Below are 57,671 nucleotides of genomic sequence, written 5' to 3'. Positions count from 1 at the left end.
CTGATTTCCAAAGGCTTGGCCGTTGTTGTTATCGGCGGTTTGATTACTTCGACCGTACTGACCTTGATTGTTGTACCCGTGATTTATGAACTTATCGATAAAATGAATGTCGGCATCTCGCGGTTTATGAACAGAAAAGAAAACCGAGTCGCCAAAACCCCGACAGTAGAAGGCATTTAGGTACGAGTAGCTGATAGATATATATCGAAAAGGAGCAACATTCCATGAAACCATTTAGGGTCAATCCAGTTCATACAGGTGTAAAAGCTATGGGATTAATGTTAGTTGGAGCGGTCATGCTTGCAGGCTGCTCCGAAACGCCCAAAGCCCAACCGGCACAGGCTACGGAAGTACAGCTCAAGCAGGTTAAGGTAAGCAAAGTGGCGAAGCAGAAAATAAGTGAGCCTTTGGAGCAGGTGGCTGATATAGCCTCCTCCATACAGCTCGATGTGTCCGTCAAGGTAGGCGGCGATGTCAAGGAAATATTGAAGAAGCGCGGAGATAACGTCGAAAAAGGTGAAGTGATTTTCAGACTTGATCCTACCGATGTGCTGATATCCAAAGAAAAAGCGACTGTGACGATATCCTCAACAAAAGAGCAGCTGGTAAAAGCGCGGGAGGATTTGGCTAACAGCAAGCAGGATTTGCAGAACGGCATCGTGAAGCTGGAAGCGGCAATTAAGGAAACGGATAAGAATTATAATAAAATGCGCAACGATTTTGATTTGGGGCTTGCTACGAAATTCCAGCTGGAGCAGGTAGAAACGCAATTAAACAATCTCAAGCTTGATTTGCAGAGCAGCCTGCAGAAACAAAAAACGCTGGAAACGACCAATTCCTTATCACAGCTGGAACAGGGCTTACTTATATCGGATGTGTCCATTCGAGAGGCCGACCGGACCTTAGAGCATATGGAAGTAAGAGCGAGCGTTAGCGGAGTGCTGACGGATCTGCCAATTGAAGTCGGTATGACTCTTGCACCGGGCTTCCGTGCTGCACAGATTCAGCAGCTGGATCCTATCAAGATCAAAGCTGAGCTTACCGAAGAGGCGGCTGCGCTAGTCCGCGGGAAGCAAGAGCTATCCTTTTACATATCGGGTTCAGCTGAAAAATATAAGGCCAAAGTGAGCTATCTGGCTGATGTTGTCAGCACCCAATCCAAAGCTTACTCGTTGGAACTTGAATTGCCCAATCAGGATCGCAAGTTCAAGCCGGGAATGAAGGCTCAGGTTCTGCTGACAGAGGATCAGGATCAAATCGTAGTCACCGTGCCTACCTTAAGTATTGTTCGTGAAAGTGGAGAGAGCTTCGTATTTGTTATGGCGGGAGATACCGTGGAGAAGCGTAAGGTCACGCTGGGTCGTTTAAGTGATACGTATCAAGAGGTCATAAGCGGTGTCAAGGAAGGTGAGCCGCTTATAACCTCCGGGCAGAATCAACTGAAGGATAAAGAAAAAGTACAGCTAGCTCAATAAACCATGCTTGTCACAGGAGGAGAACGAAACGAATGAATAGAAGGTTAACCGTCATCGTAGCATCAGCCGTGTTATCGGCATCGATCACTGGCTTCATGAGCCCTGCTTTTGCAGAGGTAGCCGTAACCACGAGCTTGGGAACGAATAGTTCTGTACCCATCAGCCAACAAACAGCTTCAAGGCTCAGTCCTGCACAAACCGTTCAACCCATTGCTGCCGTATATCCCTTGACGGATGTATTGAATGTACAGATCAAAAGTGTTTTGACAGAGGAAATTCTTGGAGGTACCCGGATCGGTATTGTGATCAAAATGGAAAATACAAGCACCTCGATCACCAAGGTTCCCGATTATGAGGTCCGTGCACGCACCAGCAAAGGGATAACCTATACGCTGCAGTCAAGCACAGCAAATCCGAGAGTCATACAGCCCCAGACCACAACCGATATTAGCTACATGGTCGTATTGGATCGTGCTGAGAAAATAACCATTAGTGAAGTCAATTGGACGGATGTAGATTACTATGTATATCCCAAGAAAGAAACACTCATGACCTCAGTCCCGATTACAATCCAGCCTTGGCATGGTGTAGATACGTCCATGACTGATTCAGCTGCGATCCGCAAGTGGTCTGACGCTTTCCGGATTCCTGCATTGGATTCCCCAATCGAATACACACCCGTAGATATCCATAAGGAATCTACCAAGACGGGTAATGTATACGTCGTTCAATTACTGGCTTATAACCCGTCGAGTCAACGGGAAACCGTACCCGATTTTGCCATAGATGGGAAAAACGATAAAAAGGTGTTTACAGGCAGCCGATTAGAGAAAGATACGATTCAATTGGATGCCAAAGAAGAAAAGTATTTGCATTACGCAATTCCAACCGATCAGGATACAGAGCTGCTAAGCTTGAATCTGTTGACTGCTGAAAGCTTTACATCAGGAGCTTCCAGCGTGGTTAGTTATCAAGTGGGCAGACTGAATATATTGCTCCCGGGCGATACTGCTCCACAAAATTATGAAGCTTATGCATTAGGTACCTCCATGAAATTCGATATGCGAAGTGAACTTATCCATCCAGATTTACAGGTTTCATTGGTTGAGCTTCATATGAACGAAAACCAGGATGAAGGCAGCAAGCAAGTAACAGCTAAATTCCGTTTGTATAACCAAAGTGCCCGACCGCTCGCTATCCCTATGTTTCAAACGGAATTGATCGGCAGCGGAGGTTACCAATACAGTGGCAGACGGCAAGTGCTGGCGGCAACGTCTGTGCTGCCCAACACAGGAACGACCATCAATTACACGTATGTGGTACCAGCGACCGAGACTGGAACGGGGCTTGCCTTAAAGCTTCAGGATACAACGGCACAAGCACCGTACAAATCAACAATTGCCGCCTACAGCGTTAATTTACAGGCACCGGACAAAGAAGACAAATTTAGTCTATATCCATTTAATGTAGCGATCGAACGGTGGGACATTTCCTTCTTGTTCAATTCAGCGACTCATCAATATACGTATAAAGGCAAGTTTTTCTTCGATATTGAACGTATCAAAGAGACCCAGGTAGATGAAAGCTTCCCGCAGCTTCAATTTGAACTGCATGATTCATTGGGAAGGCTCGTGGGCACCTCTGTGAAATCGTTGATTGGGCAGGAACGCCTGGTTACTGGAGAGAACAATATTGCCTTTGCCGGAAATTCTGAACAGTTTGACACGCCGCTGACTTTAAAAGTATACGAAATCTTCAAAACAGAAAATGGAGATGCCAAACGTCTATTGACTGAATTAAGCAGACCTTAATCTGATCCTATTCAAAAGGAAAAATAAGATCGTGACTGTTCGATTAGCCTGGAACGTTCCAGAATGATGCCATTGGCATCAGATGGCTGCTTGGTATTCTGATTATGGATTTGAGTGACAAGGTCATGTAAAGCGGCTTTGACCAACTCACACCGCTCAGTTCCCCATGCCTGCTGTTTGGTATTTACAAAAGCAAATGCATCGGTAATGGAAAGTCCCTTTAATTTGATTAAAACCGAAGCCCATTGGATCAGGTCGAATTTATTGCCGCAGCAGGGAAGATTCCATTCTGCCCAACCATTCCATCCGCGGCTGGATATTTTCAATAATCCGCAGGAGCCATCGGAAGTGATTTGCGGGATTCGGTTTTTCAAAAGAAAACAATCAAATTGGTAAATCTCCATAGAACCGATTTTGTAGGGTACCAAGGAAAATTCAGTGGGTACGGTCAATGGGTCGGCGAGCTTTAGCATGATACTTGCACTCCTCTATATTTCTTGAATTTGGACAAAACAAAGGGAAGCCCGAGAGCAGAGAAACTCTACTCTCGGGCTTCCTTTGCATGATTAAATAAGGTCAGGGAGACACGAGTGTGCTTCTCTCTCAAATCGCTTACGAGGTTAGCTGTCGGATTCGGGCTTGAGAGTGCCCTACCCCCGGGCATCGAAGATGCCAAGAGGATTCACCCCTATAAGCTGTCTATTATAAGTAACATAGCTTAAACTGGGTCCCCCGTTTCCCTGAAGTGGTCGTTCAAAAAGTCGCCTTTTGATCACGAAGTCTCATATGAGGCGTATTCGGCATCGAATCTAGCAGTCAGGCTTGAAGTGCAGTGCTCATTTAGCTCCGCTCCTCCTTCTTCACCTTCCTGCAACCTTCTCGGTACTGAAAAGTCGACTTTTTGAACACATATCTTATGGGAATTAAGCGTTGATAATGGATGATATGGAGTTGTTAAGTTAATGAAATGTATCATACGCTGGCCGTTAAATAATGTAAAACCCCAATCCGCATCATAATTAAGCCTTTTTTGCTTAAAAGGTCGATGAAAGCGGAATCAAGCCTGATTTCCCTTTATTATCTATATGTATGCTAGCTCATGCTGGGTATTTGAATTTATCTTCGTAAAATGGAGATATCGAGAGATGGATGCAGATATCGAGAGCATGAAAAGGATTTGGATGTCATGCAAGTCAATTATAGCCTTGTATGCCATGCGGTATTTATTTACAGTGTTAAGCGGCTGGCGTATGATACAACTCATGATTCGAAACAAAGTTTTCCAAGTAACGGCTGAACATCCTCAGCCCTATGAACCGGTTCATAGGGGGTCGAGAGCGTCGTTTTTATGAGAGAGGATAATGAAAGCTTGTGATCGTGTTCAACGACCATGAGGTATATATGAAATGCAGATTTGTAGGGATCGTCTGTAATTGAAAATGAAACATGCACTTGATCGCTGAGTCCTTGAATTTAAAAGGAACGGGGGAACCAAAGAAGCGCGTAATACCTGATTCGTTAATTCGTAGTCAGATACACGAGCTTCATGGGGTGAATCCTTAAGGCATGCTAACGCATACCCATAGGTAGGGCTACTCTCTAGCCCGAATCCGACAGCTAACCTCGTAAGCGTATAGGGAGAGGCAACAATTGTCGTGCGTAAGACACGGTTTGTATAACTGTGTTTTCAGAAGCCACGAGAAGAGTTCCGCTCTTTTCGTAGGCTTCTTTTTGTTGTCTCCTTGTTGACATCATAGGAGGAAGATTGAAATGGAACAACAGGAAGTCATATTGGTTTCGGCACCCAATAAAACGGGAGAAGGCTTCATCCTTCAATTGCTGAAGCAAGGCTTGCGTTGTGCAGCTATTGCCAACAACCAGGGAGAAAAGCAAAGACTGGTCAATATTGGTGTAAAAAATATTGTAATGGTAGATACTACAGAACAAATCAACTGGACTCTTCCAGAGTTTACTATCGGGAAGGTGTTTATTTTTGAGCGAAGCCTGAATCTGTGCTGCCGTTATATCCAAATGTGTCGCAGATGGACCTCCAAGCCTATTTATGTCATCACCCATACGAGTAACCCACGTCTGGTTTATAAAGGACTCGGTGCTGCCTATGTGATTCATACGACGAGCGAGGATGTTTCCTTTTTAATTCAAACACATGTGAAATAAGTGCCAGCTTCCATTCGGAAGCTAGGAATATGCTTACGATGCAGGCTTCCTAAAGGAAGCTCAGATTATGCTTACGATGCAAGCTTCCTAAAGGAAGCTCAGATAATGCTTACGATGTAAGCTTCCATTCGGAAGCTATTAGGAGGGGTAACCATGTTGGATCTATATATGGTACTGATGCTAGCCATTGCTTACGCGCTGTTCAGTGGATTTTTGTTGTGGTGCGGACGTGTTACTGAAGACTCAGGAGGCGAGCGTTTATGATCGTTGTCATTATTTTTACAATATTTATTTTTATTTACCTGGCCTACGCCTTGGTTAATCCAGAAAAATTTTAATAAATGAGTGGTCTAATTGTCTTACACAATCAAGAAATCTGGCGACAACAGCGATCGGAAGAATGATCTGACCGTGCAGCGGACCCTTTTACCAATGCTTACGAAGTCAGTTTTGCTAAAGCAAAACTCAGCACATGCTTACGAAGTCAGTTTTGCTAAAGCAAAACTCAGCACATGCTTACGAAGAAAGTTTTCTTACGAAAACTCTGAGGAGGAAACAAACAAATGGGCATTTTGCAAATTGCCGTCGTGATTGTCATTTTGGTGCTGCTGGTAAAACCAGTAGGTACCTATCTCTATAACGTGTTCTCTAATGAAGCGAATCGGACTGACAAGTGGTTCGGATTCATCGAAAGACCGATTTTTGCGATGATTGGTTTAAAGGAACGAAGGGGTATGACCTGGAAAACCTACGCGCTCAGCTTTATCGTTACGAATATCGTACTCGTGGTCATAAGCTATTTGATTTTGAGACTGCAAAAGTATTTGCCGCTCAATCCGAACGGGATTGACAATATGGAAGAAACGTTGACCTTCAATACGGTCATCAGCTTTATGACCAACACGAACCTGCAGCATTACAGCGGGGAGTCCGGCTTGTCTTATTTTTCGCAGATGGCTGTCATTATGATGATGATGTTCACCTCGGCAGCGACCGGGTTTTCTGTAGCCATTGCCTTTGTCAGAGGAATTACGAGTAAAGGGGAAACGATAGGCAACTTTTTTGAGGATTTTGTCAAAGCGCATATTCGTGTATTTTTCCCGTTTGCTTTTGTAGTGACTCTTTTGCTTGTGGCTCTTCAGGTTCCGCTGACACTGCAGCCTGCAATAACCGCAACGACGCTGGAGGGTGCTGAGCAGCAAATTGCTATCGGACCGGTGGCAGCGCTGGAATCGATCAAGCATATCGGTACGAACGGCGGCGGATTTTTTGGAGTGAACTCGGCTCATCCGTTTGAAAATCCGAATCCGCTGACCAATGTGATTGAAATTTTATCGATGTGGGTTTTAGCTGCTGCGCTTCCTTACACGTACGGCTTGTTTGCCAAAAACCGCAAGCAGGGCTGGGTTATTTTTTCCTCGATGATGATCCTGTTCGTCGTGTTTCTGTCGCTTATTTATGCTGCGGAGTCGAGCGGTAATCCAGTGTTGAATAGGCTGGGCATCGATGCAGCACAGGGCAGCATGGAAGGGAAAGAGGTCCGTTTTGGCATCCCGCAATCGGCACTGTTCGCTACGGTAACGACAGCGGCGACAACCGGCAGTGTCAATACGATGCACGATACACTGACACCGCTTGGCGGCATCACGCCAATGGCTCTCATGATGCTGAACTGTGTGTTTGGCGGTAAGGGCGTTGGGTTGGTTAATATGCTGATGTATGCGATATTGGCGGTATTCCTGGCGGGGTTAATGGTCGGTCGGACACCGGAGTTTCTCGGTCGAAAAATAGAAGCACGCGAAATCAAGCTGATTGCTATTGCGATTCTGGCGCATCCGCTCATTATTTTGGCATCAACGGCAATTGCGCTGGCTACTGATTTAGGAAAAGCGGGAATAACGAATCCGGGCTTTCATGGCATTTCACAAGTTTTGTATGAATATACATCGTCCGCGGCTAACAATGGTTCGGGGTTCGAAGGATTGGGCGATAATACGCCATTCTGGAATATATCTACGGGAGTTGTGATGCTGTTCGGCCGCTATATTTCGATGGTAGCGATGCTGGCGGTAGCAGGATCGATGCTGCGCAAGCAGTGGGTTCCCGAAACCATCGGAACTTTTCGCACAGATAACCGTTTGTTCGCTGGTATTCTAATAGGAACTGTTTTAATTATAGGCGCTCTGACGTTCTTGCCTAGTATTGTATTGGGCCCGATAGCCGAGCATTTGACGATTCGTTAATGGAAGGAGTGGACATGAATCATGCAAACCAATAGAAAAAAAAGCTTATCTGGTGACATCCTTCGCAATGCCGTCAAAGACAGCTTTGTGAAGCTGAATCCGATGACGATGATGAAAAATCCGGTCATGTTTGTTGTTGAGGTTGGCACCTTGATCGTGCTGCTGATGACGATTTTTCCAGGATATTTTGGTACGGGTCAAAGTATGGGTTTTAACGTAACTGTATTTGCGATTCTGCTCTTCACTCTGCTGTTTGCGAATTTTGCAGAAGCACTTGCTGAAGGCCGCGGGAAAGCACAAGCTGATTCACTGAAACAATCAAAAAAAGAGATCAGCGCCAATAAAGTGGTGAACGGTGGATTGAAGCTGATTCCGTCCACCGAGCTGCGTAAAGGAGATATCGTCGTTGTTTCTCAAGGAGAAATGATACCGGGCGATGGAGAAGTGATTGAAGGATTGGCTTCTGTAGACGAATCCGCCATTACAGGGGAATCGGCTCCGGTAATTAAGGAAGCAGGAGGCGACTTCAATTCGGTAACAGGCGGTACCCGTGTTGTCAGCGACAAAATCAAGGTGAGAATTACGAATGATCCTGGAGAATCGTTTATCGACCGGATGATTGCTTTGGTTGAGGGCGCCAAGCGGCAAAAAACACCGAATGAAATTGCACTGAACACGCTGCTCACCAGCTTGACGTTGATTTTCCTTATTGTTGTCGTCACCTTGGCTCCGATCGCCAAATATCTGGACATTCAATTGGATATACCGGTATTGATTTCTTTGCTGGTATGCCTGATCCCCACGACAATTGGCGGTTTACTGTCAGCTATCGGGATTGCAGGGATGGACCGCGTGACTCAGTTTAATGTTCTCGCAATGTCAGGTAAAGCGGTCGAAGCCGCTGGGGATATTAATACGATGATTTTGGATAAAACAGGAACGATTACATTCGGTAACCGGATGGCCAGCGAATTTACTCCTGTAGATTCCGAGAATGTGGCGGTTTTGGGTGAATGGGCTGCGATTAGCTCCCTCAAGGATGAAACTCCGGAAGGACGTTCTGTGCTTGAATTAATGAAAAAGCAAGGAATAGCCTATGACAGCTCGATTGCCAAGGACGGGATATTTATCGAGTTTAAAGCGGAAACACGGATGAGCGGGATCGATTTGTCAGATGGACGTAAGGTACGCAAGGGAGCTGTGGATTCGGTAAGAAAATGGGTGGAATCTCAAGGGGGAGCCGTTCCTATTGATCTGGAGCTCAAAGGCAACGCGATTGCCTCAGAGGGCGGTACACCGCTCGCTGTAGCAGTCGATAACCATATTCTTGGGCTGATTTATTTGAAGGACACCGTGAAGCCGGGGATGAAGGAGCGGTTTGAGCAGCTCCGCCGGATGGGTATCAAAACGATCATGTGTACGGGTGACAATCCGCTTACTGCAGCTACCATTGCCCGCGAGGCTGGTGTGGATGAGTTTATAGCCGAGAGCAAGCCCGAGGATAAAATTGCCGTTATCCGTAAAGAGCAAGCGGAAGGAAAGCTCGTTGCAATGACTGGAGACGGCACAAATGATGCCCCGGCACTTGCCCAAGCAGATGTAGGGCTTGCGATGAACAGCGGTACGACAGCCGCCAAAGAAGCAGCCAACATGGTTGATCTGGATTCGGACCCATCCAAAATTATCGAGGTCGTGGCCATTGGCAAGCAGCTGCTGATGACGCGTGGTGCTTTGACAACCTTTAGTATCGCTAACGATGTGGCCAAATATTTCGCTATCATTCCGGCTATGTTTACGCTCGCGATTCCACAGATGGAGGCACTCAATGTTATGAGGCTCGGCTCCCCATTGTCAGCGATTTTGTCCGCTTTGGTCTTCAATGCTATTATTATTCCGCTCTTGATCCCGCTTGCTATGCGAGGGGTTGGCTATAAACCGATGAGCTCAAATAAGCTCCTGCAGCGCAATCTGTTTATTTATGGATTTGGCGGGATCGTAGTGCCGTTCTTAGGCATCAAGCTTATTGATCTGATGGTGCATTTATGGATTTAGAAGTACGGTGAATCTTGAGCGTAGCGGGACTTATTCACCGGACTTTTGGTGCTATTGTATCAACATCTATCAGAAAAGAGGGTATAAAAGAATGGATAAATCGGCACATGCTGCGTCAAACACAGCAAGCTTTTCTTTGGGAATCGTGATTCGGGTTAGTCTAGTATTTCTTGTATGTTGTGGAATCATTTATCCTCTGGTATGCACCGGGGTCGCACAGGTGCTGATGCCCGCAAATGCGAACGGCAGTATGATTTACAACAGTAAGGGACAGATCGTGGGCTCGGAATTGATCGGACAAAAGTTTGCTGATCCCAAATACTTTCAAGGCCGAGTATCTAGTATTGATTACAAGGCAGAGGCCTCAGGGTCCAATAACTATGCGGCATCCAATCCTGACATGCTGAAGCGAACACAGGAATCGATTGAGGACTGGAAGACCAACAATCCCGCTGTTCCCGTAAGTCAACTGCCGATTGATCTGATTACCAACTCGGGCTCGGGACTTGATCCGCATATCAGCCCGCAATCGGCTCTCGTTCAGATTCCAAGAATCAGCAAGCTGAACGGAATTCCCGAAGCCAAGCTGCAGCAGCTTGTAGAGCAAACGACCGAAGGAAGGGACTTGGGATTGTTCGGTGAACCCCGGGTCAATGTGTTAAAATTAAACTTGGCATTGAGCGCCTTGCTGAAGTAGCTCTTTATTGAAGGAAAAGTTCTGGTAAAGCTATGGCTTTATCAGGCTTTTCCTTTTCCTCATCCTATGAGTGGATACATATAAAGGATCGAATCAATGTGCATGGAGGCGTTCATGGAAAATTTTAAACGCAAAACACCAGAGGAGATTTTATTATCGATTTCCAAGCTGCATAGAGGTCGATTAAAGGTATATATTGGTGCGGTCAGCGGTTCGGGGAAAACGTATCATATGCTGCGTGAAGGTCAGCATTTGAAAAATCAGGGCATCGACGTGGTGATATGTGCCGTGTCCACCATGCAGCGTCCCGAAACGGTCGAGCAAATCGGAGATTTGGAGAGGGTTCCAAGCATACATTGGATGAAAGAAAATGTTGAGAAAAAAGACTTGAACCTGGATGCACTCATTAAACGTAATCCCGAAGTTGTATTGGTAGATGGTTTGGCTCATCGCAATCGCAAGGATGCCCAGTACGCCACACGTATGGAAGATATTCGATTCTTAATCAATCACGGGATTAGCGTGATCTCAACAGTCAACGTATACGAGCTGGAAGGGGTTACGGAATTAGCCAGGAAATTAACGGGAGTGGAAGCCCAGGAAACCGTACCTGCAGATACACTGGAAATTGCCGATGAAGTTGTACTGATCGATGCCACGCCGGAAACCTTGTTAAATCGGGCAGCAGAGGGCCACCTGCATTTTGGCAAAGGATCTGCTTTATTCAAGAGAGGTAATTTGGCTGTACTGCGGGAATTGTCTTTACGCTTAATGGCTGAGGGTGTTAATGAATCTCTGGATAAGCATAGAGATGAGTTAGGTTTGATCGGTCCATCCGGTGCAACAGAGCGTATTCTCGTATCAGCGCAGTATCATTGGAATGGATCGATCTACGTACGAAGAGGCCAGCAAATTGCCAAACGTCTGAATGGCGACTTGCGAGTGGTTACTTTTGTCAATCCTCAAAAAGAGCTGTCCAAGGTGGAAGCAACCTTCAAGCGATCCATCGTCAAATTGGTTAAAAAAGTAGGCGGAGAATTCGATGAGCTCCCGCTTTGTGCCCTCCGTTCCCTGCCCAAGGTCCTTGTTAAGTACGCTCTGGATCATAACGTAACCCGAATTGTTCTGGGTCATTCCAAGCAATCCCGCTGGGTGGAGTTCTGGCAAGGCTCTATTGTCCACGACATGCTGAAGCAAACGAGAAATATCGACATCTTCATGGTAGCAGACCGCGCGGAGCATGAGGGGGAGCGAATTCTGCCTGCCAGGCTATCGAAACCTAAGGAAGAGGAAGAGTGGTTCCGCCGTTTGAGCTCTCAGGAGGTTGAACGCAAAATTATGCAGATCAAACGCGGAACATTCAAAGTGTATATAGGCGCTGCACCGGGCGTGGGCAAAACGTACACCATGCTGCGTGATGGCAACGATCTCGATAAAAAAGGAATTCAGGTGCTGATTGGTCTGCTGGAAACACACGGTCGCAAGGAAACGGCAGCACAGATCGGCGTATTGGAGCTGATTCCACGTAAGGTTATGGATTATCGGGGAACTCGTCTGGAGGAAATGGATGCAGAGGAAGTGATCCGGCGTAATCCGGATGTGGTTCTTGTCGATGAATTGGCACATACGAATGTACCGGGAAGTAAAAATAAGAAAAGGTACGAGGATGTGCTTGATATTTTGGCGGCAGGGATCTCCGTCATTTCAACGGTCAACGTGCAGCATCTGGAAAGCCTGAATGATGCTATAGAGCAAATTACGGGAGTCCGTGTCAGGGAGACGGTTCCGGATCATATTCTGAGACTTGCTGACGAGGTACAGCTGATCGATGTGACGCCGCAATCGCTGCAGCAGCGGATGAGAGAAGGCAAAATCTATGCGATGGATAAGGTGGATCAAGCCATTAGCAATTTTTTTAAAACCGTGAACCTGATTGCCTTGAGGGAGCTGGCCCTGCGAGAGATTGCGGACGATGTGGATGAACGTCTGGAATCGTGGGAGAGAAGCAATTCTCTGCGTGGTCCTTGGCGGAGGCAGGAGGTTATTTATGTATGTATTGATGCTACCCCACAGGCAGAGCGCTTGATACGTCGAGGCTTTCGAATTGCCCATAGATTAAAGGCGGCCTGGTATGTCACCTATGTGCAAATCTCGTCCACAGACGAATTAATGGAGCGGGTTGAGGCGCTAAGGAAGCTGACAAGCCGCTTGGGTGGAACCTTTGAAACGCTGAAGGCTGAGCATCGCAAGCAAATACCCGAGGCTTTGGTAAGCAAGGCAAATGTGTACAAAACCACACAGATTATTATGGGACAGTCCAGGCTATCGATCTGGAAGGAGCTGTGGCAAGGCTCGATAGTGAAAAATTTGCTGCGCCGCGCAAGGCATATGGATGTGCTGGTAGTCGCGGATTGCGAGATCGATACCAGAATTCCTAACAAAGCATAGAGCTGCAGTCCATAGGTAAAGCTTCGTTTATCGGGATGTTCAAGAAATGTTGTTATACAGGGCTCGCCACTAATGGTATAATTTTAAAAAATCGATAATGAGGTGACCTTGTTTGGCTTACAATTTTGATCAATTAAACGATAGACGGAATACTCGCTCATATAAATGGGATCAAGGCGGCAAGCTGTTCGGGGAACCGGATATTCTCCCGCTATGGGTAGCTGATATGGACTTTTTGGCTCCTCCTGCCATTCAGGAGGTACTGAAGCAGCGTGCCGAGCTGGGTATTTATGGATATGCAATCCGCACGGACAGTTATTTGGAATCGATTGTAAACTGGTTTAAACGCCGTCATTATTGGGATATTGAGACCAACTGGATAACGGATTCACCAAGTATCGTGACCTCGCTAAGTCTGGCAGTGGATTTGTTCAGCGAGCCAGGCGGACAGGTTGTCATCCAATCCCCTGTGTATTACCCTTTCTATGATGTGATTCAAAGCAATGGACGTGTTGTTGCCAAAAACTCGCTGCTTCTGCAAAATGGGCGCTTCGAGATGGATTATGAGCATTTGGAGTCATTGTTCAAGGGTGGCGCCAAACTGCTGCTGCTGTGCAGCCCTCACAATCCGGGAGGACGTGTGTGGGAGCGTGAAGAGCTGCTCAAGCTGGGTGAGCTCTGCCTGCAGTATGGGGTAATCGTCATATCCGATGAAATTCATTGTGACCTGACATTCCCGGGACACCCGCACATACCGTTCGCTTCGTTGTCTCCCGAGCTAGCCGACATCACGATTACATGCCTGGCTGCTACCAAAACGTTCAATTTGCCAGGGCTGCACACTTCCTTTATTGTGACCTCTAATGCCAGCCTCAAACGGACAATCGATCAGCGTCTCAAAACGCTTAGCCTACATATGGCGCAGCATTTTGCACAGGATGCCGTTGAGGTGGCCTATAATGAAGGTGAGGCTTGGCTCGATGAAATGATGGTTTATGTCAAAGGTAACCTGGATTACACACTTGCTTATTTGGCTGAGCATTTACCGGAAGTAAAGCCGCTATATCCGGAGAGTACCTACCTATTGTGGATGGATTGCCGGGAGCTTGGACTGGACATCAAAGGGCTTAAGGACTTGATGTTCCGTCAGGCTAAAGTGGCATTTAGCGAAGGATCCGTATTTGGGACCGAAGGAGAAGGCTGGCTGCGTATCAATCTGGCTTGCCCAAGATCGATTGTGGAGCAGGCGCTTAGGCAGTTCTGCGATGCTGCAAACAGCAGTAAGCGCGGATAAGCAAGTTGAAGCAGAGTTCAACAAGCGGAAAGACACAAATAATCGTAGAGCAGCCTCAAGTGGGCTGCTCTTTTTAAAAGGTGGTCACAAATTATGGTCGAGTGCCCTCACTGCTCTCAACAAACGGAGTTTAAGCGACTTTGCTCTCATTGTGGTGGAATTGTCATCCACACAACAGAAGAAAAATTTAATCTGATGGCTGATGCGGTTCAGAAGGTGCTACATGTTGAGGCCGATAAAAGGAAAAACAACAGGTCGGTAAGGAAGCTCATATATATTGTGATTATCTTGGCCGTATTAACGTTGATTATGGGCTATATGGCTTTACGGATGTAACGTTATTCAAGATATATCATTGGCTAGCCCTTAACACTTCCGGCTGTCATGCCTTCAATAAGGAATCTCTGGATCAAAGCAAAGATCAGGATGATCGGCAATATCACGATGACGCCGCTTGCCATGAGTCCGCCCCAATTTGTGGAGCCCATGCTTTCCATCAGCTCAGCGATCCCGACCTGAACCGTCTTGGCTGAAATCGAGTTGGTCAAAATCAACGCGTACTGGTAATCGTTCCAGCCAAGAATGAACGCATACAGGCTGATGGCTACAAGTCCTGGCAGTGCGAGAGGAATAATCACGGTGAATAGTGTTCGCAGCTTTCCGGCCCCGTCCATGTAGGCAGCTTCCTCCAGCTCGATAGGGATCGTTTTGAAAAAGCCGCTCATGATCCAAACCCCGACCGGGATCGTCAATGTACCATAGATGAGCACCAGAATCGATTTCGTGTTTAATAGGGAAAAGGCGGAAGCCATCTTATACCATGGAATCATGATAAGCGGACCCTGGATCATTTGTGCCAGTACGATTAGAATAACGACGAGTCCGATACCGGGGACCTTATACCTCGCCAGTCCATAACCGCTGATGCAGGCAATAAATCCGGTAATGAAGGCAGTAATTGCACAGACAATAATGGAATTCATAAGCAGTCTGGTTAGCTGCAGGCCCTTATCGTTCAGCGCCCACAGGTAATGCTGCCACGTAGGCTCCTGTATCCACCATGTGGGGATGGTCGCGAACATTTCGGTATCTTTTTTGAACGTCGTATCGATCAGCCAGAAGAAGGGTAGCAGAGTAAAAGCCATCAATAGCAGCAGCCAGATGTATTTGGATATGTGGTGTACAGTGGATACTTTCAGTTTCAGCCCCTCCTAGTCCATATTTCGGCCGAACAGCCGAGAATAGAGCATAACAATGATGATGACGAGCAGCATGGACAAGGATGCAATGGCTGAGCCTTTACCCAAATCAAAATATACAAAAGAGTTCGTATACAGGTAGGTCGGCAGTATGCTGGTGGCATAGCCAGGTCCGCCGCCGGTCAGCGCCCAAATCATCTCGAATTTCGTCCAAGAGGACACAAGGCTGACCAGTCCGGTGACATACATGATCGGCTTGAGCAGTGGCAGTGTAATGCGGGTGAACCGCTGCCAGGCTGTTGCTCCATCGACATGGGCGGCCTCCAACATTTCTTTGGAAATTCCTGTAAGTCCTGAAATAAGCATCAGTGCGATGTATGGGAATCCCTTCCAGGCAGAGGTGAGCAGAAGAGCGGGCCAAACCAGCGTATCGTGGCCGAGCCAGATGACATCGTCCTGGATCAGATGCAGACTTTTTAAATAATAATTGAATAACCCATAATGACCATCATAAATCCATTTCCATACGATGCCGATAATGACCACAGGGGACACCCAAGGAACCATCATCAGCCCCCTCCATAAACCGCGCCCACGGATTTTGGAGAACAGAATCAAAGAAGCCGGGATGGCAATCAGAAATTGCAGTGCCGTAGAGCCGATTACCCATACAAGACTGTTAATGAAAATTCGCCAAAATGCTTTGTCATGGGTCAGTAATTCCTTGTAATTTCCGAAGCCTGCAAAAGTCATCGATTTGCCCGAAATCAGCGAGTAATCGTAGAAGCTCAGTCGGATCGTTTCAAACAACGGATAAAACTGAAAAGCGATCAGATACAAGACGACAGGCGCCAGCAATACATAACCGAAGCCATGTGAGCGAACAAAAGATTTCCATCGGCCCCTACGGAAAATTTCCTGTGGAGCCGCTTCTCTAAATTCCAGTATTTTCGACATTTCTCCTCACATCCATTCCGTCCAAGCTCTATTTAAATTTATCCTTGATTTTGTCAATGCCTTCCTTGATCCCTTTATAGGCTTCCTCTGTTGTGCTTTTACCGGTCAGCATCTTGACGATCTGCTCCTGAACGACGGTTTCCATCTCGCTTTGTCCGGGGATTTTATCCATCGGTACGCCGGACGCTGCCAGTAATTCGTTAAAATCCTTAAGCAGCACTTTGTGGCCCTCGATTGCTTTCGGGTAAGCCTTCTCTGCTTTTTTGACGATTTCGTCGAGGTTTGTGCTTTTTAAAGCGGTTACGTTAACGACAGCAGCCTGCGTACTGTTATATTCCTGTGAGGACCATTCCTCCATCAGCTTCCAGGCCACATCTTTATTTTTACTGCCCTTGAACATCGCGACACCTACATTGGATACCGGAGCTTTGGCTTTCGTGCCGGAAGGACCCTTCGGATAAGCGATTGCCCGTGAAACCTTGACAATATCAGGATTGATGCTGTATACATTTGCCGTAAAATACGTTCCCGCTGCGATCATCCCGACCTCTCCATTACTGAAGGCGCGGAACATTTCCGGATAGCCCCAGGTGATATGTGATTTAGGCTGGTAAGCTTCGAGATTTTTGAAATGCTCCAGCGTCTCCAGATACTTTTTCTTACTCGCCTCGGTCGTATCGTTAAGCACCAGATCGTTGCTGTAAGCGGCCGTGAACGGAACACGGAATGCAAAACGGGGCACACCGAGCGGGTAGCCAAAGCCGTATTTGCCATCCTTGGTCATCTGCTTGGCTGCTTTTTCCACATCTGCCCATGTTTTCAGCTCATCGAGCTTCATGCCAGCCTCGTTCAGCATCTTCTCATTGACAACCAAAGTGAAGGAGTTCGCCAGATTCGGAACTGCATACAGCTTGCCATCCTGCTGGGCATATTCCATCGTCCCCGGAAGAAAATCCTCCTTCTTCAGCTGTACGCCTTGTTTTTGAAAGTAAGGTGTGAGATCCTCCAAGCCGCCAAGCTGCACGAGGTTCGTTACATCCTGGGTTTGTGTAATATCGGGACTATCTCCAGAGCTGATCATAACCGCCAGCTTTTTCTCCATATCTGTCCAGGACAAATACATGTACTCGATGTTGACGTTCGGGTATTTCTCCTTCATTTTGGTCTTGAATTGCTCGGCCAGCTCTTTTTCCGCCTCTGAAGTACCCGGGAACACAAAGCGAATATCCGCTTTTACCATTTTCCAATCGATTTCACTAGCCTGCGGTTTTGCTGTTTTATCGGTTGCAGCAGCAGGAGCCTTGCTGTCCCCGCACCCCGTAAGTGCTAGTGTAAGCGCCAATGCGGCTGCACCTGTCCGGATCGATCCCCGGTTCCATTTGTTCAACTTCTGATTCATGGTTTAACCCTCCCTGGTGGTCATTCTCAATTTCTACACTGTCTATCTTATCTGCCTGACCGATCTGCAACAATGTGACAAAATAAAGGTTTGGTGGACTTTATAAAGGGAAAATCCACAATCTACGAATAATCCTTGAACACTAAAAGCACCTTCTGTTAGATTGAATGGAGAGAGACATCCGCCTGCTCAGCAGTAAGCTGCCATTGGGTGTACATTCTTACTATTTATAGTAAGTCGGCTTTGGGAGGCATCCGGTATGTTCATTTTCAAACGACTTCAGTTGAAGCTGTTTGTTTACTTTTTATTATTAGTGTTGATTCCTTTAATTACATTGGGGTACTTTTCCTATACAATGGCGACTCGTTTTCTGGAGGAGGAGTCCGTCCGCAATCAGTCACAAACGATGAAGCTGATCGGCAACAATATTAAACTGATGCTGGATGATGCGGGGGATATCACTTCCTACATTACGAATAACGAAAGCCTGCAGTATGTCCTCGGAGACAAAGCGTCCCAATCGCTGACAGCAAAGGAAGGAGCCAGCTTTGATTATCTGGAAAACATCAAAATCGCCAAAAAATATGTGACCTTTCTTGTGATTTATGGTGAGAACGGTTTTCTGTACCGGGATTTCAGTGAATATTTTCGACAGGTTATTCCTTATACCGAAGTGATGGATCAGCCCTTGTATGTCGCAACAGCGGCCAGAGATGGGCGTGCCTACTGGACCTTTTCCGGTACTTCGCTGTTTACCTTTGGGCATAGCTACAATGAAATTATGGTAGGCCGCAAAATTGTCGATTCCTATGATCATGATAAAAGCCTGGGGATGCTGTTCATGGGCGTCAATCGTGATTCCATCGGAGAGATCATTAAAGATATTGAAATCGTCAATTCCGCGAACATTTTTATTTTTGACAACAATTATAACCTGGTTACAAGCAAGCATGAGGATGCGGCTCTGAAAAAAAGGCTGACTGAAGACCTGAAGCTCAAGGAAAAGGTATTTCAAAAGGACCACTCCGAAAGCTACACGATCGGGGGCAAGGATTATTTTGTTTCCAGCACCATCATCGAGCCGTATGAGTGGAATATTGTGAGCTTTATACCGCTAGAGGTGATTCATAAGCAGCACGGCATCCTGTTAAAGGTGACCTTGTTGTTATCACTAACCTTACTGGTAGTCGTCGGCCTGATTTCGGTCGTATTGTCCAAGAGTATCACGTCTCCTATCAAAATACTGTTGAAATCGATGAATAATTTTAAAAGAGGAGACTTCAAGCAGCAGGTTGCCGTCACCTCACAGGATGAGATTGGTATGCTGAGCCACAAATATAACGAGATGGTGATGGAAACGAATGAATTGATTCAAAAGGTGTATGTGAGTCAGACGCATCAAAAGATCATCGAGCTGAAAACGCTGCAAACCCAGATTGAGCCTCATTTTTTATATAACACCCTTGATTTTATTTTTCTTAATCCCAAAATCAATGGCGATGAGCAGACCGCAAGAGTCGTGCATTCACTTAGCGAGCTGTTCCGGCTGTCGTTGAACAAGGGGAATGATTATTATGCGTTGGATCAGGAGATTAACCAGATCAAAGCCTACATCAGCATCCAGCATGCGCGATTTCCAAAACGGTTTACACCTAAATATGACATAGATCCTGAGGTAGGCTCATATTTGACGATGAAATTGCTGCTGCAGCCTATTGTGGAAAATGCGATTCTACATGCCTTCAACGAACGGAAAAACGAGCCGGGTGTACTCATCATTTCAGGTCGCATTGTGGACCACCAGATTGTGATGGTTATCGAGGATAACGGCTGCGGTCTGAGTCCTGACAAGAAGGAGCAGCTGTTAAACGATTCCGCCTCAGGCAAGCAGGGCTTTGGAATTCGGAATGTGAACGAGCGGCTGCGGATGATGTTTGGTCCGGAGCATGAGCTTATGATTGATAGCAAGCTGCTCGTCGGAACGAAAGTGACACTGCGTCTGCCGATGATCGAGAGCGAGGAGCAATGGAGGTTATTATATGAAAATCATGGTCATTGATGACGAAGAAATTGTGCCCCGTGCGCTTAGAGCGCTTATTAATTGGGAGGAGCATGGATTTGTCTGGCTTCCAGCAGCGGAGAATGGCATAGAAGGCTTGGCATTTATACATAAGAACGAACCTGATTTGATACTGGTGGACTGTCAGATGCCGGGAATGGATGGTTTGCAGCTGCTGGAGGAAGTGGGTAAAAGAAATCTGCCGATCAAAGCCGTCATATTGAGCGGGCACGATGAATTTGCTTATGCACAAAAGGCGATCAAGCTCGGTGCGTCCGATTATTTGTTGAAGCCGCCGGATATTGACCAGCTGTTAAAGGTTTTACTGCAAATTAAACGGGAGTGGGAAGAAGAAAAGAAGCTCAAAAACCAGCTCAAGGAAAACTTGCCGCTCATCGTTTACCGGTTTATGCTTTCGCTTCTGGAGGGAGCCAAAATTAACGCACAATCTTTTGTGGAAAAATCGTCCTTTTTACAGATCGGGCTGAAGGAGGGGGCATATGTATTGGCCGTGCTGGAGGTGGAGGAGGACCCCGATCATCCCAAGCCCTACAGCTATGAGGACCAGCAGCTGATGAATTTTGCTATTATCAATATTGCTGAAGAAACGTTAGCCTGCTGGAAGCACAAATTTATTTTTCATGAAGCCCATCAACGATTTGTTATTGTGATTAATGGCTCCACGAGCGATAAAGAACAGCTGCGAACAGATCTGCTTTTATTAGTCGGCAACCTGCGAAGGACGCTTCATTATTATGCTACCTTAGGCGTTTCCAGAATCGGTGCCAGCCTCAACATTGATGCCAAGGCCAGCTTTGAATCGGCCAAAACGGCATTGGAGTATAAATATTATACAGGCCCTAATGAAGTTATTTGGCTCGATGATCTGGAGTGGGAGCATGCTGATGCTGTGGAGAAGTCGATTGCTTTTTACCCGATAGATGAGGACTTGCGCCTGGCTTTTAAGGTTGGCAACCCTGCGCAGCTGAGGGACTGGACGACTTCCTTTGTCACCCATCTGAAGGAACGCGATTATCCGGTTCAAGTGACCAAATCGATGACCTTGCAAAATATGAGCTCGGCGGCTCACGTGCTGGTTGAAATGCATCCGAGATTGACGGCAGAAGAATTGCTGACCACCGATCAAATCTCACGGTTTATTGAAGTAGCCTCCCTGGAGCAGCTGGAGGATGAAATCTGGCTGTATTTGGAGCGATTGTTCATCATCACTGTGGACCTGCGAAAAGCGGGGAAAAATGCGGTTGTGGAGAAAACGAAACATTTTATAAGGGATAATTATCATTTAAGCATTACGCTGGAATCGATTGCGAAGGAAGTATACCTGTCACCCGTTTACTTAAGCTTTCTGTTTAAACAGGTCGAGGGAGTGAATATGTCGGATTATATTATGGAGGTACGGCTGGAGCAGGCCAAACAGCTGCTGAAAGGCTCCAATTTAAAAACCTATGAGATTGCCATGAAAACCGGATATACCGATGAGAAATATTTTAGCCGTCTGTTCAAAAAACGTCTGGGTCTTACGCCAAGTGATTTTAGAAAGCAATCGGCAGCTCCTTGAGCAAGTCCACCAAATCTTGAGATCGTCTCATGTTGCCGCTTTTCCTCTCATGTTAATATAGAGTTGAAATTATGGGAGATGCCAGTGGCATCTCTCTTTCAGGCTCTTGGAAAGGAGGATATATACTTAAAAAGGTGAGAAGGAGGGATAGAGGACGATCATTTGTAAGCGCTTAATAAATTGTTAAAAGGAGACTATATGATGTCTATTCGCGAGAAAATACAAGACCAGCACTTGGTACGCCTCCTCATACTCACACTTCTTGCTGGAGGCTTGCTGCTTGGCTTTGCCTCCGTCAGTGCTGCTGCCAGCTTTACCATTGAAGAGAAAACGATCTATACAAACAACGGACAAAACAACTTCTGGTGGACGCATCTGCGCTGCACACCTATACCGAATGGAGCTTCACCTGATATTCTTTGTACGGTATCCAAGGATCCGAATGAAAGTCCGAATTTAAGTGATGTGTTCTACGATATTGCCTACACCAAGAGCAGCGATCTGGGGGAAACGTGGAGTTCGTTCACGACCATTCCGCAGTACCAGTGGAAAGTGCTCCCGGACGGCTATTCCGGTATGCTGATTGATCCGGTTCCTGTTTACCATGCGCAGTCTGGTAAGGTTATTGTCTTCGGTATGGCCCAGTCGTACGATGTCGTCCATGGCTATGCCAAGAAGCACAATTATCCGGCTTATGCCATCTATGATCCGGCGACTTCAACCTGGAGCAGCGACTGGTATTTATTCAGTTGGCCTCGGGTATACGGGCATGCTGGCAGCGTTTATCCCTATATGACAGAGGATGGTTCCATATTGTGGCCGTTGAATTCGCTGGATGGGCTCGGGACGCTGCAGGTTGTCAAAGCTTCGTTTGACGGAAGCACGCTTCAATACGTGAGTCAAAGCGGCGCGGTGGCCAATGTCGGAAGCAATGGCAACCGATCCGGTATCGAGCCTTCACTTACCCGGTTCAACAACGAATACTTTATGACCATCCGCGATGATACCCAGAATCGGCTGGCGAAAAGCAGCGATGGTTTGACCTGGCAGTCTGCCGTTACACTGAAGTGGGATGACGGAACGACAGTGACGGGAAGCAATAATACCCAGATGCATTGGCTCACACAGTCGGGTGCACTGTATCTGGTGTATACGCGGCAGGACGCGTCCAATGCTGATATATTTCGTTATCGTGCGCCATTATGGATGGCCGAGGTCGATCCAATCACGCTTCGCCTTAAGAAAAGCACAGAACGCATTGCGATGGGGATCACAAGCAATCGAGCCCAGCTTGGCAATTTCGGAACCACTGCTATCACCCCCAAACTAAGCCTGGTTACGAGCAATGAATGGAACACAATCGTTCCGAATCGTGCGATAATTTCATTTATTCGCTGGGATCGTTCTTTACTGGGCAGCTGGCCGCTGGACGAGACCTCCGGGTCAATTGCTGGAGATGCCACAGGAAATGGGAACAACGGTACGATAGTTAATGCCGTATATAACACCAACGGCAAATTCGGTGGATCGCTTGCCTTTGCTGGCAATGGTGATTATGTGAATCTGGGCGACCCTTCGAGTGGCGCCTTCGATTTTGGAACCACACAAAATTTCAGTGTCTCCGCATGGGTGAAAACCAGCAGCAGCGGTGGGATCAAATATATCGTGAACAAGGGCGATACCAACGCTTCCTACTGGCTCAGGTTTGAGGCTAATAATACGATTAGGTTTCTGCTCGATTATGGCAGCACCTATGATGCTGCCCAGTCGACGGCAACCTATACGGATGGGAAATGGCATCATGTTGTCGGTACGGCGGATCGAATTGCCGGGCTTAAGCTGTATGTGGACGGGGTACTGGTTGGACAGGACAGCAGCCTGACTGGAGGTAATATTTCCAATGCGCTGCCGCTAACTATCGGAACGAATTCGACGAACACCATGAACGGCCAGATTGATGAAGTGAAGCTGTTCGGATATGCTTTGACGAGCAAGGAGATACAGGCCGAATATGGTTTGACAGCCCATTGGAAGCTGGATGAAGCTTCTGGAACGGCTGCCCTTGATGCGACAGGAAATGGAAATGACGGGAGCATCGTCAATGCAATCCGTTCCGCTAACGGTAAGTTCGGAGGTGCGCTAAGCTTTGCCGGCAGTGGCGACCATGTCACGGTGAATGATCCGGCCGATGGTAATCTCGACTTTGGAGCTACCCAGGATTTTTCTATTTCCGCTTGGGTCAAGACAAGTACAGTGGGCACGACAAAATATATCATCAACAAGGGCGATACGAATCATGGCTACTGGTTAAGGTTCGAGGCCAATAACACGCTGCGGTTTTTGCTTGACTATGGCAGCACCGCTGATGCCGTGCAGACTACAGCAGCATATACGGATGGACAATGGCATCACGTCGTGGGTGTAGCCAATCGCAGCACTGGGCTTAAGCTGTATGTCGATGGTGTGTTGGCTGGAACGAACAACAGTCTGACGGGTGGAGACATCTCAAGCTCGCTTCCATTAACACTCGGGCATGCTGCAGCCAGTACGATGAATGGTTTACTTGACGATGTGCGTATTTACAACTACGCGTTAAGTGCAGCCGATATTCAGGCTTTGTATATACCTTAGTCTCATATAATTAAAGAAGCCGCCTCCGGTTAGCCGTGGGGCTACTTTAATACGTGAAAAAAGAACCCGACTCCTTATGTGAAGGAGAAGGGTTCTGCCAATGCAGTGTGGCCACACACAGTACATCCAGTTGTAAGCTATTGCGGGTTCGTTGTCCAGATTCCAGCGGTCTTAATGAAGACGCGATCTGGCAATTTTAACGTAACCAATACCAGCTCGGCGACATCCTCCGGCTGCATCATGCGGTCCTCATCACCTATTTTCAATCCTGTATTGACAGCCAATTCTGTATTTACAGTGCTTGGAGTGAGAGCAGTTACACGAATATTGGATTTGCGAACCTCCTGCATCAAGGCTTCAGTCATTCCGAGAACGGCGAATTTGGAAGCACAGTAAGCGGAGCCCGTAGCAAAGCCTCTTTCTCCTGCAGTTGAGGCGATATTGATAATGCTGCCGCTGCTTTGGCTGAGTAGTGCCGGCAGTACGGCACGGGTCATGTAATAGGTGCCCATCAGATTCGTTTGTATAATGCGCTCCCAGTGTGCAGGCTCCATATCAACCAGGGTACCGAATTGTGCGGTTCCCGCATTATTGATGAGGATATCTATGGAACCAAGCCTTGAGCTCAAGGCGGCAACCGCTTCATCGACCTCTGTCTGAATTGCAATATCGGCGGCTGCAATGAACACATCCACTCCATAGGTTGTGGTCAATTCTTCCTGAAGGGTTTCTAGATCGGCACTGCTTCTGGCGATAATCCCCAGATGAACGCCTTCTTTGGCTAATGCGATCGCTATCGCTTTTCCGATACCTTTTCCCGCCCCGGTAATCAGTGCTTTTTTATTGCGCAATTCCATATGGATCGCTCCTTATTTAATTAGTCATCATATTGCCGACATTAACATGGTATACCAAGGCCAAAACAAGGTCAACCTTCTGCCATTCGTGGAGTGTCGGAATCGGCGACTGGTGTCCGGATCGGTTATAATAGTGAAGTAACCTATTCCTGAAAGGAGCATTTACGTTGAGCAAATTCGAGAATCAAGTGGTTGTGATTACGGGAGCGGGAGGCGGTATCGGAAGGGTGCTTGCTGTGAGCTACGCAGCTGAGAACGCCCAGGTTGTACTTATAGATAAGGATGAGCATAAGCTGGCGGAAACCAGTGAACTGTTGCGGCAATCGGGGTTCGAGCCTTTTGTGATACAACTGGAGCTTAGTGACGGTAAGGCGATTGCACCTGCTTTTCAGCAAATTGAAGCCAGGTTTGAACGCATTGATATTTTGATTAATAATGCAGGTCTTGGCATAACCAAATCACCCTATGAGCTGGACATGGATGAATGGGATTATGTGATGAATACGAATTTAAGAGGATGCTTTTTGTGTTCGAGAGAAGCGGCCAAGGTAATGAAGAAGCAGGGGAGAGGTTCGATCGTTCATATTTCCTCAACAAGGTCGACGATGTCGGAAGCGAATACTGAGGCTTATGCCGCATCCAAAGGTGGGATTGATGCATTAACGCATGCGCTTGCGGTTTCGTTGGGCCCTGACGGGATTCAGGTGAATGCGATTAATCCCGGATGGATCGAAACGGGTGACTACAGCAGTCTTCGCACGGAGGATCATGAACAGCATCCAGCGCAGCGTGTTGGAAAACCGCAGGATATTGCACGTGCCTGCCTGTACTTGACTGACCCTGAGAATGACTTTGTCACAGGCACGAACCTGACGGTAGACGGTGGTATGACCAAAAAGATGATTTACGTTCATTAACCGCTGATTTTCGCTCAGCACCCGTCATTTTTGTCGGAAATGCTGCGGGGAAATACCTTCGACTCGCTTGAATATTCGACTGAAATAAAACGGGTCGGCATAACCTACCGATTGTCCGATTTCCTGAACGCTTTGAGCCGTATGAAGGAGCAGATGTTTCGCTTGCTGGATTTTTAATTGATGCATGTAATGGACCATTGTGGTGCCTGTATATCGCTTGAAAATCTGGCATAAATATTCATACTTCCTGTCGGTCATCTGCTCGAGAGCCTCTTTGGTAATATCGGTTTCGTAGTTGTTATTGATATGACTTAACAGCTTTCGGAAGGTCGTATAGGAAGATGGGAACGCACTGTCGGTATGGCTTTGCTCGAGAAATTCGCTTGTTAATATGAATAAGATTTCTCCTAGCAGCAGCGTTGCCTGGAAGCGGAAATAGCCTTTGGGCTTTATTAGCAGCTGGACAAGCTCTTCGAAGCAGCTGAGCAGCTTGTACCTGTTGCGGGTTTGAAACCGTCTTGGCAGGACCAATGCTTCTTCAAAATGCTGCTGAGAGGTTGATGCCTGGCCTGGAGGCGCATGGACGATTTTAAGCTGGGGTGCTCGGTTATAGTCCAGCTCGGTAATATCGGGAGTGGAGGCAAACTGAACCCAAAAAAACTGCCCCTGCCTTTCATTTGATTGCCAGCCGCGATGCTGCTCCCATGGCATTAGCAGCAGGGAATCACCGGCATGAAGCGTTAGCTTCTCTTCACCTGCCTGCAAATAAACCGTTCCATCGGCAACCAGAATCAATTCGTAATAGGGATTGTGATGGAATTCCTGAAAGGATTCCTGATTGGCATCAAACAAATCGGCCCACTTCACATCAAGTGCCGACAGTCTGGAAAGTGAATAATACATGGCTTCCTCCAAGGTTTTACTGCTTGTAAATCGTAATTACCTGCATGGCTATCTTCCGGGGTCTGACCTTATACTCAACAGTATACCAAAGATCAGAAGGAGCTGCTGTGATGACTATAAGCATTTTGAATGAACAGGATTACTATCGAATCGTTTATGGAGGCTGGCTGGGTAAAAATATCGGGGGCACGCTGGGTGCACCGGTAGAGGGTGTGAAGGAGCTGCTGAATCTGGACTTTTATCCTGAGCTTCCGGATGGTCCCTTGGAGAATGACGATCTGGATCTGCAGCTCGTATGGCTGCATGCGCTGGAGCAGTATGGGCCATTCTTGACTAACAAGGAACTGGGGCAGGAATGGGTCGATCATATCTTTTTCCCCTTCGATGAATATGGCTATGCGCTGACGAATCTGAGACGAGGTCTGACAGCTCCGGTTGCTGGATGGTTCAACAATCCGTTTAACAACTGCATGGGCTCCCCAATCCGCTCGGAAATTTGGGCGATGGTAGCACCGGGTGCACCGGAAACGGCAGCCCGCTATGCCTATGAGGATGCAACGGTTGACCATGCAGGGGGAGAAGGCGTATATGGCGAAATGCTGTTTGCTGCGATTGAGAGCGCTATCTTCTTCGAGAAGGACCGTGATCGTTTGATAGAAATCGGGCTTCGTTACATACCGGCTGATTGCCGCACCGCGCTTGCTGTCAGGGATTTGCTGCGGTGGCATCAGGAAGGCAAAGACTGGATCGAGGCAAGAGCTCTGATTCTGGACCATCACGGACGGGAGAACTTTACGGACGCTCCACAAAATATCGCCTTTACGATTCTCGGCTGGCTTTATGGAAAAGACTTCGAGGATGCGATTCTGAAAGCGACAAACTGTGGCTACGACACGGATTGTACGGCGGCTACCTTGGGTGCCATATTGGGGATGATCCTCGGTCCAGAGGGCCTGCCTGCAAAATGGGTGCAGCCCGTCGGTGATCGTGTCGTGATCAGTCCCCCGATCAAAGGCTTTCCGGCTCCGCAAAATCTGGATCAGCTTACACGGCGCACGATAGCTGTAGGGAAACAGGTTCTGACTGCATGGCATACAGGAATTATCGTTCATCCAGAGCTTCCCACTACCTTGCAGGATAGAGTGGAGGAACGTGACCGTATAGAGGCCATGTGGAATCGACCTGTAACGGAAAACCGTTATCTGCTGCCGCAAGGTACGTCCAGCCAGCCGCATCTGGAGCTTGTTCTGAATTATGGAGACGAAGGCCCGGCGATTGGAATTGATCAGTCCAAGACCCTGACTATCACCATGACGAATCGCTCACTGGTTTTGTTGGAAGGCAGCTTGTCACTGGAAGTACCAGCGGGCTGGAGTGGACCTGCTGCACAGGAGACTCGTTTAAATCCTGGTGAATCAACGAGCTGGAAGGTAATTGTCAAATCTTCTTCACAGCCTGAATCATCCTATCGCTTGGCATTGAATTGGACGCGTTATCATGATGGACACGTTTGGTCTGAGGAACGTATTTCCTTTGCACTGGTAGGTGCTGCACATTGGACGATATGGGGACCTGCTAAGGCGGAGAATGGTATCGAAGTCGTGTGTGCGGGAAATAAAATCAATTGGCAAGCGGTCTCTGAAGGCAATACCATGGGCACGTACCATGCGAGAACAAATCTGTATAATCCTTCTACTCGCAAGCTGCGTCTGATCGCAGCCGCTAACGCTCCAATTTCTGTTAAGCTGAATGGTGAAACCGTGATCGATTGTCAGAAAATCGTCGAATTCATCCCGGCCTACCACCGTCCCGCGACAGAACAGCTGTATGAAGTTACGCTTGCAGCAGGAACACATGTGGTTGAGGTGGAAGTGACAGGACAGGGGGAAGATCTTGAAGTGTATGTCCTCCCGGTAGCTACGCTGGATAACACGTCGCCAGGCAAGTATTACTATTACACGGATATGATGTTTGTCAAATAAATAAGGGTTATGATAACACTTTGTCCTTTGCGATAGAGTGTTATTTTTTGTAATTTTGACTCTATGAACTTTATAAATATGCATTAAAATGGATAATAGCTATGATATAATGGTAGGGGATTATTAAATCGTAAAGTCATATTTTGACTTTTTTAGGGGAGGAAATTTGTGAGATTAGCTAAATTTTTAATCATTAGTTTTGCGGCATTCATATTTATGATTGCATCCCCATGGAATGCACAAGCCGTGGTTAGTGATGCGAATGCCGATTTATCGAGCATTCATGAAGGTGCGGGTTTATTGTCACCTGCTTTTTCTCCATCGATAACGGAATATTGGGTGAAAATGCGCAGCTCTGAAACAGGCTTCTACACAGCAGCAACAACTGCGAACTCCGATGCAACCATGGAGTATTCGATGAACGGGGGCAGTTGGGTTGGGGTAGCGTATTATGCGTCAACCGGATACCTCGGTACGAATCGGGGAGATAACACATTTCAATTAAGAGTCACGGCAACAAATACTACGACGACCAAGACGTACACGATTCACGTATATTTTCCAGACACAAATGATGCCGACCTGACAGATTTGCGCTCAAGTGAAACAACGTTAAATCCGAATTTTCAATCCAATATAACGAATTATACGGCTGACGTGTCTTATGCGACGAGCAGCATATCGATTACCGGGGTGTTGAATGACGCTGCAGCCTCCGTCAAAATCAACGAATCGAATGCAGCTAATGGAGCTACGTCGAGTTCCATACCTTTAAATGTAGGAAGCAATATCATTACTGTTCAGACAAAATCTTATAATACAAACGTGAATAAGACGTATACCGTTACGGTCACGCGGGCCGCCAACACCAATGCAGATTTAAGTGCTTTAACCGTCTCAGGGAGCACGTTAAGCCCGGTTTTTCAGTCAAATCAGACGGCTTATACGTTGCCTGACGTGAGTAATGCAACGGATACATTGATGGTGACACCCACATTGTCGGACCCAACGGGTGCTTTTGTTCATATGAAAGTGAATGGCGGCAGCTACACGCCGGTAACGAGTGGCTACGGATTGAGTATGCCGCTGGCAGTAGGAAGTAATACGATCACACTGGAAGTGTTAGCCCAGGATACGAGCATCTCAAAGCAGTATACGATCGAAGTGATTCGAAAAAATAATGATGCGACTTTAAGCGGTTTAACTGTGACGCCAGGAAATCTGAACGAACCCTTTGCGAGCAGCACGTTGGACTACACAATGGCGAATGTACCCTATTCCACGTCCAGCTTGGCTATAACGCCGACATTATCGGACCCAACTGGTGCAGCTGTATATGTCCGTATAAATGGAGGCAACGATACACAAGTTTCGAGTGGGAATCCTGTATCTGTTCCTCTGATAGTAGGCAGCAATACAGTGGAAGTCAAAGTGTTAGCCCAAGATACGGCAGTTGCAAAAATTTACACGCTATCCGTAGAGAGACTGAAGAATAGCGACGCAGGCTTATCCAGCTTATCGGTTTCCACAGGAAATCTTGCTTTTTCACCCCAGGTTACAGACTATTCATTAACGGTAAGTCAATCTATCTATGAACTCACCGTAAAGCCAGTCTTGTCGGCAGGTAATAGTGCTGCAACGATCCAGGTGCGAATCAACGGAGGCGGTTATGTAACTGTTCAAAGCGGTATGGATAGCCCTATTCTACCCTTGGCATCAGGCTTGCCAAATGTGATAGATATATATGTAACCGCGCAGGATGGGACAAGCCGGCAATATACGATTAAAGTGATTCTATCGGGAAGGCCAGCTCTTAATGATCTCCTGCTTGAAGACATGCAGGCGAAGCTGACCTTTTCCGAACCTTTGCTGCGGGCGAGTATCGATCACACGTACTATACGATCAAAAATGTAACTCGTAACTCGGATTTGTCGGTAACACAAGTCGTCTATACACCAGGGACGTCGGTGGTGAAATTGATTGTAAGCGGCCAACTGCTGCCCGGAGATGAAGTGAAATTTGATATTAAAGCTGGAGCTGTGGTCAGCTTGATCGGAGAAGGGAACGACGCTGCCGGCCGAACGTTTGTCTATGGCAGCCCCCTTCAGCAGTTGAAGCAAAGGCTGACTGATTTGGATGTCGAACATGATGGGATTCATATTAATGAGATTATTGCTTATATGACGGCAGCTTTTGGGCACAATGATTTGAACGGAGATGGACAATTCAACCGTGAAGACGTCGTTATTATTATGAGCCAGATTGGAACCAAGGTTATACCGTAGTATCGACCCCCATGAAAAAGAAGTTAAATTGCAACAAGGAGCACTCCACAGGGGTGCTCCTTGTTGTGCATCAGCAGACTGTATCGATTATTCTTCCAACTCCAACTCCAGCTCTCGTGAAGCAGCCATAGCTTGGGTACGTGAGGATACTTGAAGCTTCTCATATAGACGCGAGAGATATACCTTAACCGTCCCTTCGGAAAGCGTAAGCGCTGCTGCCATTTGTTTATTTGTGAGACCTTGGCGGATCAAGCGCAACAGATTGACTTCCGTCCGATTCAGCGGTTCAGCAGGAAGGGAGGTACGCTCGGCTGATGGTGTGCTGGACTCATGAAATAACTGTAGCAGCATCGCTGGATAAGCTTCTGAGACACCTGTCCATTTCGCTTCGCAAGCTTGTCCTTCTCGATGGTTGCGGTACATTGTCAGTAGTTTCCGCATCGCTGTGCCCTCATCAAGAAAGCTCCTTATGTAGCCATTCCTCTCTCCAATAGCAAGCGCTTCGTGAATGTATATCAGGGCCGTATTCCTCTGTCCGCGCTGAGCCTCCAATAGAGCTTGCAAGCATGAAATTTCAACGAGGCTGGAGAGCAGCTGCTCTCTTTCCGATTGGGGCTTCAACTGCTCCAACAGACGTAGAGCCTCAGGTTCCTTTCGTTGTTGGCCGAGCACTCTGGCTAACGTCAGGTAGGCATACTCTTGATTGAAGGTGGGTCTGACCTTATGTGACATTCCCAACCGAGCGATGAGTTTCTTGGCCTCTGAGATCCGGTTCTCCTGCAGATATATTCGGATTCTGAACAGTTGAAGAGTTTCGACCCAGACAACCTTATAGGAAAACTTCGTTGCCAGTTCCAACGCCTCCTCAACTCGATCATGAGCCGATTGGTAGTGCCCCTCAGCAAGATGAATACGCGCTTGTGTAAGTACGACAGGGATATGCAGTCCAGGTATCTGCTTGCTCAAAGCAGCTCTTGTGAGCGGTGGAAGCAGTCGATGGCAGTCGTCCAATCGGTTCCATTCGTAATATCCCTCACATAAAGATTGCTTTACGTATAAATTGATTAGTGAATCCTGCCAGCCATGTGCGTCGAGCACACCCGTGAACAAGGTGCCAATCGTTTCCGTATCCGGAGTAAGCATTCCTTTTAGCCCTAAGGCCGTTCTTCTAACCAATGGTTCGTTCGGATTGTAATTAAAATTATAATAGATCGGGTCCTTGGGTAAATTGTGTTCAAAAATTCTTTGCGTATAGGTAAACCATTTGCCAAAATCCCCGTTAGCAAACACAAGATTGGATCTTACGAACAAAATTCCACTCTGCAGCTGTTTACGGCGCTCCTTTTGCTCCATACTTTCGCATAATTGTTCGATACGGGTCAAATGGAGCTCTGCTTGCGGGAGCTGGCCGGTCACGACAAGTATAAAGGCATATAAAAGCGACAGCTCAGGAGAAAGCGTAAACGACTGGGGGACGCTGTGAAACCAGTTCAATAAGGTGGTCATTTCCCCACGCTGCAGCATAGCTGGAATGTGCTGCTCCAAACAGGTTTCCATCAAAGGATAGTCCCCAGCTGCTATAGCATGATCGATTGCATCATCCATCAAGCCAAGCTCCGAATAGGCAGCACTTGCCATTCGGTTGGATCTCAGCCATTGTTCAGGATCGGTTTTCTTCAGCAGTCCTTGCAAAAATTGAGAAAATAAATGGTGATATCGGAACCAGTCATTATGATCATCGAGCGGGATCAGAAACAGATTCAGGCTTTTGATAGTCTCCAGCATGAGAGCACTATTCGTAATTCCGGTGACCGCATTACAAATCGAAGCTTCCAGCTTGCCAAGAACCGATGTTTGAACAAGAAATTGGTAAATATCGATTGGAAGCTTGTTCATGACCTCGTGGAACAAATAATCCGATACATCCCGGTTATTACCTTGAAAGGCTTCTATAAAACGGTCGTAATTGACTTCAGCTCGCAGGGAAAGCGCTACTAATTGCAGCGCCGTAATCCAGCCCTCTGTCTGCTGCACCAACTGCTCAATGTGCCGATGCGTTAGCTCTGCCCCCGATAACTCCCGATAAAATTGTTGGGTTTCCATCGCTGTGAATTGCAGCTGCAGCGTATCAATCGCATTGCGTTGCTCCTTGGCCATCCATTTTATCGTCGAAAATGGCAGCTCGGAGCGGCTGGAGATGATCAAATGAGTCGTTTCGGGCAAATAATCGATCATATAAGATAGGCTGTCATGGATATCCGGGTCCTGAATGGTGTGATAGTCATCCATAATGACAGCAATATCCTGCGTAAGAGCAAACAGCTCGTTAAGCAGAGCATCCAGAAAGGAAGTCGTCGATAAAGTAGGCAGCGCATCAGCCAACTGCAACATTTGCTTACCGTTGTCTGGTGGTACAGACCTGGCTAGCGCATGGGTCATATACCGCCAAAAACGAATAATATCATTATCCCGTTCATCGAGAGATAACCAGGCACAGGGCAGCTGCCGGGTGTATGCCCATTGGGACAGCAGGGTGGTTTTGCCGAAACCGGCGGGGGCGCAGACTAAGGTAAGACGGCCCTTCAGGCCGTAGGTTATAGAATCGACTAAACGTTCTCTTGGAATCAGGCGTTCTCTGGGAATAGGCAGTGTGATTTTACTTTGTAACAGGATTGAATCCATGGTTTTCATCAGAATGCCTCCGTAACTTGCGACTACCTATCGCTTCCGTATCGTACAAGCTTACGATTAATTATACGAAAATCCTAGCGAAAAGTTAACTTTATTAAGCAGTTATAGTGTTGTTATCCTATATATCCTGTACAATAGACGGGGAGGAGGGATAGCCATTAATTATTTTGTTACATTTTTAATTAGCTTGAGTGTCCTGATTACGTCTGCTTACTTATTCAATTTATGTTACAAATACATATTTCAACATGCAACCTGGAAAGTAAAACAGGCTGGTCTAGTCGGCATTTTCATTTTTGCGGGCTGGCTAGCCATGTTTTTTGGTGTACAGGGCCAAGGGTCGACATTGTTCGATTTGCGTGCGCTGCCGATCGTGTTTGGCACGCTTTTTTTTCGCGATCCCCGGCTCGTACTGATCATCAGTGTCGGAATTGCAATCTCGAGGTATACCCTTGCGGGGTTCACGGCACAGGCGTTTACCGGTTCCATTAATATATTATTACTCGGTTGTCTGGCCGCATTTCTGGTTGCCTTGTATCGAAAAAAAGCATGGAGCTACAATAGGAAAGCTATCATCTCCATCCTCTCGATGAATACGCTTCAGGTGATCGGCATCGCTACTTTTGCTTCTATACCGAGGCTCAATTACTTGCAGCATATTGCCCCTTATACGTACCCGGCTGCACTTTTGTTGAATGCCTTCTTCGTATTCATTTTGAAGGATTTCTATGAGGAACAGCTGCGTGCGCAGAAGAATAAAACGATGAATTTGGTCCTGCGCAAGCAAAAAAGGGAGCTGGAGGAGAAAGCACAGCAGCTGCAGCTGGCCTCCCAATACAAATCCGAGTTTATTGCCAATATGTCGCACGAGCTGAAAACACCACTGAACAGCATCATTGCGTTATCCCAGCTGCTTCAGGAGGAGGACAGGTCCCGCTACTCAGAGGAAGAGATCAGCTATGGCAAGATTATACATACCTCGGGCGATGAGCTTCTGAAGATGATCAATGATATGCTGGATATATCCAAAATGGAAACTGGTAAAATGGAAATCGTATGGGAAATGGTGTCTGTACAGGAATTGGTCCAGCTTGTCCAGCATCAATTTGTTCCGATTACGAACCAGAAAAGCTTGCAATTCAAGGTGGATCTTCAGGAGGATGTCCCTGTGTTCATTGTGTCCGATGCTCAGAGGCTGGTTCAAATTTTACGTAATTTGCTCACGAATGCGATCAAATTTACAGCTCAGGGCAGCATCACCATGCAGATCTATATGGATAAAGACTCTCGGTCTGGACACAATAGGCTTGAAAAGTCGGAGGATTGGATCGTATTCCGTATACAGGATACTGGCATCGGGATTGAACAGGATAAGCAGCATCTAATATTCGAGGCTTTTCAACAGGAAAATGGTACGTTTACCCGCCGTTATGGTGGAGCAGGGCTTGGTTTATCGATCAGCTTGAAGCTGGCCGGACTTCTCGGTGGCAAATTAGATTTACAAAGCACCAAAGGAGAAGGCAGCAGCTTTTTCCTGCGTCTGCCTGTGCAGCCAACAGACCTCCCCATTGACAATCATCCGAAAATGTTGTAAAAGTAGATTAAGTTCAACATCATTCAAATTCGTTAACGAGAAAGAGTATACTAATCACTTGTTCCCCAGAGAGTTGGCGTTTTGCTGAAAGCCAATGTTCATGTGTTAGTAGAAAATCCTCTCCGAGAAGTAAAGCTGAAGTTACAGTAAGCTTTAACGGGATCCCGCCGTTACAAGGGCCGCGCATGTTGGTGCGTAGTTTGAGGTGCTGTGAAGGCTAGCAAGTTAGCTTAACACAGAATTAGGGTGGTATCGCGAGTTCAATCTCGTCCCTTACAGGGGCGGGATTTTTTTGTTTTTTCATAAATATTTTGATTAGCAAAAAGGAGTCGATCGTATGCGTACAGTTGATGTGAAAGAGCAGGCAGCCAAGAGGGAGAGGCGGGTGTATGAGCAGTGGGTACAGGAGCAAACATTCTCCAGATCCATCAATCAGCGGTTAGGCAAGCCGAGGTTTGTATTCTACGAAGGGCCGCCTACTGCCAATGGAGCACCCCATATCGGGCATATGCTGGGAAGAGTGATCAAGGATTTTATATGCCGCTACAAGACCATGTCTGGCTACCAGGTGTTGCGTAAAGCGGGTTGGGATACCCATGGTTTACCCGTAGAGCTGGGCGTGGAGAAGGAGCTTGGAATCTCGGGTAAACAGGAGATTGAAGCCTATGGCGTCGAAAAATTTATTGAAAAATGCAAAGCAAGTGTCTTTCGTTATGAAAAGCAATGGCGCGAGCTGACGGAATCCATCGGCTATTGGACTGATCTGGATTCGCCGTATATGACGTTATCCAACGATTATATCGAAAGTGTGTGGCATATCTTGTCCCACACCCACAAGGAAGGCTTACTGAATAAGGGTCATCGCGTCAGCCCGTATTGCCCAAGCTGTCAAACGACGTTAAGCTCACATGAATTGGCGCAGGGCTACGAGGATGTGAAGGATCTTAGCGCGACCGTTAAATTCAGGACCTCTGCAGGTGAGAGCTTCCTTGCCTGGACGACAACACCCTGGACCTTGCCGGCCAATACGGCGCTTGCTGTTCATCCAGATCTGGATTATGTCAAAGTCAAGCACAACGACGAAGTGCTTATTCTGGCCAAAAGTCTGCTCGCTCAGGTGATTCAAGGCACCTATGAGATCGTGTCCGAGCATAAAGGCCGTGAATTTGTGGGTACTGCCTATGAAGCTCCTTATCCAAGTGAAAGTGACGAGCCTGGGCGTACAGTGAGTCAAACAAATTCGAATGCAGCGGATTCTCCAACCCGATATGTTGTCATCGGTGCAGACTTTGTCAGCGACTCCAGCGGCACAGGAATCGTGCATATCGCTCCGGCTCACGGGGAGGATGATTACCGCGCGGCGCAGAAGCAGGGGATCGGCATGCTAAGCGTGGTCGGTTTGGATGGCTGCTATACCGAAGCAGTTCCGCAATTCGTCGGTCGGTTTGTTAAAGACTGCGACGTGGATATTGTCAAGGATCTGTCCAAGCGGGGTTTACTGTTTGCCAAGGAGAGATACGAGCATAGCTACCCTTTCTGCTGGCGCTGCCATACACCGCTTTTGTACTATGCGATGGAAAGCTGGTTTATCCGGACAACCGCGATCAAGGAGCAAATGATTGCCAATAACCGTTCCGTGAAATGGTATCCAGGTCATATTCGGGAAGGGCGTTTTGGCAAATTTCTCGATGAGCTGGTTGATTGGAACATAAGCCGTAACCGTTACTGGGGTACTCCGCTGAATGTTTGGATCTGTCAGGATTGCGGATGCGAGCATGCACCAGCAAGCGTAGCTGATTTACGTGCCCGGTCCGTGCAGCCTTTGCCGGATAATCTGGAGCTTCATAAGCCTTTTATCGATGACGTGAAGCTGAATTGCTCTGAGTGCACGGGTGAAATGGTTCGAACGTCTGAAGTGATCGATGTATGGTTTGACAGCGGTTCGATGCCTTTTGCCCAGCACCATTATCCGTTTGAGGATCAGGAGGCCTTTGCCGACCAGTTCCCCGCGGACATTCTCTGTGAGGGAATCGATCAAACCCGCGGATGGTTTTATAGCTTGCTGGCCGTATCCACGCTGTTCACAGGTAAAGCTCCCTATAAAGCAGTAATGGCAACAGGTCATATCCTGGATGAGAATGGTCAGAAAATGTCGAAAAGTAAAGGCAATGTCATCGACCCCTGGGAAATCATTGAGGAATTTGGTGCGGACGCATTCCGTTGGGCGCTCCTGGCAGACAGCGCACCTTGGTTAAGCAAACGTTTTTCACGAAATATTGTAGCTTCAGCCAAATCCAAAGTCATCGACACGCTGGTGAATGCCCATTCTTTTTATGTGATGTATGCGACTATCGATCATTATGAACATGCATTGGACCACAAGGCAGGTTCTGATCATTTGCTGGATCGCTGGATCATTTCCCGGCTTAACCATACGATATCTGTGGTGAGCGAGAGCTTGGAAGGCTTTGATTTTATGACCGCGGCTCAAGCTATTGAAGGTCTTGTCGACGAATTCAGCAACTGGTATATCCGCCGCTCGCGGGAGCGCTTTTGGGGTCATGGTCTGACAGAGGACAAATGTGCTGCTTACCGGACCATGAGACAGGTGCTTCTGGATATCAGTAAGATGATAGCTCCGTTCACGCCATTTCTCGCTGATGAAATTTATATGAACCTGTCGGATGGAGGCAGCGTTCACTTGGCTGATTATCCTGCTCTGGATTCGACAGCCATCGATGCAGCCTTGGAGGATAACATGGCTCGTACCCGGCAGATTGTGGAGCTGGCCCGCAACATTCGTAATGATACGGCGATCAAAAACCGTCAGCCGCTATCAGAACTGATCGTAATTACGGATCAAACAATCCAGGTTGCTGATTTTGAGGAAATCATTAAGGATGAAATGAATGTAAAATCCATTCGAGTCGAGCAGCATGATGATAATTTAACTGACTATGCACTGAAAATGAATCTGAAGGTCGCGGGGCCCAAGTATGGGAAGCTCGTATCAGGGCTGCAGTCCTGCTTGCGAAATATGGAGCAGTCGGAAATCAAGATGGCACTGCAAGAGGGATATGTGGATTACCGTCCAGCAGACGGAGAGCTCGTCCGTGTTCCTACGGAGGAAATGTTAATCGAACGTCAGGCCAAGATTGGCTACGCATCGGCTACTGGGTATCAAATGACCGTATCACTGAACACAACCATCACACCGGAGCTCGAAAAAGAGGGGATGATCCGTGAGCTGATCCGTGCCGTTCAGGATCTTCGCAAGAAATATGATCTTCCGATTGATCAACGAGTGGAGCTTATCATTGAAGCAGATGACGAAACCCGAAGCAGTATCATGGAATTTGAGTCATTAATTCAGGAAAATGTGCTGCTGCGTTCTCTGAAATTTGGCAGCATCAATGAAATGGAGCAGGTTCAGATTTCGGCAGCGACGGTAAAAATAGGGTTAAATGCTTCGGTGTAACTACCAGAATTAAAGCCCAAGCTGTCGCACCAGGATTCCATAACATTTGAATTCCACTTGACTAAAGCTTTAAAATGATCAGGAGCATCCTATGCTATACTGATCGTATTAACTTATGTCTTGAGGTGAGCTAGTTTGGCAGCCAGTCGAAGAAAAGAACCACTCCGATATCAATTTGCCGAGAATATCGAATCTCCGTTTACGATTATTGAAATCAATGGTATGGAAATGAATAGCAAAGATGTGGTAGCAAGACTTGTTGACTTGAGTCAGAACGGATGTCAGATTGAGTCTTTCTTAAATCTCAAAGCAGCAGATAACGATATTAATATTACCGTGAAATTTACCCTTCTGAACCATCATATAGAAATTACAGGCCATATCAATTGGCAGCGTTCAACAACCTATTGCCACTATTACGGTGTTGAATTTGTCAAATCCAGCGTCGGCGATTATGCCTTCATTATGCAGTACCTTAAGTCGTATTCCAGAAGCAGAAGTCAAAGCATAGCAACTTAGGATCGGTTCATAAAAGTAATCAGAAATAGCCGTTAAATCCCCTCTACGGGGCTTTAACGGTTTTTGTTGTTGGAAAAGTTTCCTCTATAACTTACTACAAAGTTACTAAAGGAACAATTTTTCAGTAATTACCTTGGAACGAACTTTAACATAAAATCAATAGGTAACTTAAGCTCAATCCATAGAGGTATAACTTAATGAAATATCGTAGACTTGCTATGACCTCGGCATCAATTTTTTCGATACAGCCAATGCCTATGAACGAGGCGAAGCAGAAAAGGTTGTAGGCCAAATATTAAATGCTTATCCTCGTGGTTCTTATGTACTGGCAACCAAAGTATTTTGGCCGATGGGGGATGGCCCGAACCACCGCGGTTTGTCACGTAAGCATTTGATGGAGCAGTGCCATGCGAGCTTGAAGCGTTTGGTTGTGGACTATGTTGATATTTATTATTGCCATCGGTATGACCCACAAACTCCAGTTGAAGAAACGCTGCGGGCGATCGATGATCTGATAACGCAAGGTAAAGTACTGTATGCGGGCATCAGTGAATGGACTGCAGCCCAAATGCAGGAAGCGTTAGCAATTGCAGATAAATATTTGTTGGACCGGATCATTGTCAACCAACCGGTCTATAACATGTTTAACCGTTACATTGAGAAAGAAATCATTCGACTCGGTACAACTGAAGAAAATCTCCGACGAATTGGGTATTAAACTTTCGCAGTTAGCCTTGGCGTGGATTTTAAGACAGGAAAATGTCACCAGTACTTTGGTCGGTGCTAGCCGCCCGGAACAGGTATTTGAAAACTGTGCCGCTTCTGGCATTACTTCAGTGTGATTAGGGGCAGACAAATTGTGAATTTGATCTGCCCTTTTTTATTTTAAAGTGGAGAAATGACTTATAATCAGGTAGAATTGCGGAAAGCAGCCTTTTGGAATAAAGAAGGGAGTTTTTTATGATATGAGATATGTAAACAGAATTTCGTTCAAGTCGATCAGATTTAAGCTAATATTGGGTTTCTTCCTTTTAATTGTTCCTCTGATTGTGCTGCTGATTTATAATAACTACTACGCCATTCAAGTAGTTCGTAATCAGGTCGCACATTCAAACAAAAGTCTGACAACCTTATATATGGACCAGATCGATCGAAATTTGGGAGAAGTCGATAAATATTTGTATAACCTGGCAGCTCTTGAAAGCGATTTACTTAGCTTGGATCTCTCAGAAAAGGAATTCTATGATCCCTACTATTTTGCGAAAATTCGATTGGCCAACAAGCTGGAGACGGATATTAATAATTATAAATCAATGGATACGCTGTTTGTTTACTCTTCTGTTAATGATGAGGTAATTTCCACAAAAATACTTAAAGAAACCTATATAGAGCGAAGAGAAATAAAAGCGGCTATCGTTCAATTAATTAAGGATAAGCAAACATTGAATAAGTATGATGATGATCGATGGTATGTTCAAAAGATAAATAACGATTATTATTTATTTCACCTTATAAAGACCGGAAATGTTTATATAGGTGGATGGGTGCAGTCGACGAAATTAATGGCTCCACTTAATTTAATGGAATTAGGCCAGGCTGGGAAATCGATTCTCGTCACAGATCAATTCGAAGCTATGAGCAATGCCGAGTTTATTGCAGATAACAGCATTAATCTCAAGCTTAAACCAAACGCCTACAACCTGGTAGGCAAGAAAAACGAATATTTGCAGGTGAACGAAAAATCGAAAGTGGGTAATTTTTCACTACTTGTTTTGGTTCCGGATAATATCATTTTGGAACGCCTTCCTATTTTCCAGCGGATCTCCTCATTAATTTTAATGGGTGCACTCATTGTGCTGCCCGTTTTTTACACCTACTTAAGGAAAGTTATCTTGCTGCCTATTAATCGTATTGTTGTAGTTATGAAAAGAATCAGAGACGGCTATCTGGAAGATCGAATCCCTGTTTATCCTACTTCCTATGAATTTGAACTAATGAATGATACGTTTAACAGCATGGTTTCGCAAATCAATGATTTGAAAATCACCGTGTATGAGGAGCAGTTGATTAATCAAAAGGCAGAGCTTAAGCATTTGCAGCTTCAGATTAATCCACACTTTTTTTTAAACTCATTGAATATTATTTACAGCCTCGCGCAATTGAAAAACTATGATTTGATTCAGGAAATGTCACTTTGCTTGGTTCAATACATGCGTTTTATGTTTCAAAGTAACTTGAAATTTGTTTCGCTGAGTGATGAGTTGGCTCATACAAGTAACTATTTGCGGATTCAGGTGATGAGGTTTCCAGACAATTTCACCTATCAAATCCATACCACAGAGTCACTTAAGAAAGCTTTGGTTCCGCCATTAATTATACAAACGTTCGTCGAAAATACGATTAAATACGCAGTTACGATGGACGAACCCATTCATCTTGACATTCATATAGATCATTTGAAACCAGATTTGGGGGTTATGAAAATCATAATATTAGATTCAGGGAAAGGTTTTCCACAAGACCTATTTGATGGTTGGCAGACCCAAAAAAGCAGGATCGATGAGGATCGGGAACATATTGGTATTTGGAATATCAGACACAGATTACGATTATTATATCAGGAGCAAGCGAAATTAATTATTTCTAACCATCATGTGGATAGGGGCGCAAGGATTGAGATTCATCTGCCGGTAAATTTTGAAGAATAGGTCCGAAGGGGAATTGGGATGTACCAAATATTAATTGTTGATGACGAAATTCATGCCGTTAGTGCTATTAAATCAGGAGTTGACTGGGCAAAGCTTTCTGTGTCCAAGGTTCATGCAGCTTATAATATTAGACAGGCCAAAGAGGTATTTACCAAACATGTGATTGATATAATGCTGTGTGATATTGAAATGCCTCAAGGAAATGGAATCGAGCTATTAACATGGGTAAGGGAACACTACACATCAACCGAATCAATTTTTTTGACCTGCCACTCCGACTTCACCTATGCCAAGAAAGCGCTTCAATTAGGAAGCCTTGATTATATGTTAAAGCCTGTTAGATACAACGAGCTGGAATCGGTACTTCAAAAAGCAATTGAAAAAGTTGAAGAAAAAAGGGAGCGGCATGCTTTTAACGAGACGTATAAACATTATTTTAGGCTATGGTCCATGCATCAGCCGATCTTAATGGAACGATTTTGGCAGGACCTGCTGCATCAAGTGATCCCTTCCAATCGTGCTCAAATAAGAGAAGCCTTATTGACGCAGAACATTCCTTATCAGGAGGACAGAGAACAATTTCTTCCTGTTTTGATCAGTGTTCAGCGTTGGTACAAGGAACTGACTTCAAGAGATGAGAAAATTATGGAGTATGCCTTGCGTAACGCTGCGGAGGATATGATAGTGAAACGTGATAAGCATGCTCAGCTTGTCCAGATGCGAAATGGCACTTTGCTTGTCCTGCTGCCTGTAAACGTTCAAGACGTCTATGACAAAGAGCTGCTAAGGCAGGATTGCGATCTGTATATCGCTTCCTGCAACCGGTACTTTTACTGCGATCTTTCGTGCTATGTTGGGAAATCTGGATTCATTTATGAAATGGTAAACAAGGTCGAAGCCTTGAACAAGCTGGAGACGAACAACGTCACTCAGAACAATAAAGTGTTTTTCTTGGATGAGTATAGCAAAAAAATCGGGTCGATTGATTTGATACCCATGATCGGTTGGCTGGAAATGTTGAAGCAAGGAGCCGAGGAAGCCATTTATATCGAAACGGTACAATATTTAAACTCATGGAAGTCAATCGAAGGTTTGGATGCTGGAAGTCTGCAAAGATTTTGCCAAAGTTTTTTGCAAATTCTTTATCATTTTATACAGCTTAAAGGATTGCAGGCGCATCAGATTCTTGCCGAACACACATCACCGGAGCGGATGTCTCTGGCTATCCGGTCGGTAACAGATCTTCAAAATTGGGTTAAAGAATCGTTGCAGCAGGCAATCAAATATTGTCGTACCGTAGAAGATTCACAAACGGATATTGATAAGATCAAGCGCTTCATTACTCAGAATCTGGATCAAAGTGTCTCAAGGATGGATATTGCCCAGCATGTACATTTACACCCCGATTATCTATCAAGAATGTTTAAGAAGGAAATGGGGGTATCCCTTGTTGAGTATATATCCGAGGAAAGAATGCAGTTAGCTAAAGAACTGCTTATTAAAACGAATATGTCGGTTAGCGGAATAGCAGTTAGTGTGGGGTATTCGAACTTCTCCTATTTTGCTAAAATGTTTAAAAAATCAACACAATTGAATCCGCTGGAGTTCCGCGAAGCTAAAGCATCACTTCTCTCATCGAAATGAGACGCTAGAAATAAAACAAATTGATGGCTGCCGAGAAACTATCGGCAGTCTTCTTTTGTTGCTACCAAACATGATAAGCCAGGTTACAACAATAACACTCGAAAAAGTCAGATTTGTATTAGGAAGAGGTCAGATTCATAGTGGGGATAACTATGGAAATGAACTATAATTTAGCTATACTACAGCATTGAACTGGAGGGGAGAACAACATGTATTCACGGGCAGTCGAAACAGGGTTTCAAAAATTCAAAAAATATAAAGTGCTATACCTTATGGTATTACCTGGAATTGTTTATCTGCTGATCAATAATTACTTGCCCATGTTTGGCATGATTATTGCATTTAAAGATATCAATTTCTCCAAAGGGATTATCGACAGCGATTGGATCGGCTTAAAAAATTTCGAATATCTCTTTAAAACGACAGATGCTTATATCATCACGAGAAACACCATTTTGTATAATATTGTATTTATTACGCTGAATTTAATTATTGCTGTATCGCTAGCTATTCTATTAAATGAACTAAAGAATCGATTGTTTTCCCGCTTTTATCAAAGTGTGATTTTACTTCCATATCTCATTTCCTCGGTTATTATTGGTTATCTGGTGTTTTCACTGCTCAGTATGGAACATGGCTTCGTCAACAAAAGTGTTCTGCCGTTGCTCGGTTTGGATGAAATGCTGTGGTATAACGAGCCGAAGTATTGGCCGTACATTTTGACGATTGTTCAGGTATGGAAGAGTGCAGGGTATTTGTGTGTGATTTACCTGGCTGCTGTTCTGGGCATCGATCATGAATATTATGAAGCCGCTACCATAGACGGGGCCAATCGATTGCAGCAGATTCTGCACATTACGATTCCATTAATTACACCCGTTATTATCATTATGACACTCCTGCAAATTGGCAAGATTTTTCATTCCGACTTTGGTTTGTTTTATCAAGTACCATTGGATGCGGGGATGCTGCAGCCTACAACCAACGTGATTGATACTTATGTATATCGCGCTTTACTGAAAAATGGCGATATCGGCATGTCATCCGCTGCTGGGTTATATCAATCCATCGTTGGTTTTGTACTGGTGCTTATTTCTAACATAGTGGTTAGAAAAATAAATCGCGAAAACGCTTTGTTCTAAGAGGGAGAGAGAACACATGAAAACCAATAGCTTGGCACAGTGGGTCATCAACATTCTTTTCGTTCTCATTTCCGGTTTATGTTTGGTTCCGTTTCTGCTGCTGTTTTCGTCTTCCATAACAGATGAGCAATCGATCATTCAGCATGGATATTCCTTAATTCCGAGCCAACTCAGCTTTGAAAGCTATAGATTTTTGTTCAGAGATTCTATGATGATTGTACATGCATATGGAATTTCTATCTTGGTTACAGTCGCAGGAACGCTTGTAAGTCTGATCGTGATCTCTTTGTTGGCGTATCCCATTTCAAGAAAAGATATGCCCTTGCGCAATATCCTGTCGTTCTTTGTATTCTTTACTATGCTGTTCAATGGAGGTTTAGTTCCTACGTATTTGGTGTATACCCATATTTTCGATATCAAAAATACAATATGGGCACTGATTATACCTGGATTATTGTTAAACGCTTTTTATGTCATTTTAATGCGAACGTTTTTCACTATATCGGTACCTACTCCGGTAATTGAGTCTGCTTATATGGACGGTGCAGGAGAGTTCAGGATTTTTTATCAAATTGTGCTGCCGCTTTCGCTTCCCGTCCTGGCGACGGTTGGTTTATTTCAAACCATTCACTATTGGAATGATTGGTTTAATGGATTGATTTATATCACAGACAGCAAATTATACAGCATTCAAAATTTGTTAAACCGGATTTTGTTGGATATCCAATATTTAAAAAATAACGCACAGGATTCGAATCAACTGGAGCAGATGGCTGCTATTCCAAGCGAAGGGGTGCGAATGGCCATAGCGGTGATGGGAGTGATCCCGATCCTGGTGGCGTATCCGTTCTTCCAGAAGTACTTTGTAAAGGGTCTTACGGTTGGTGCAGTTAAAGGGTAAAGCAAGCTATGCTCTGTTCTATACTGATTAGCATAAAAAATACAGGAGGTCCTTTCATGAAAAGAAGCTATAAAACCGTGCTGGCTGTTACAATGGCAGCAAGTATGCTCCTTGCGGGCTGCGCAAAGTCACCAGACAATAATAATGCGGCTGCCAATCAAAGTCCCAAAGCTGGAGACAGCAGCAGTTTACCACCATATGAAATTTCATGGGTTTTCAGAGGGGCTACTCAAAAGGATTTGAATTTGGTAGCAGAAGAAATGAGTAAGATCACGAAAGAAAAAATTAATGCAACCGTCAAACTGACTTCCATTGACTCAGCGGCGTGGGATCAACAAGCTACACTTATGCTTTCTGGTAACGAAAAAGTGGATTTAATCTATTCAAAGTCAGCAACTTATAGCTCACAGGTCGCGAAGGGACAACTGATTCCCCTCGATGATTTACTGAAAAAATTCGGAGCGGAAATCATCAAGTCTATCGAACCGGATATCCTTGCGGCTTCTAAAATTAAAGGACAAACGTATGGTGTACCAACGGTCAGGGATTTTGCCTCTTTTGCCGGTATCGTCATGCGTACGGATCTTATTGAGAAATACAAAATTGACACAAGCAAGATCAAATCCTTAAATGATATGGACCCAGTGTTCAAAATAATTAAGGAAAACGAACCGAATCTTACCCTTGTCGGTCCGCAGGTTGGAGGCACTTCAACCCTGGATCTTCAGGTGAGTGCATCTGTAGATACGTTAGGCGAGGGCTTAGGTGTGCTTAGCAACCTGGATGAACTCAAGGTAGTCAATTTATATGAAACCCCCGTGTATGCTGATCTTTTGAAAACGGTAAGAAGATGGTATCTGGCAGGCTATATTTCCAAGGATGCGGCAACAAGCAAGGAAAGCGGATATGATTATATCAAGGCCAATAAAGGTTTTGCTGCCATGATCAAGGGTAAGCCGGGCAACGATGTGGTAATCAGTCAACTGACAGGTAAACCGATGACTATGCTGCAATTTACACCAACATTATCTACAACATACAGTATTACGAATTCGATGTTTTCCATTCCGAAAAACTCGAAAAATCCGGAAAGGGCTATGATGCTGTTGAACTTGCTGTATTCCGACAAGCAACTGATCAATCTGATAGACTGGGGAATTGAAGGCAAGCATTACGTGAAGAAATCAGACAATGCTATCGATTTTCCGCCCGGGGTTGATGCTACAAACAGTGGATTCAACCTACGCCAAGGCTGGATGCTGGGCAACCAGTCCTTATCTTATCTGTGGGTAACGGAAGACCCTGAAACCTGGCCTAAAATGACTAAATTTAATAAAGAGGCCAAGAAGTCAAAGGCATTAGGCTTCACCTTCAACGCAGATCCTGTAAAAACAGAAATTGCAGCTCTAACGAATGTAGTTAACCAGTATAAAATGGGCCTGGAAACGGGCACAATTGATCCGGAAGTGAATTTGCCTAAATTTATAGCAGCACTGAAGTCTGCAGGAATCGATAAGATTGTTATCGAAAAGCAAAAGCAGCTAGATGAGTGGGCAAAAGAAGCAAAATAATAGTGCAGGGAAAGTGCGTCTCGCATCACTTGCATAAGAAACAAGGGTAAATCCACGATTCCGGGGATTTACCCTTGTTTTGCATGTTCAAAGCCAGAACGCGTAATTGACGAATGATTACAATATATTTAAATCTCTTTTTTTGTATTGTAAACCGCTATGTTATTTGATAATATGGAATCAACATCAGTAGTGATTACTATAATAGTAACTAGTGTTTGGCGTAGAAATGGGGATTGCTAATGGAAGAATTGCTGCACAATATTCAAGCTATGGGGTTAACCCAATATGAAGCCAAGGTATACCTTTCCCTGGTTCCGCTCGGACTCTCTAATGCGTATCAGATCAGTAAAGTATCAGGTGTTCCAAGGGCGCGAGTATATGATGTGCTCGATGGCCTGGTGCAGCATGGTTTGGTCATGAAGCAGGAAAGCGAGGGTGGAGCCCATTACTCTTCCTTACCGGTAGATGTCTTTCTGGAGTCGATGAGAACAAAATGGGAAGAAACGTACAGCAGTCTGGAAAATGAATTGAAAGCGCTTGAAAAGCAGGAGCGTGAGCCTGAAATCTACGTTTCTACAGTAAAAGGGGAGGACAACATCCTATCCTTTTGCCGGGTTCTTATTCGACGTGCCCGCAAGCGGATCGTGCTTTCCATGTGGGAGCCGATGTATCGCAGACTTATGGAGGATCTGAAGAAACGGCAGGATGACTGCCTGCTGAGAGGCATATTATTCCAAGTGAATGATCCGCTGCCGGGTCTGGAGCTTCACCGAAAAACCCATTACGTCGGGCATGTTGACCACCCTTGGTTCATTGTATCCATAGACGGTCAAGAGCTGTTCTACGGTAATCCCATAGAACAAGGCGGCAATGCGTTTTATACGGATGATCCGGCTCATATTTATTTGCTGGAGGATTATATTTGGCATGATGTGCTTGTAAACCGTTTGGTAGGCGAAGAAAAGCGGGAAGAAATGGACCAGTGGATTGCGCCCGCAAGAAAAAGCTTTTTCGGGGAATTTCGAGAATCATAGAGAGGATGACTGAATCATGAGGACCATTCATGTTGATCAAATTCGTGATACTGTAGCTATTTTATGCATGGAGGCTTGCTATTACTTGCCAGAGGATGTGGTTGAGGGCTTTCGTAAAGCAAGTGCTACCGAAAAATCTCCTTTGGGCAAAAGCATTCTGGATCAATTGCTCGAAAATGCACAATTGGCTGCCGAAGAGGATCGTCCGTACTGCCATGATACCGGACTTACTGTCGTCTATGCCAAGGTAGGGCAGGATGTACATATAGAAGGCGGGAGCTTCAATGATGCGATTCACGATGGAATCAGGAAGGGCTATAAGGATGGCTACCTGCGCAATTCAATTGTAGGCGATCCTTTATTGCGTAAGAATACGAACGATAATACACCAGGCGTCATTCATACCGAAATTGTTCCAGGAGACCAAATTAAGCTCACAGTGCTGCCGAAGGGCGGCGGAAGCGAAAATATGAGCGCAATGAAGTTTCTGCTCCCAGGAGATGGTGCTGCCGGAGTGAAGCAATTTGTTATGGATACGATACTGGCAGCAGGCGGCAGGGCATGTCCACCTTTGGTTGTAGGTGTAGGCATCGGCGGAAGCTTTGATAAAGTCACCGAGATTGCCAAGGAAGCGATACTGCGGAATGTAGGCGAATATCACCACGAACCGCATATTGCGGAGTTGGAGAAGGAATTGTTGGAGGAAATCAATAAAACGGGAATTGGACCGCAAGGTCTGGGCGGAACGAGTACAGCCCTATGGGTGGCGGTGGAAACGTACGGCTGCCATATTACCGCGCTGCCAGTCGCCGTCAATTTACAATGTCATGCTGCGCGCAAGAAATCCTGTGTAATCTAAATTATAAAAGGCGGTGCTGAATCATGGCCAAAATTGTTCTGAAGACACCTCTAACGAGAGAACAGGTTTTGCAGTTTCGAGCAGGCGATGAGGTATTTCTGAATGGAACTATCTATGTCGCGCGCGATGCGGCGCATAAGCGGCTGCTGGAGCTGATTGAACGCGGCGAGGAATTTCCCGTGAATTTGAAAAATGAAGTGGTCTTTTACGCAGGGCCGACACCACCGAAGCCAGGTCAAATTATCGGCTCGATCGCACCAACAACCGCTTCACGGATGGACCCATACACACCCGCTATGTACAAGTATGGTGTCAAAGCTACCATTGGCAAAGGACCGCGGAGCCAGCAGGTAAGAGAGGCCTGTATGCAATATGAAGCCGTATGCTTTGCTGCCATAGGAGGTTTATCTGCTCTGCTGGCTCAGAAGGTCAAAGCGGCTGAAGTTGTTGCTTATGAGGACCTGGGGCCGGAAGCCATCAGAAAGCTGACAGTGGAACAATTCCCGGTGATGGTTGTATATGATTCTCATGGTGGGGATATGTATGAACAGGAAATTGCCAAGTACAGAACGTTAAAAAATAATTGAAAAGTGTATTGTAAAACAGGTTTGGAAGCGTTACAATAACTATTAAGACACACTAAATCATTTTTAATGAAGTTATATTGTGCATCATTGCTTTTATTCCTTAACCGAGAAGGGATTTGATTAACATGACTCCATTAAATGCTTATCCAAACCTTGCTGACAAGATTTACGAAATGCAGGAAATATCTACCGATTGTTATCGTACGGATCCTGAATTGTTTAGTGTTATTGACAGTCTCGTCAGGGCCTGTAGCATGATGAGTGACTCGGCGTCGGAAATGCATATTAACAGTCAGCTGGAGATGGCCTATAATGGATTGAAAAAATACAAAATGGAACGGATGAATCGAGAACGAACTCTGTGACCAGCACAGCATTTCGCTTGCGGATGTTTTCAGTGCTTACACTGGCAATGGTGGTCTGCATGGCTGTCTTTCAGTGATTACCGTAACTTTTTTGATTCTTCACTTGCCTCAGCACACCAATATTGTAACAAATGATACACTGTGAACTTTCGAACTGTATCCACGTAACCGACGGCTTGAACGACGAGTGCAACTTCTTCAGGTGTGAGTAAGGATTGAAGGATGGATGGAATCGTGATAGACTTTTTCATGGAGTCGTCACCTTTCGGTTGGTGTCAGTAACCAATAAAGTATTAGACCGGATGACTCGATTCCACGTGCCTATTCGAATTGTCATACCGTCAGACTCCTCTAAAAGTTTTAGACTGAGCCTAGAAAATGAAACAGCGACAGCCAAGGACAAGAAAATAAAGTCCGAGACTGGCGCTATTTTAATTAACTACGGTTCCTGTTAGTTAATTAACTTTTCCGTTACCTATGATGCGCTTCGCCGCATTGGCAGGAGCGGCATGTTTAGGGCCATCCTTTGAAGGGAGGCCCTTTTTTTATACGGGCGCTACGGATGTATGAATAGCTTCATTCCCGTCACGTAAATCGGGATGACCATGAGTCCTGTCGGGCATATGGAATATCTCTTGCCAGTGTCCAATCGCCGGATTCGTTACCTCCTCGATCAGTTCAAAGTCGATTACTTCGCTATTCTCTTGTATCCTTAACTACACTATGGATTGCCCTCCATCCACATGTAAAACGCTGCCCGTGCTAAATCCGTTACGGATGAGATAGAGCACACTTTCGGCGACATCCTCAGCGGTCCCGATCCGTTTTATAGGGAGACCAGAGGCCACATGATGGAAAAACTGATTGCGTGTAGTAGCGTCCATACTGCTGTGAGCTGGTGTGTCGATAATGCCTGGAGAAACGACGTTGACCCGAATAGGAGAGAGCTCGAGTGCCAGAGCTTGACCAAAAAAGGTAACCGCCGCATTCACCGAGCCGAGAACCACCGTTTCTTTGGCCGGCTTGAATGCTGCCGCTCCCGAAAACAGCGTAACTGAGCCTTCATTCGATAGCCAAGGCGCTGCATGTTTAACCAACTGGTAGGGACCGAAAAATTTGCTGGCGAATAATTCCTTCACGGTTTGCATCTCGGACTCTTTAAAATCGACCAAGGATGTTTCTGAAGCGCTAATCACGAGATGATCGAACTGCTTGATCCGCTGTTTGAAAAATTGTTTTACCTGCAGTTCATCCATCATATCCAGAACATAATCCTCTACATTCTCACCATAATGAGCGAAGCGTTCTCGCGCAAGGTCTAGCTTTGTCTGAGATCGTCCAGCAATAACAACCCTAGCCCCTGCTTCAAGTAAGTGACCGGCAGTTGCTAATCCAATACCTGAACTACCTCCAACAATCACGACTTTTTTTTCATGTAGTGTATCCATTTATTATTCCTCCATAGTGTTTGGTCGACCAACCAATAATTATAAAAAATGAAGCATTAAGTGAGCGAAAGATACATTTCACTTAATGTTTCATACGCCGCATCCAAATCGAAGCTCTCGTCAGTCAGTTTGCGCAGAGCCAGCCCATCAAACGCGGCGGTCAAAGTGGCTGCGATAGCTTCGTGATTGACGCCTTCTTTTCTGACAAGATGAGTGGAGAGTTCGGCGATTTTTCGTTGTTCTTCCTGTAATAGTGCATTTACATGCGACTTGAGGTTCGAATTATTTAGACCGTTGGAATAAAGCTCGAACCGTAGCCGGTAAAGCTCTAAATCCGCAAATAACCGTTCCTTACCCAACTTTAAAACGTGTTCGATTTGCCGGTTGCCCTTCGCTTGCTGGAGAATTTCATCCCAATCCTGAAGGCATTGGCCCTTAGCTTCCTCCAGCACAGCCAAAATAAGCTCTTCCTTGCTTTTGAAATAATAATGAATCAAGCCTGGTGCGACACCAGCAGCTTGTGCAACCCGTTTCATCGAAGTATTTTTAATACCACACTCAATCAACAGATCATGCGTCTTGGCGATAATGAGATCCCGATTATTTAACGGCTCTGTAATCATACTTCCTCCCTTCTAACATATTTGGTTGACCAACCAAGTATAAAATATCCCTCTAGCCTAGTCAAGTCATTATGGCGAGGGCAAAGAAGCGCTTATGGATGACGCTGAAAAAAATCCGAATATGGAAATTGTCGGAGAGCTGCAAAAAATGCAGTTTGATGAATGTGGTGATTTTATTATACTTAACGGAACACGACCGATAAAGTTTTTTTAATCCAAGGAGCTTCTCTTTGGATTTTTTTTATGAGGGTTACATTTTCTAATGGCCGGTAGCTGGCAATGAAATAAGGTTGACTAATGAATCCTGCCGTATTTTATGCCTGATTTATTCAGATATCTGAATAAATCCTACGTATCTAAGGATCAGTGGGGACTGCAGATGTGCTGTATGAACGGAACCGTTATCCTATGTCCCAAGATGGATTAACCAGTCAAGATCTTATCCTTCCGAAAGTGAAGCGAAATTGTTTTCGTGCTGGGAAAGATATTGAAGACCTGGGCGTTACTTCGAAGCAGATTCGAGCGGTAACGGAGTTAGTAGTCCCTGCACTGGAAATATTGAGTGATGAGGAAAGGAGGAGTGGTTGGCAGATAACAAATAGGCCACAGCAAATAGAAAGCGTTTACTTCCTACATGAACGAGACTTCCAGCGATTTGCCGCGGCGTTTTTTGAGTGACAGTGATGCACACCGCACGCGGAAAATTACGCGGATGCCAATGAAGTATGGAGCTTAGACCACCTTTAACTTACTTGAAAAGACCCGTTTGAGCGAAATGGAAAAGTAATGACGGCGTAGAAGTCGGTCGGCCATACGTTTAAAGAATTAGATTGACAGGTTAAATTTACATGTGTAATAATAACGTTGTCAGATAAATTTACAGACGTAATAGTTTATTTCGGAAAGGAGGATAAGCATGCACAATGTTCCCAAAATATCGGAATCGGAATGGGAAATTATGAAGGTTATCTGGAAGCATAGTCCTATGACCGCAGAGCAAATCATGCTCCAGCTACCTGATGGGATTGAGTGGAGCGATCAGACCGTGCGAACGTTTATTAACAGGCTTTTGAATAAAAAGGCAGTCGGCTTCGAAAGATCGGGAAGAAGTTATCTTTATTTTCCGTTAGTATCTGAGAAAGATTGCATTCGGGCGGCGAGCGAATCATTTCTCAAAAGAGTATTTAACGGGGCGGCTAACATGATGGTGTCGAATTTTTTGGAAGAAACCGATTTAACAGAACAGGATATCGATCATCTTCAAAAGATTTTGATAGAAAAGAAAAAGGAAAAAGATAACGGAACACAAGGATAATGCATAGAGATCAAATGGAGAGGTAAGCTCATGGATCATTTATATAGTCTCTTTGTATGGTTGTGTTACTCGACGTTGGCGGCGAGCGTCGTTGCCCTGTTGGTCATGGCGATTCAAGCCTTGTTTCATCGTCATATGAGCCCTCGTATGCGGCATGCGCTCTGGCTGATTGTACTGATTCGACTGCTCCTGCCCGATTTCCCTAATAGTCCTTTAAGTTTATTTAATGCCTTGCAATGGACTTCGGGTGCAGATAGAGCGGTTTCGGATATCCTGACTTTTGAAACTAATAAACCAGCGGAAGTATTACCCAATGAAAGACAGGTGCAACAACCACTTCTTCAGAATCAGAACAACATACCTCCTCAGAACCAGCACCCGATTCTGGAAGCCGTATCACCACATGAAACGGAGAACCAGACACCTTCTTTTACAGCAGTATACCCATTCGTCTTAAAAATTGTTTCGGTAGTATGGCTTACAGGAGCGGTCGCAATCATGGTCTACTTATTCGTGTATATGTGGAGGATCCGAAGAACACTCAATTCATTTGAAGTCGTTACAGACCCTCGGATTGTCTCCATAATGAATGATTGCAGAAGCAAATTCGGTATTAAGAAGCCGATTGCCTTGTATACGGGACACGACATGAAAAGCCCGCATATATCCGGGGTGATACATCCGTGGATTTATTTACCCAAAGAGATAGGAGACCAACTGAATGATGTTCAGCTGTATCATATCATCTCCCACGAGCTGGCTCATTATAAAAGAAATGATATCGTATGGAATTGGATCGGAGCCTTGGTTCTCGCGATCCACTGGATCAATCCTATAATTTGGATATATATGAAAAAGATGAAAGTAGATATGGAGCTGGCCTGCGATGCCTATGTATTGGAGGTTCTCGGAGAAGCCGAGGCGATACCGTACGGGATGACGATTGTTCAATTTCTGAAGCTTTATACTGTAAACCGCCGCAAGCAGCCGAGCCTGTTGTATTTCTTTGATGCAAGCAAGCGAAATCAGGTGGTAAGGAGAATTAAGATGATTACATCGTTCAAGAAAGGTACGTATAAGCTCTCATCGATCGCTGTCCTTTGCGTTGCCGTCATGGGCTTAACGACGCTAACAAATGCGGCAGAGCCGATAACGGGAGACGCTCCAAAGGAATATGCTGAAGGCTCGGCAATAACTGACAAAAGTGAAAATGATACCTCATCCCCCGATCAGACCAAGCACGAATTGGAGGAAGTAGTAAAGGCTAAGGCTAATGATACTAAGTTTAATATCCCGAGTTCTTTACCTGAGGAGTACCGCTTTGAAAAGGGCAATCTTCATACGAAGGGAATGGATGAAGGCAAGCAAACTGAAGTAGAGATACGCAATGTTGAACGCAAGGATGAGACTATATCCGGTAATGTAGATCACTTCGCCATTCATGATGTAGCAGGATTGGAAGCTTCTTATCAATCTACGAAGGAATATGCTGCCCAAGCGGTAGCTGAGAAGAATGGAAAGGGTGCATTCTCCCCCGATCAGGCCAAGAACGAATTGGAGAAAGTAGTAAAGGCTGCTGATTTTGAGTTTAAAATCCCGAAATCTTTACCTGATGGGTATCGCTTTGAAGGGGTTAAGCTGACTACGAAGGGAACGGATGAAAGCAAGCAAACCGAAGTAGAGACACACTATGTTGAGCGCAAAGCTGAGGTTATATCCGGTAATGTAGATTTCTACGCCACACATGGAGGAGCAGGATTGGAAGCTGTGTATAAATCGATTGAACAAGCCATGGATACCAAAATAAGCGGATGGGCGATAAGTCGAACATCTCTGAGAATGAAGGAACTGGGGCTGTTCGCCATGAAGGTGACGGTAAGTTATACAGGGCAAAGCGATAAGCGCTACTATGTATGGGAGGATAGAGGAGTTCAGTACCAATTCCAAGTAACGGGAAAACTTTCGGATCAAGAGCTCATCACTATCGTATCCTCCATGAAATACCCGAATGAAGAGATGAATAAGAGATAATCATGCACGACGAGGGCCGTGCCCTCCATAACCAAATTGAATAAGGAAGGATTGTTGAAGATGATTCCTGCTTTAAAGACAACGAAGAATAGAATTCGCCGCTTGATTGCAATCCCTGTAGCCGCTCTAATAGCTATGACCGCAATGGGGGCTTCCTTCACTGCACCCGTAGCCGTGGCAGCGCAGGCTGACGAGCAAGCTACCTCTGTAGATTCCCCATCTATGCTTATCGATGACATTTGGCACTGGGGGCTAACTCAAGCTGTTAAGAGAGGACTAGCGTCCAAGGTTAATCAAAGCGTTACCCGCAATGGGGTTACGATTACAGTGAAGGAGATATTGTTTAACGAAGCGGAATTGAGCATTGGCTATACAGTGCATGTTGCAGAAGGGCAGCAACGACCTCGCTCTAGCGGTACCATTATGATTTGGATCGGCGGGGAGAATTATATTGAAAACTCTATCAGCTCTAAAGAAATCGATAGTCAAACGACTGCGCATATTGTGAGTTTGCCCAATATGGGGCAGTTTCCCAATGAGTTTGAGCTGAAACTCCAGGAGTTCCGTTCCTTTGAGCAAACTTCGCAAAGTCTTCCTGATCAGTGGGAGTTGACGATTCCGATAAAGAAAGATACGAGGGAAACCACTGTGCTCAAACCGCTGAGGACCATGTCTTCTGGCGACACGACGTATACGGTCAAGGAGATAGCTATAACACCTAGCGGGACTGCAGTCAAGTTTGAACTCGAAATGGCAAAATCTATGAGGGATGGCCTTCACGGTCCTCTTATGGAACTGGAAGACGAAGAAGGAATGAAACATAGCTCTTTAAATTTAAAAGAAATTGGTAGAGCTAAGCCTACGGAAAAAGGATATTTAATTGAGTGTGTTTATCACTTCAGCACTCTGCTGACAGTTCCTGAGTCGATCAAAATCAAGTTTGTTAATGCAAAGTTTTTATTTGAATATCAATTGAAAGTAGAGACTTATAAGACGACAGTGGATTACAAGCCGACCGCAGAGAATCCAATTATGCTGAATACAAGTAAGTCGAAGGCGAAAATTACGAATATCAGCTATGGCAAGGATAAGACCGAGGTTCATTACCAAGGGGATAGTCCCTATACGTTCGATTTGAGTCTGGAAGATGGATCGGGCGAGGAATTCTTATCAAGAAAAATGAGGTTGGTTGACCCGAAAACCTATGCGTTTGTTGCCGAGTTCCCTGCCCTTCCTCCTGACGCCAAGGTAACGATCGTTAATACCGAACGCCACGGGGGATCGAGCTATGTACCGGAGTTGGAAATGACAATTCCAGTCAACCTTAAAAAATACGATGGTTCCAACGAGTCGGCTGATAAAAAAGGGGAAAGTAGTTCCTCCTCCAAGAAGGAGGAGCCTCACGGACATGCAGGAACTACTGATAATCGGACTGTGTAGTAGCTGCTCTGCTTATCGTGGGCGTTAACCGCTTGAGGTGTGTATCTTAAGGTCATATGATCTAGTTGGATGTCCCCAAAATGTAAAAGAACAATCTCTCGTCCCTGACTTAGCTGTCAGGGGCGAGGGATTTTTTTATAGTGCCAGAAAGTTTAAGTTCATTAAAGTGCAAAAGAGCCAGGGATACCCTACCCAGCACGATGGAAGTCGTAAAGAGCGGACCGACCGAACGCTAAGAACCGGAAAGTTGGTACGAGCGGATCTCGCGCAGCAGCTCGTAGCCAGCGCCTGTGGTGTGCACCAGGACGCGCCCGATCGTCAGCAGTTCCTTCCGGAAGACGTGCAGAGTGAATCTCGCGCAGCAGCTCGTATCTTCTCCTGTTGAATTCGGCTTAATTCAGTACTTTTATCTAAACGATGGGGGAATTATAGCAGCCCCAAGATCACTCAGCAATTAAAGAAGGATGTATCGATCTCCGAGCGTACGGTTACTCGGATTATGAAAGCCAATGGGATCCGCTCTAAAACGGTGAGGAAATACAAAGCGACAACCAACTCCAAGGATTCAGGAAGAATAAAGAAAACCGCGACAATACACGCTCTAAAAGCGACAAAAAGATGCTTTATATAGATTGAACTCATAAAATTGAGAACCGCCTAATCGGGTAAAAGATAGTAATGAACCGAAAAGGGCGGGGATCGAAGTGACAAATGAAGAAGAGATTGAAAAGCTGACAACGGCCATGAAAGA

Annotated in this window: 42 protein-coding genes, 2 pseudogenes, 2 riboswitches and 1 other annotated feature (1 of these 47 running past the window's edge); of the genes and pseudogenes, 34 read left to right on the top strand and 10 right to left on the bottom strand. The window is 45.6% G+C overall.

From position 1 onward, the window contains the following. The 3 genes in view from LRL21_RS37975 to LRL21_RS37965 are tightly spaced (at most 44 nt apart) and all read left to right on the top strand, a layout consistent with a single transcriptional unit that may run on beyond the window. A protein-coding gene (locus LRL21_RS37975; RefSeq protein WP_420832542.1) for an efflux RND transporter permease subunit crosses the window boundary here: on the top strand, window positions 1-180 show its end. It extends 2,931 nt beyond the left edge of the window; only the last 180 of its 3,111 coding nucleotides appear in the window; its start codon lies beyond the left edge, outside the window; the stop codon is at window positions 178-180. A gap of 44 nt (window positions 181-224) precedes the next feature. Further along, window positions 225-1,475: an efflux RND transporter periplasmic adaptor subunit gene (locus LRL21_RS37970; RefSeq protein WP_240421012.1), complete on the top strand. Its 1,251-nt coding sequence runs from the start codon at window positions 225-227 to the stop codon at window positions 1,473-1,475. A 32-nt stretch (window positions 1,476-1,507) separates the two neighbouring features. After that, window positions 1,508-3,286: a hypothetical protein gene (locus LRL21_RS37965; protein WP_240421011.1), complete on the top strand. Its 1,779-nt coding sequence runs from the start codon at window positions 1,508-1,510 to the stop codon at window positions 3,284-3,286. Window positions 3,287-3,297: 11 nt separating this feature from the next. On the opposite strand, the gene LRL21_RS37960 is transcribed toward LRL21_RS37965, so the two are convergent. Next, a complete protein-coding gene (locus tag LRL21_RS37960) occupies window positions 3,298-3,759 on the bottom strand; it encodes a hypothetical protein (RefSeq protein WP_240421010.1) in 462 nt (153 codons plus the stop codon). Window positions 3,760-3,879: 120 nt separating this feature from the next. Further along, window positions 3,880-4,048: riboswitch (cyclic di-AMP (ydaO/yuaA leader) on the bottom strand. Between the two features lie 685 nt (window positions 4,049-4,733). Next, window positions 4,734-4,934, top strand: a riboswitch (cyclic di-AMP (ydaO/yuaA leader). Window positions 4,935-5,056: 122 nt separating this feature from the next. Between LRL21_RS37960 and LRL21_RS37955 the strand changes: the two genes are divergently transcribed. The 8 genes from LRL21_RS37955 (at window position 5,057) to LRL21_RS37925 (ending at window position 14,394) form a co-directional block, all read left to right on the top strand. Then, complete coding sequence (locus LRL21_RS37955; RefSeq protein WP_240421009.1) at window positions 5,057-5,464, top strand: hypothetical protein; 408 nt, start codon at window positions 5,057-5,059, stop codon at window positions 5,462-5,464. A 260-nt stretch (window positions 5,465-5,724) separates the two neighbouring features. Further along, entirely contained in the window at window positions 5,725-5,802 is a 78-nt protein-coding gene (locus tag LRL21_RS47050) for a potassium-transporting ATPase subunit F (protein WP_420832541.1), read from the top strand. Between the two features lie 225 nt (window positions 5,803-6,027). Beyond that, the gene (gene kdpA / locus LRL21_RS37950) at window positions 6,028-7,707 is read left to right on the top strand and encodes a potassium-transporting ATPase subunit KdpA (RefSeq protein ID WP_240421008.1); all 1,680 of its coding nucleotides are present in this window, start codon (window positions 6,028-6,030) and stop codon (window positions 7,705-7,707) included. A gap of 21 nt (window positions 7,708-7,728) precedes the next feature. Then, complete coding sequence (kdpB, locus tag LRL21_RS37945; RefSeq protein WP_240421007.1) at window positions 7,729-9,759, top strand: potassium-transporting ATPase subunit KdpB; 2,031 nt, start codon at window positions 7,729-7,731, stop codon at window positions 9,757-9,759. A 91-nt stretch (window positions 9,760-9,850) separates the two neighbouring features. Then, entirely contained in the window at window positions 9,851-10,456 is a 606-nt protein-coding gene (gene kdpC / locus LRL21_RS37940; RefSeq protein ID WP_240421006.1) for a potassium-transporting ATPase subunit KdpC, read from the top strand. A 114-nt stretch (window positions 10,457-10,570) separates the two neighbouring features. Further along, window positions 10,571-12,904, top strand: a complete 2,334-nt coding sequence (locus tag LRL21_RS37935) for a histidine kinase (protein WP_240421005.1) — start codon at window positions 10,571-10,573, stop codon at window positions 12,902-12,904. 112 nt (window positions 12,905-13,016) lie between these two features. After that, a complete protein-coding gene (locus LRL21_RS37930; protein ID WP_240421004.1) occupies window positions 13,017-14,198 on the top strand; it encodes a MalY/PatB family protein in 1,182 nt (393 codons plus the stop codon). After that, window positions 14,170-14,394, top strand: a complete 225-nt coding sequence (locus tag LRL21_RS37925) for a hypothetical protein (RefSeq protein ID WP_240421003.1) — start codon at window positions 14,170-14,172, stop codon at window positions 14,392-14,394. Before LRL21_RS37930 ends, LRL21_RS37925 begins: the two co-directional genes overlap by 29 nt. A gap of 163 nt (window positions 14,395-14,557) precedes the next feature. On the opposite strand, the gene LRL21_RS37920 is transcribed toward LRL21_RS37925, so the two are convergent. The 3 genes from LRL21_RS37920 to LRL21_RS37910 all read right to left on the bottom strand — a co-directional run bounded on the left by LRL21_RS37920 (window position 14,558) and on the right by LRL21_RS37910 (window position 17,753). After that, entirely contained in the window at window positions 14,558-15,343 is a 786-nt protein-coding gene (locus LRL21_RS37920; RefSeq protein ID WP_240421002.1) for a carbohydrate ABC transporter permease, read from the bottom strand. A 66-nt stretch (window positions 15,344-15,409) separates the two neighbouring features. Beyond that, complete coding sequence (locus LRL21_RS37915; protein WP_240421001.1) at window positions 15,410-16,354, bottom strand: carbohydrate ABC transporter permease; 945 nt, start codon at window positions 16,352-16,354, stop codon at window positions 15,410-15,412. Window positions 16,355-16,382: 28 nt separating this feature from the next. Continuing rightward, window positions 16,383-17,753, bottom strand: coding sequence for an ABC transporter substrate-binding protein (locus tag LRL21_RS37910; protein WP_240421000.1), 1,371 nt, complete (start codon window positions 17,751-17,753; stop codon window positions 16,383-16,385). Between the two features lie 259 nt (window positions 17,754-18,012). On the opposite strand from LRL21_RS37910, the gene LRL21_RS37905 reads away from it, so the two are divergent. The 3 genes from LRL21_RS37905 to LRL21_RS37895 all read left to right on the top strand — a co-directional run bounded on the left by LRL21_RS37905 (window position 18,013) and on the right by LRL21_RS37895 (window position 24,022). After that, complete coding sequence (locus tag LRL21_RS37905; protein ID WP_240420999.1) at window positions 18,013-19,812, top strand: sensor histidine kinase; 1,800 nt, start codon at window positions 18,013-18,015, stop codon at window positions 19,810-19,812. Next, window positions 19,793-21,391, top strand: a complete 1,599-nt coding sequence (locus LRL21_RS37900) for a response regulator (RefSeq protein ID WP_240420998.1) — start codon at window positions 19,793-19,795, stop codon at window positions 21,389-21,391. Before LRL21_RS37905 ends, LRL21_RS37900 begins: the two co-directional genes overlap by 20 nt. A gap of 198 nt (window positions 21,392-21,589) precedes the next feature. Beyond that, window positions 21,590-24,022, top strand: coding sequence for a sialidase family protein (locus LRL21_RS37895; protein WP_240420997.1), 2,433 nt, complete (start codon window positions 21,590-21,592; stop codon window positions 24,020-24,022). Window positions 24,023-24,159: 137 nt separating this feature from the next. On the opposite strand, the gene LRL21_RS37890 is transcribed toward LRL21_RS37895, so the two are convergent. Further along, the gene (locus LRL21_RS37890) at window positions 24,160-24,879 is read right to left on the bottom strand and encodes a 3-ketoacyl-ACP reductase (RefSeq protein ID WP_240420996.1); all 720 of its coding nucleotides are present in this window, start codon (window positions 24,877-24,879) and stop codon (window positions 24,160-24,162) included. Between the two features lie 167 nt (window positions 24,880-25,046). On the opposite strand from LRL21_RS37890, the gene LRL21_RS37885 reads away from it, so the two are divergent. Further along, a complete protein-coding gene (locus tag LRL21_RS37885) occupies window positions 25,047-25,796 on the top strand; it encodes an SDR family NAD(P)-dependent oxidoreductase (RefSeq protein WP_240420995.1) in 750 nt (249 codons plus the stop codon). A gap of 24 nt (window positions 25,797-25,820) precedes the next feature. On the opposite strand, the gene LRL21_RS37880 is transcribed toward LRL21_RS37885, so the two are convergent. Further along, window positions 25,821-26,699 (bottom strand): AraC family transcriptional regulator, encoded by an 879-nt coding sequence (locus tag LRL21_RS37880; RefSeq protein WP_240420994.1) that lies wholly within the window; start codon window positions 26,697-26,699, stop codon window positions 25,821-25,823. 110 nt (window positions 26,700-26,809) lie between these two features. Between LRL21_RS37880 and LRL21_RS37875 the strand changes: the two genes are divergently transcribed. Further along, window positions 26,810-28,681, top strand: a complete 1,872-nt coding sequence (locus LRL21_RS37875) for an ADP-ribosylglycohydrolase family protein (RefSeq protein WP_240420993.1) — start codon at window positions 26,810-26,812, stop codon at window positions 28,679-28,681. Between the two features lie 168 nt (window positions 28,682-28,849). After that, window positions 28,850-30,967: a cadherin-like beta sandwich domain-containing protein gene (locus LRL21_RS37870; RefSeq protein WP_240420992.1), complete on the top strand. Its 2,118-nt coding sequence runs from the start codon at window positions 28,850-28,852 to the stop codon at window positions 30,965-30,967. A gap of 87 nt (window positions 30,968-31,054) precedes the next feature. Here LRL21_RS37870 and LRL21_RS37865 read toward each other — a convergent pair whose 3' ends face one another. Continuing rightward, window positions 31,055-33,658 (bottom strand): winged helix-turn-helix domain-containing protein, encoded by a 2,604-nt coding sequence (locus LRL21_RS37865; RefSeq protein ID WP_240420991.1) that lies wholly within the window; start codon window positions 33,656-33,658, stop codon window positions 31,055-31,057. 346 nt (window positions 33,659-34,004) lie between these two features. Here LRL21_RS37865 and LRL21_RS37860 point away from each other — a divergent pair, with 346 nt between their 5' ends. The 13 genes and pseudogenes from LRL21_RS37860 (at window position 34,005) to LRL21_RS37800 (ending at window position 50,063) form a co-directional block, all read left to right on the top strand. Next, on the top strand, window positions 34,005-35,252 hold the full coding sequence (locus LRL21_RS37860) for a sensor histidine kinase (RefSeq protein ID WP_240420990.1): 1,248 nt from the start codon (window positions 34,005-34,007) through the stop codon (window positions 35,250-35,252). A gap of 23 nt (window positions 35,253-35,275) precedes the next feature. Continuing rightward, window positions 35,276-35,529, top strand: a binding site (T-box leader). A gap of 60 nt (window positions 35,530-35,589) precedes the next feature. Then, window positions 35,590-38,730 carry an isoleucine--tRNA ligase gene (gene ileS, locus LRL21_RS37855; protein WP_240420989.1) on the top strand — a complete coding sequence of 1,047 codons (3,141 nt, stop codon included), beginning with the start codon at window positions 35,590-35,592 and terminating at the stop codon, window positions 38,728-38,730. 135 nt (window positions 38,731-38,865) lie between these two features. Beyond that, window positions 38,866-39,249, top strand: a complete 384-nt coding sequence (locus tag LRL21_RS37850) for a PilZ domain-containing protein (protein ID WP_240420988.1) — start codon at window positions 38,866-38,868, stop codon at window positions 39,247-39,249. 229 nt (window positions 39,250-39,478) lie between these two features. After that, a pseudogene (locus LRL21_RS37845) lies at window positions 39,479-40,091 on the top strand (aldo/keto reductase). Window positions 40,092-40,214: 123 nt separating this feature from the next. Beyond that, window positions 40,215-41,957, top strand: a complete 1,743-nt coding sequence (locus LRL21_RS37840; RefSeq protein ID WP_240420987.1) for a sensor histidine kinase — start codon at window positions 40,215-40,217, stop codon at window positions 41,955-41,957. A gap of 18 nt (window positions 41,958-41,975) precedes the next feature. After that, window positions 41,976-43,601 carry a response regulator transcription factor gene (locus LRL21_RS37835; protein ID WP_240420986.1) on the top strand — a complete coding sequence of 542 codons (1,626 nt, stop codon included), beginning with the start codon at window positions 41,976-41,978 and terminating at the stop codon, window positions 43,599-43,601. Window positions 43,602-43,810: 209 nt separating this feature from the next. After that, window positions 43,811-44,743 carry an ABC transporter permease gene (locus LRL21_RS37830; RefSeq protein ID WP_240420985.1) on the top strand — a complete coding sequence of 311 codons (933 nt, stop codon included), beginning with the start codon at window positions 43,811-43,813 and terminating at the stop codon, window positions 44,741-44,743. Between the two features lie 16 nt (window positions 44,744-44,759). Further along, window positions 44,760-45,644 carry a carbohydrate ABC transporter permease gene (locus LRL21_RS37825; protein WP_240420984.1) on the top strand — a complete coding sequence of 295 codons (885 nt, stop codon included), beginning with the start codon at window positions 44,760-44,762 and terminating at the stop codon, window positions 45,642-45,644. A 56-nt stretch (window positions 45,645-45,700) separates the two neighbouring features. After that, entirely contained in the window at window positions 45,701-47,215 is a 1,515-nt protein-coding gene (locus LRL21_RS37820) for an ABC transporter substrate-binding protein (RefSeq protein ID WP_240420983.1), read from the top strand. Window positions 47,216-47,457: 242 nt separating this feature from the next. Next, on the top strand, window positions 47,458-48,252 hold the full coding sequence (locus LRL21_RS37815; protein ID WP_240420982.1) for a TrmB family transcriptional regulator: 795 nt from the start codon (window positions 47,458-47,460) through the stop codon (window positions 48,250-48,252). Window positions 48,253-48,268: 16 nt separating this feature from the next. Then, window positions 48,269-49,111 (top strand): fumarate hydratase, encoded by an 843-nt coding sequence (locus LRL21_RS37810; RefSeq protein WP_240420981.1) that lies wholly within the window; start codon window positions 48,269-48,271, stop codon window positions 49,109-49,111. Window positions 49,112-49,134: 23 nt separating this feature from the next. Continuing rightward, a complete protein-coding gene (locus LRL21_RS37805; RefSeq protein WP_240420980.1) occupies window positions 49,135-49,698 on the top strand; it encodes a Fe-S-containing hydro-lyase in 564 nt (187 codons plus the stop codon). A 125-nt stretch (window positions 49,699-49,823) separates the two neighbouring features. Continuing rightward, window positions 49,824-50,063: a hypothetical protein gene (locus LRL21_RS37800; RefSeq protein ID WP_240420979.1), complete on the top strand. Its 240-nt coding sequence runs from the start codon at window positions 49,824-49,826 to the stop codon at window positions 50,061-50,063. Between the two features lie 77 nt (window positions 50,064-50,140). On the opposite strand, the gene LRL21_RS37795 is transcribed toward LRL21_RS37800, so the two are convergent. The 3 genes from LRL21_RS37795 to LRL21_RS37785 all read right to left on the bottom strand — a co-directional run bounded on the left by LRL21_RS37795 (window position 50,141) and on the right by LRL21_RS37785 (window position 52,134). Beyond that, window positions 50,141-50,314 (bottom strand): hypothetical protein, encoded by a 174-nt coding sequence (locus LRL21_RS37795; protein WP_240420978.1) that lies wholly within the window; start codon window positions 50,312-50,314, stop codon window positions 50,141-50,143. A gap of 465 nt (window positions 50,315-50,779) precedes the next feature. Further along, window positions 50,780-51,511 carry an SDR family oxidoreductase gene (locus LRL21_RS37790; protein ID WP_240420977.1) on the bottom strand — a complete coding sequence of 244 codons (732 nt, stop codon included), beginning with the start codon at window positions 51,509-51,511 and terminating at the stop codon, window positions 50,780-50,782. A gap of 56 nt (window positions 51,512-51,567) precedes the next feature. Next, on the bottom strand, window positions 51,568-52,134 hold the full coding sequence (locus LRL21_RS37785) for a TetR/AcrR family transcriptional regulator (protein WP_240420976.1): 567 nt from the start codon (window positions 52,132-52,134) through the stop codon (window positions 51,568-51,570). Between the two features lie 916 nt (window positions 52,135-53,050). Here LRL21_RS37785 and LRL21_RS37780 point away from each other — a divergent pair. The 4 genes and pseudogenes from LRL21_RS37780 to LRL21_RS47045 all read left to right on the top strand — a co-directional run. After that, window positions 53,051-53,449: a BlaI/MecI/CopY family transcriptional regulator gene (locus LRL21_RS37780; protein ID WP_240420975.1), complete on the top strand. Its 399-nt coding sequence runs from the start codon at window positions 53,051-53,053 to the stop codon at window positions 53,447-53,449. Between the two features lie 30 nt (window positions 53,450-53,479). Then, window positions 53,480-55,480 carry a M56 family metallopeptidase gene (locus tag LRL21_RS37775; RefSeq protein WP_240420974.1) on the top strand — a complete coding sequence of 667 codons (2,001 nt, stop codon included), beginning with the start codon at window positions 53,480-53,482 and terminating at the stop codon, window positions 55,478-55,480. Between the two features lie 36 nt (window positions 55,481-55,516). Next, window positions 55,517-56,920, top strand: coding sequence for a DUF4179 domain-containing protein (locus LRL21_RS37770; protein ID WP_240420973.1), 1,404 nt, complete (start codon window positions 55,517-55,519; stop codon window positions 56,918-56,920). A gap of 424 nt (window positions 56,921-57,344) precedes the next feature. After that, window positions 57,345-57,482 (top strand): annotated as a pseudogene (locus LRL21_RS47045) (helix-turn-helix domain-containing protein); the annotation flags it as partial. Window positions 57,483-57,671 lie beyond the last annotated feature (189 nt).

Source organism: Paenibacillus periandrae (assembly GCF_022458865.1).
Lineage (GTDB): Bacteria > Bacillota > Bacilli > Paenibacillales > NBRC-103111 > Paenibacillus_S > Paenibacillus_S periandrae.
The sequence above is the reverse complement of the archived record's forward strand: the minus strand, read 5'-3'. Positions and strand labels throughout refer to the sequence as shown.

Bases quoted from the DNA above. Each gene is read 5' to 3' on its own strand.
- LRL21_RS37970 (WP_240421012.1), top strand. From the start codon at position 225: ATGAAACCATTTAGGGTCAATCCAGTTCATACAGGTGTAAAAGCTATG.
- LRL21_RS37965 (WP_240421011.1), top strand. From the start codon at position 1,508: ATGAATAGAAGGTTAACCGTCATCGTAGCATCAGCCGTGTTATCGGCA.
- LRL21_RS37960 (WP_240421010.1), bottom strand. From the start codon at position 3,759: ATGCTAAAGCTCGCCGACCCATTGACCGTACCCACTGAATTTTCCTTG.
- LRL21_RS37955 (WP_240421009.1), top strand. From the start codon at position 5,057: ATGGAACAACAGGAAGTCATATTGGTTTCGGCACCCAATAAAACGGGA.
- LRL21_RS47050 (WP_420832541.1), top strand. From the start codon at position 5,725: ATGATCGTTGTCATTATTTTTACAATATTTATTTTTATTTACCTGGCC.
- kdpA (WP_240421008.1), top strand. From the start codon at position 6,028: ATGGGCATTTTGCAAATTGCCGTCGTGATTGTCATTTTGGTGCTGCTG.
- kdpB (WP_240421007.1), top strand. From the start codon at position 7,729: ATGCAAACCAATAGAAAAAAAAGCTTATCTGGTGACATCCTTCGCAAT.
- kdpC (WP_240421006.1), top strand. From the start codon at position 9,851: ATGGATAAATCGGCACATGCTGCGTCAAACACAGCAAGCTTTTCTTTG.
- LRL21_RS37935 (WP_240421005.1), top strand. From the start codon at position 10,571: ATGGAAAATTTTAAACGCAAAACACCAGAGGAGATTTTATTATCGATT.
- LRL21_RS37925 (WP_240421003.1), top strand. From the start codon at position 14,170: ATGCTGCAAACAGCAGTAAGCGCGGATAAGCAAGTTGAAGCAGAGTTC.
- LRL21_RS37920 (WP_240421002.1), bottom strand. From the start codon at position 15,343: ATGGCTTTTACTCTGCTACCCTTCTTCTGGCTGATCGATACGACGTTC.
- LRL21_RS37915 (WP_240421001.1), bottom strand. From the start codon at position 16,354: ATGTCGAAAATACTGGAATTTAGAGAAGCGGCTCCACAGGAAATTTTC.
- LRL21_RS37910 (WP_240421000.1), bottom strand. From the start codon at position 17,753: ATGAATCAGAAGTTGAACAAATGGAACCGGGGATCGATCCGGACAGGT.
- LRL21_RS37905 (WP_240420999.1), top strand. From the start codon at position 18,013: ATGTTCATTTTCAAACGACTTCAGTTGAAGCTGTTTGTTTACTTTTTA.
- LRL21_RS37900 (WP_240420998.1), top strand. From the start codon at position 19,793: ATGAAAATCATGGTCATTGATGACGAAGAAATTGTGCCCCGTGCGCTT.
- LRL21_RS37895 (WP_240420997.1), top strand. From the start codon at position 21,590: ATGATGTCTATTCGCGAGAAAATACAAGACCAGCACTTGGTACGCCTC.
- LRL21_RS37890 (WP_240420996.1), bottom strand. From the start codon at position 24,879: ATGGAATTGCGCAATAAAAAAGCACTGATTACCGGGGCGGGAAAAGGT.
- LRL21_RS37880 (WP_240420994.1), bottom strand. From the start codon at position 26,699: ATGTATTATTCACTTTCCAGACTGTCGGCACTTGATGTGAAGTGGGCC.
- LRL21_RS37875 (WP_240420993.1), top strand. From the start codon at position 26,810: ATGACTATAAGCATTTTGAATGAACAGGATTACTATCGAATCGTTTAT.
- LRL21_RS37865 (WP_240420991.1), bottom strand. From the start codon at position 33,658: ATGAAAACCATGGATTCAATCCTGTTACAAAGTAAAATCACACTGCCT.
- ileS (WP_240420989.1), top strand. From the start codon at position 35,590: ATGCGTACAGTTGATGTGAAAGAGCAGGCAGCCAAGAGGGAGAGGCGG.
- LRL21_RS37840 (WP_240420987.1), top strand. From the start codon at position 40,215: ATGAGATATGTAAACAGAATTTCGTTCAAGTCGATCAGATTTAAGCTA.
- LRL21_RS37835 (WP_240420986.1), top strand. From the start codon at position 41,976: ATGTACCAAATATTAATTGTTGATGACGAAATTCATGCCGTTAGTGCT.
- LRL21_RS37830 (WP_240420985.1), top strand. From the start codon at position 43,811: ATGTATTCACGGGCAGTCGAAACAGGGTTTCAAAAATTCAAAAAATAT.
- LRL21_RS37825 (WP_240420984.1), top strand. From the start codon at position 44,760: ATGAAAACCAATAGCTTGGCACAGTGGGTCATCAACATTCTTTTCGTT.
- LRL21_RS37820 (WP_240420983.1), top strand. From the start codon at position 45,701: ATGAAAAGAAGCTATAAAACCGTGCTGGCTGTTACAATGGCAGCAAGT.
- LRL21_RS37815 (WP_240420982.1), top strand. From the start codon at position 47,458: ATGGAAGAATTGCTGCACAATATTCAAGCTATGGGGTTAACCCAATAT.
- LRL21_RS37810 (WP_240420981.1), top strand. From the start codon at position 48,269: ATGAGGACCATTCATGTTGATCAAATTCGTGATACTGTAGCTATTTTA.
- LRL21_RS37805 (WP_240420980.1), top strand. From the start codon at position 49,135: ATGGCCAAAATTGTTCTGAAGACACCTCTAACGAGAGAACAGGTTTTG.
- LRL21_RS37800 (WP_240420979.1), top strand. From the start codon at position 49,824: ATGACTCCATTAAATGCTTATCCAAACCTTGCTGACAAGATTTACGAA.
- LRL21_RS37795 (WP_240420978.1), bottom strand. From the start codon at position 50,314: ATGAAAAAGTCTATCACGATTCCATCCATCCTTCAATCCTTACTCACA.
- LRL21_RS37790 (WP_240420977.1), bottom strand. From the start codon at position 51,511: ATGGATACACTACATGAAAAAAAAGTCGTGATTGTTGGAGGTAGTTCA.
- LRL21_RS37785 (WP_240420976.1), bottom strand. From the start codon at position 52,134: ATGATTACAGAGCCGTTAAATAATCGGGATCTCATTATCGCCAAGACG.
- LRL21_RS37780 (WP_240420975.1), top strand. From the start codon at position 53,051: ATGCACAATGTTCCCAAAATATCGGAATCGGAATGGGAAATTATGAAG.
- LRL21_RS37775 (WP_240420974.1), top strand. From the start codon at position 53,480: ATGGATCATTTATATAGTCTCTTTGTATGGTTGTGTTACTCGACGTTG.